Source organism: Opitutus sp. sgz309028 (genome assembly GCF_059821195.1).
Genome location: NZ_JCAMRR010000008.1, coordinates 57,672 through 100,971, shown reverse-complemented (window position 1 = coordinate 100,971; position 43,300 = coordinate 57,672). Strand labels below are relative to the sequence as shown.

Here is a 43,300-nt window from a genome sequence, read left to right as displayed (position 1 = left end):
GCCCACGATTGTCGCGCTTCTCCCCATCTTCCACCAACTCCGTCGAGATCGTTCCCATCCACCGAGACTACCGCATCCCGCCTCAACCGCCTACGAGGCACCTGTTCGGACGTTTACGCTAAACGCGCGAAGTCGCGCGGCATTACGTCCTCGCCATGGGCCATCGGCAGGAAAGTCGTGTTGATTCGCAAAGCCGCCAACATGTCCACATGTCCCATGCTCCTACTCAGGTGGAGGTCAGTGAAAAGCTGGAGCAGGCAATTACCGCAATGCCCGCCAATCGCCCCCTTTCGGCGAGCGCTAAGCTGAACGTTTTACGCCGAGGTGGCGAGTCGGTTGCGACACGCTTCTCGATCTCAGCCTGACGCCTTCGCCAGTGTCTCGCCAGCACTCAGCTCCAACTGCATCAGGATCTCGGTCGCATCGTCCAACGGCCGAATCTTGTGACGCATCTCATCCAGCAATTTCACCGTTTGCGCAGCAAGCTGCTCCTCGTCGACGGTGACCGAGACCAGGCGCCTGGCTATAGCGCCATCCCGCCAGCGTCCGCCGAAGCTTATAATCGAAACGTCATCCGGCACTCGATAACCCAGCTTGCTTAAGAGCAGAAACACCAGTTCAGCCTCGGCATCGAACGTGCAGAAAACAGCCGTCGGTCTGTCTTCGCGAGCCATGATCTGCTTTAGGTTGTTGGCGACCCAGGACTCGTGCTCGGACGTAAATCTCGGCGTATCGTCGCAGCGGACGAAATCCGCCGTCAGCCCATATCCACCGCTCTCCATCTCTTCGCGCAGACCTTTTTCATACAGCGGAGTCAGTCCTCCGCGGGTGTGACTGAACATGGCCACACGACGGTGCCCGAACTTCAAAAAGGCCCGCCCCGCCAATCGGCCCACCTCCTTGGCCGAGAACGTGATCAACGGAGCCTGAATACCCTCGACGCGACGGTGACAAAATACCACCGGAATACCCGCCGCCTGCAGGGGTCGGATGTGGTGGGGCGGAGTCACCGTCGTGGTCGTTGGCACGATCGCGATGCCGGCGATCTTCTTGTCCATCAACTGTAACAATGCCGAAGCCTGCTTGTTCGTATCGTTATCCGTGTCGCAGACGATCACTTGATTATTGAGGGCCGCGGCCGCGGCGTTGAATCCCCGCTGCAAAGAAGGATAGTAACCCGTTCTCGTTTCCGGAATGACCAGACCGAACGCATCGAGCCCTGATTTGAGCCTGATCAGCGCGGACTCATGCACAAACGACCCCCGACCTCGCGTGCGCTGAATCAATCCTTTCCGCGCCAATTCGCCGAGCGCCTGCCGCACGGTGTTTCGCGAAATATTGGCCGCCCGCGTGAGCTCTTTCTCGGTCGGCAACGCATCCCCCGGACGCAGCCGACCCGAAATCAGCTCAGTCATGAAATAGTTGTGCAGACGCTCGTGCTTCGAGCCAGCCGCGGAATCTCCCAGATCCAATGTTAAGGAATCTCCCATTTTGTAGGCACTTTAATCGAGGAGTTGCGGCGTGCTGTCAAATCGCGCGCCCTCCTCATTTCAGCATTGCTACCAACTTTGTTCCTACTTTACTTCCGTTCTGATGCGCAAAAGTCTCATCAAATCGAAGCTGCAACGCAATGAGGTGTCATTGATCACCACGCTCCACTTCGCGGACGAGTCCGCTTACGAGATGACGAGCTTGCTGGGGTTTGATGGTATCTGGATGGACCTGGAACACCATGCCCACTCGCTCGAAACCGCCTCTCAACTGATGCGCGCGGCCCGCGTGGGCGGCGCCGACATTGTCGCTCGCCCCGCCAAGAGCGAATTCATGCGCATGGGCCGACTGCTCGAGGCAGGCGCCCAAGGAATCATGTATCCTCGCTGCGAGACAGCCGACGAAGCCCGTGAGATTGTGCGCTGGGCCAAATTCGCGCCGATCGGCGAACGCGGCGCCGATGGCGGCGGACCCGACCTGCCTTATGGCTTGTATTCACTTGGTGACTACGTTCGAGCGGCAAACGAGGAAACTTTTATCATCGCGCAACTCGAATCTCCGAAGTCGCTGACGCACGCGGAGGAGATCGCCCGGGTTCCCGGGATCGATATCCTCATGTTCGGCCCCGGAGACTTCACCGTGTTGGCCGGGATTCCCGGCCAGTTCGATCATCCGATGGTAGCAGATGCGCTCAGGACCGTCGCTCACGCCGCGAGCCGCGCCGGCATTCACTGGGGTTCGGTAGCTTTCAACGCGCAGCATGCCAAGATGCTCCTGGACCTCGGAGCGAAGTTTATCTGCCACAATGCCGACATCATGATTTTGAAACGCGGACTCGAGACCATAAAACAGGAGTTCGCACCGCTCGGTTTTACCTTCCGGTCCTAAACGGATCACCCTTCCGGCATCTCCAGCGAAAGTCGCGGCCGCGCCTTCTCGCGCGCGACCAAGGTTAGTCCGCTCAAGGAAGGATGGACACGTCCCCGCCCGGCGTAATCATGACACCTGTTGTAGAACGGATTCAATCCCAAGGGCACGCTTTGGTTCGTTGGCAGTGCGGCTCCTCGACATATGTAGCGTGCCCTGAAACAGGCGCTCGACTCATGAGCTGGCACCTGGAAAGCGACTGCGGCCGGCGTCAGGAAATAATATATTGGCCGGTTCAATACTCGATGGCCGACTTCGGCGACATCCGTGGAGGCAATCCGATTCTATTTCCGTTCGCCGGAAGAAGCTTTGATGAGGGTGCGATCAACCTCTGGCGCGGACCTGACGGCGTGCAGCGCCCCATGCCGATACATGGGTTCGCCCGCCACAGCAGATTTCAGCTGCGGAACCTCGATGCGTCTGGATTTAGCGCCGTATTGACCTCCGATGCGGAGGCTAAACGATGTTATCCCTACGATTTTGAGTTCGAGGTCACCTACCGGTTTCAGGCCGCCGCCCTCCACTGCGAGCTGAGCCTGCATAACCGAGACACCCAAGCCCTCCCTTGGTGCGCCGGACATCATCCCTACTTCTCGCTGCCGTGGAGCGACGAACGCGTCCAAGAGAAGTTTCGTATCCATCTCCCTGCGACGAAGACGTGGAATCACGACTATGATGGAGCAGGAAGACTGATCTCCCGCCCGTGTTTAAGCGGGGATCAGTCGTTGGCCAACCCAGCCTTGATCGATGCGATCCACTCCGGTCTGTCGTCCAACAAGATCTATTTCGGAGACCAAAGCGGGACGCGGACGATCCACCTCCGTCTTGGGTCCTCCGAAACGCCACCCGACGGCAGTTGCCTCGTCACATGGTCGCAAAAAGGTTTACCCTACTATTGTATAGAGCCGTGGATGGGCGTGCCGAACGCGTTTGAAAACAAGATCGGCCTGGACTGGGTCCAGCCGGGACAGACGCGAAGATTCGGCATATCGATCGTCGTCGCCTAGGCGAGGTCAGGCGCAGCCGATTGGGGCGGCTCACGAAACGCATAGAGCTTCGGCCGTCCTGCCGGCGGGGGCGATCGGGCTGGCTCAAGGTCTCCTAGCCCACCACATTACTCACTGATACTTGTTACTGAAGACCAGGTCATCGATATAAAAATCGTCACCCACTCCTGAGCTCGAATAGCTGGTAAATCTCACCCGGTCGATGGACGTCTTCGTGTTCCATTCATAACCGTAACCGGCGAGGACCCCGTTCACAAACACGGCGCAATGCCCCATGTCGAGCGCGACGATCCGCACGGTGTTCCAGGCATTGAGCACGAGACTGGCGCCACCCATGCTCTTATATTCCAGAATGCCGCCGTTGTCCTCGTTGTAACAATAGCAACTGAGTGCCCCCGAACTGTTCACTCGGATATGAAACGCCATGCTCGCATTATCATCCCCGCCACTCCCCAGGCTGACGTAGAAGCCCTGGGCAAGCGTCACAGGCTTCAACTTGAATTCAACGGTTTTGAACGCTCCAGCGTTCGAAGTTTTGACAACCGAAGACAACACGGAACTCGACGTATCGTGAATACGAAGCGAATTTGACCCGCTATACGCCTGGAGATTGCTGACGCGGGCGCTCGCCGCCACCTCGGCGAAATCGGCCGGCACGTTGCCAACCGTGTCACGGTCGAAATTACTGACGTAATCCGTGCGTTGCAGGTTATCGACGTGGATGTCGTCGCCAACACCGGGGGTGGAGTAACTCGTGAAGCGGATACGGTCGATCGTGCTGTAAGTGTTCCACTTCCCCGCCGTGCCGGCCACCGTCCCATTCACGGTGACAAGCGCGCTGTCGGTGTTCGGCGCATCGATACGAACGGTATTCCAACTGTTCACGATGACGTTACTCCCGCTCAACGGCGTGTAGGTGCTCCCGTCATACCAATGCAGACCGCCGGAGGAATTGATCCGAAGATGGAAGATCACGTTGCTGTTCGCGTTACCCCCGCTGGCCAGGCTGATATAACAACCGTTCGGCAAACTCGGATGCAGCTTGAACTCATACGATACCGCGGTGTCGGACTTGGCTACCTTCACCACCGACGTCAGCGCCGAGGACGAGTTGTCGTGGATGCGGAGCGACTTTGACCCTGCATATGCGTTGGCCGAACTTACCCGGGCGCTGCCCGACACCTCCACATATCCCGGAGGGACGGTCCCGGCGACGTCGTTTTCGAACGTGTCCAGATAGTTGAACGGCCGCGGCCAATCCGAAACGCTCGTATAGGTGCCGGCGCAGATGCCTCGCTCGACATCATAATATACCGTAAACAACTCATCGGTATCCGGGAGGTAGACTGAGCTGGGATAGCCCATATCAAACACGTTGGATCCCGTGGAATTGTAGATCAACCTGCTGCCATTGCCCCACCATCCGTATTCGGGATAGAACATTCGTCCCTCCACCACGCGGTTCCCATTGTTGGCATCGGGCCGACACCAAGTGACGAAGAACCTGTCGTTGGCCAGCTTCAACGCGTGTGGCGCATGCACTTGCGGGCGCGCCATGTCCACACTGGTCCAGGTGGCTCCGTTGTCGGTGGACTTGGAAATCCAGCCCCGATAACGGACCAGCGAGTAAAGGGTGCTCCCACCCGCATACATTGCGGCCGACTCGTCAGCGCCACCATTGATGATCGTTCCCTGACTGCTCCAGGAACTGCCCGAATTCGTGCTCTTGAAGACGCTCACGACCGGCCCTCCGACTTGATAAACGGGCGCCAGCCACGCGCCGTTGGCTTCCACCACGCTCGCGGTGGTTGCGGCGTTGCTCACGATCTGCACGGGCGAAGTCCAGGTGACGCCATGATTCGAGCTTTTGATGGAAAAAACCCCCTTGTTCTCCGGCACGCTCCCGGGAACTTTTTTGAAATAAGTCATCGTTACGGTGCCGTCACTCATCACCGAAATGCTTGGGTCGCGGGCGTCGTAACCATCGGCGCTGTGATCAACCAGCAGGGTTGGCGTCCCCCACGTCGCACCATCGTTGGTGCTTCTCGTTATCCAAATCGTGCCATAGCTCCCCACCCCAACGTGGACGTGATTCCAATAGTAAACGACCAGCAGGTCGCCATTGCTACACCGAGCTACCTCCGGAAAACGCGGCTCATAAACCTGTCCTCCGATCGTCTGGGCCCCCTTGATCAAAACGTCATAACTGGTGGGAACGTCCAGACTCGCCCGCAGGTTAGGAGTAAAACGTGCTACCGAAACAAGCGTTAACAGAACCGCCAGGACCAAAATAGAGGTTCGTCTGTATCCATTGCAAACGTGGCTCCCGCCGTCGCGGAGCAGTTTAATGTGAGGGCGGCAAGCTCTGCGGGTCGGGGCGGTATGCATAGAAACGGGGGTTGCAATCCGAAAGCAAAGCTCCAGCGGGATAGAGCTGGAGTGGTGAAGCTTGCGCGGCGCCGGGAAGATAAGCCCGGCGCCGCGGTAACAATCTATATGGCGCCGAGGCGATTCGACGCCAGCAAGACGCTGGAAATGGGCTCGAAACCGCCGGGGCGTTGCCACCCCCGCGGTTTGCCCAGGCTCAGAAGCGGCGGCTCACGCGGAATTTCACGATCCGCATAGGTCCTTGGAAGACCTGATAGTGATTGACCGCACGGGCGAGATCCCATTCGTCCGTGACGTTCTGAACGTTGAGCTGGAATTTATATTCCTTCCAAGTGTAGCTAGTCCACGCTGATGCATTCCAGCTTGGCGGCAGCCAGTAATTGGACGTGGTCCATGCCGCCACGGCGTCTTTCCAAGTAAGTCCGAGACCGGCCGCCCACCCTTTCAAGGCGCCTTGGCGCGGTGCAAACCGTGTGGTGAAGCTTGCGGTATACCGGGGAACGTTCCTGGCAACGTTATATAAAGCCGGAGGAGTGGGAGCGGGCAACCGCGCATCCTGCAGCGCGCCTCCAAACCCAACCTGAAGCGACTCCAGCATCTGCCAGTGCATGTCGAGCTCCAGTCCCTGGGTGCGCTGTCTCGCCGTCTGGATGTAGAAGCCAGGATGCTCCGGATCGGGATCGCGCTCTTTGATATTGGTCATCCGCAGATCATAGGCGGACAACGTGCCCGACAAACGACCGTCAAAGAAGTTGGCCTTCAAACCGACCTCATCCAAAATTCCTTCCAACGGCTTGAACGGGCGTCCATCCGGCTGAGCGCCATAGTTCGGGGTATAATTCGTCGCGTGGCTGAAAAACACCGAGTAGCTCCGGGTCGGCTTTATAACCGCTCCATACCGGTGCGTGTAGGCATGACCGCGGTTGAGCTCACCCTCCTTCTTTAACAGCAGGTCGTTCGTCTTCGTATCGTAGTCATCATATCGGATTCCGGCCACGAACTGCAGCTTGTCGCCAAAAAACTGGATATGATCGCGAATGGCCCACGCCGCCGAGTGATCATATCTCTGCGTCCGAGCGTGGGTATAAGTAGGCAGCTGGGGCGAGAAATAGTAGTTGGGATCGTCCGTGAGATAGAGATAGTTGGTCTCGCCGGTGTTTAGATTCTCGTAGTTCTGAAACAGCGACTTCTGGTTATACTGTGCGATCGCAAGAATCTTGTGCGAATGACTCGACAATTGCAGGTCGTAAACCGCGTCCACGGCCGACGTGAAGAAAAATTGGTCGTCGCTATAGTCGCGCCAACCACGGCGAATTCGATAAGCCTTTTTTGCCGCATCGTAGGATATGCCTGCGCTGTGGGGAAAAATATCTTCTGCCTCGTGGTCCCACCACGTGGCGGTGCTGGTCAAGCGGACAGCCAGGTTTTCCGTCGGCTGGGTCTCGAGATACAAATAAGGCGCCTGTTTGCGGTTCCGAGAATAGCCTTGCGGGCTCGAGACCGTAAAATCGCGGGGCAAGACACCCCAGGTAGTGATGCCACCCTCTTCTTTGGTGAGGCCGAACGGCAACTCAACTTCGCCAAACACGGTGCTTGTAGGATACCACATGGCGAGCTCTCCCCAGTGCTTGAAGCCTTTTTCTTCGAGCAGCTCACCCACCAGCTTTAGCTGGACCCGGTCACCAATCTTCCACGTGACTTGCGGGGTTGCGGTCCAGCGATGGAGATAAGCGAATTTGACCGCGACGTTATTCACCAAGTTTTCATCCCTGCCCGTCGCGATCAGGCGAACCGACACCTTGTCGTTGATTGGCTTGGTGTAGTCGAACTCCGCCTTCACCTGCCCGTGATTGCCCACGGTGACGGCGAACTCACCCTGCTCCTTCCAAAGCGGCTCCTTGCGCACGCGATTCAGCACACCGCCGATGGCCGTTGAGCCGTAGACAAGCGCCGATGGCCCCTTCAGCACCTCGAGTCGCTGAAAATTAAAGGGCTCGGCGCCCGCCTGGCTTTGATATTGGTTGTCGATGATACCATTGGTGTAATGATCGCGCACGGTGTATCCGCGGATCATGACACTGTCGCCGACGTTCGACTCGATCGACACCCCGGGAACATACTGCAAGACGTCAAACACCTCGCTTGGCTGGAAGTCCTGCATGAACGCCTGATTAATGACATTGATCGCTTGCGGCGTGTCGATCAACGCGGTGTTCGTTCGGGTGACACCGATGGCGTTGGTCGTGGAGTAACCGACATCCTGGCTGTCCGTTACCTGAAACACATTCAGCATTACGGTCTCGCTCCCGTCGTCGATCGGCGTATCCGCAATTGTCGACGTCCGTTGCTGCGCAAGCGCAGGAGACGCACAAGTGCAAGATATCAAAAGCCCGACCAGCAGTGCCGGGAACGTTTTGGAGCGCAGGGGTGGTTTCATTGTTTGCAATGTAGTTTTTATGGATCCTTCGGTTTCAGGGCTCTATTGAACGCTCAATGAACCCGCAGTTTTGCCAGGTAGATGGCAGCCTTGTCTTCATGACTTGAGTAATATGAGACCCAGACTTGGTCTTTCACTTGCACCATCCCGGGATAACTGCAGTCGCCTCCGCTCGGGAGCCTGACCAACGGCACCAAGTGCCCGTCGTCTCGCAACTGCGCCAATATAGAAGCGGCACCGGCCCACGAGCCTTTCACCTTCATCTGGGAATAGTCACGGGTGCCAACGACCCACTCCCCCGACGTCAGTTGAAGAGCATTCTGCCCACCGAATCGATAGTTGGAGGTCGACCACTGCCATTTCTTATAGGGAGGAGCGCTGGTTCCAACAAACCCGATGGAGTCGTCGGCGCTGTCGCGGCGGACAAGCGCGAGCATCCTCCCGTCACTCATGAATCTCAGGGTCGTCTCGTTTGGCCGCCCGTCGACTTGCAAGCGGGTAATCAGCTTCCACTGGATCCCATCGGTCGAACGATATAGTTTCAGAACCCCGTCGGACTTCTTCGACCAACTTGCCACCTGGCGCTGCGGGAAATTGTTATAAGCCGCTCCATACGCCACCCCGTCGTGCCAGGTCACCCGCCACAGCCATTCATTTGGCCCCACGACCGGCACCGGCTTGGTCCATGCCAAACCGTCATCCGAGAACAGGACGAGGGAGACCCGGCCCTTGAGCGTCTTGCCCTCATAGAACGAACTGCCGCAGTTGATCATGAGACGGTCCTGCGGAGTGACGGAGAACTTTGGATCACGCAGATCCGCACCCGGAGCAACGAGGTAAGCCGCCGACACCCACTCGATGCCGTCATTTGAGTTCAGGACCCGGATCGCTCCATTGCCCCCGACGTGGGCCGCCGATTCACGGAACGTGCACCACCAACTCCCCCGCCAGTGAATCAGGTCCGTGAAGGCGTTGTGAGCCGCCGCGTCCCATATCCGCCGGGTCTCCAACACCTCCAGTCGGACCGCGGGTGCAGGTTCCGCCGCCGAGGGAGCGGCTTTCAGCCCCCCTCCGACAACAACGAAGAAGGCAGCCAAAAACAGGGCATAAGGTCCAGTCTTGTTCCTCATTTGTTCCGACAAATCACGAGATTGTTGTTGCACTTCAAGCTTATTTTTGGAGCTTTTTTCTATTGCAGACAATTGCCTTGTCGCGCCCTTCCGAGCCCCGCCGCCCCACGATTCATATGTTCCTACCTTTACTACGTCGGCCGAGTGCCCGCCTTTTCTCTCATCTCCTCCCTGTCCGAATACTACCCCTGCGGCTCGCCATCGGCCTCTGTGTCCACGCGGCCCCCGCGCTGATCGTGAGCCGGGGCGCGGGTAATGAACAAGCCCCTCTCGATCCGGGCCAACTCCGTGACCGATGCGTCCACATCCTCCAGCGAGAACTACGCGGAGGCGCCTCATGGATCAAAGTGCACGCCGCAGAGGGTCTGCTGGAGCACAACACTCCCGACGGAGTCGTTTCATTATTCAGGGCCGAGCTGACGAAGGCGACGCCTCCTTATCAGATCGGCGTGCTCCGGGTGCTCGCCGTCGCCGAGCCCGCGGAGAAGCCATCCCACGTGTCGCGAATCCGCGCAACGTTCGCCGACCTAGACTCGCCGGCCCGAGTCCACGCCACCGAGACATTGGCGAAGCTTGGGGCCGGAACGCTCCTCGATATACCTATTATAGAAGAGTGGCTTCGCGACGCCAGCGCCCGCGACGCTGCCTATCTCTACTGGCTCCTCTCCACTGCTCCGATTGGCGAGCGCCGCGAGTCCGTGCTCGACCAAATCGCAGGCCTCCTGCGTTCACCCGACGAAACCGCTCGACTGCGGGCCGCCTATGCTCTCGCGCGTGTTAAATCCCTTACGCCCAACTCCCTGGCCGCTCTGGACGACCAACTCGCCCAGGAACCACCCGAATCCGCGGCGTTGCCCTATATTATAGCCGCACGTGCGCAACACACCTCGCCAAGCGCACCGCCCTACCAAAATCTGATCAGCCGCCTGCTTCAATTCGCCAGCAGCGGCACCACGGCGCAGAAATACGAAATCCTTCCGCTTCTTGGCCGACTCCAGGTCAGCGAGGCACTGCCGATCCTGATTCAACAACTCGGAGCCACGGAGTCCGACGCAAGAATCGGAGCCGCGAACGGAATTCTTCACCTCCTCCCATGAATACGCAGTCCGGAAATCCGCTTCCACGAGGCTGGCTCGTCGTGGCTTTATTATGGCAGCTCGCATGTCTAAACTATCTCGACCGCATTCTGATCACGACGATGGGCTCCTCGTTGAAGAGCAGCATCGCGATGTCGGAATCGCAGTTCGGGCTGCTCACCTCCGTATTCCTTTTCAGCTACGGGGCGTTTAGCCCTATCGGCGGATTTCTCGCGGACCGTTTCAGCCGCAGTCATGTGATTATCCTGAGCGCGTTTGTCTGGTCAGCCGTCACGTGGTTAACCGGGCATGTCACGAACTACGAGCAACTGCTTGCTGCCCGGTTCCTCATGGGAATCAGCGAAGCTTGCTATATGCCCGCCGCGCTCGCGCTGATCGCCGACTATCACCGGGGACCGACCCGATCGCTCGCGACCGGCATCCACATGACCGGAACGTTTGTCGGCGGAGGACTCGGGGGCCTCGGAGGCTTTATTGCCGAATCCCATGGTTGGCAGCACGCCTTCATCATCTTTGGCGCCGTGGGCGTCGCCTATTCCGTAGTGCTTATAGCTCTGCTTCGAGATCCTAAAACTCCCGCCGTTTCGAACGAGACATCCGGTCACGAATCGGATGAGAAACCGTCCATCCGCGCTGCCCTTTCATTTCTGGCGCACAGCCGCAGCTTCTGGTGGATGATGCTTTTCTGGGGGCTGTTCGGCGTCGCAGGCTGGGTGATCCTCGGTTGGATGCCGACGTATCTTAAGGAAGCTTTTTCCCTCGGCCAAGGTGCTGCGGGTCTGTCTGCGACAGGTTATTTCCAGATCGCGGCCATGGTGGGAGTAATTTTTGGCGGCAAGCTGGCAGATCGATGGAGCAGAACGAATCCTTTGGGCCGAGTGTATGTTCCGAGCATCGGACTGGTGATCGCCGCCATCGGGCTCCTGGGCACCAGCCTGTCTCCTGTTTTGTCCGGCGCGATCGTCGGGCTGGCGTTGTGCGGATTCACCCGAGCATTCACGGATGCGAACATGATGCCCATTTTGTGCATAGCAGCCCCGGCACGCTATCGCGCCACCGGTTATGGCATTCTAAACCTGGTAGGCTGTCTCGCGGGAGGTGGGATGGTATATGTAGGCGGAATATTGAGAGATCAACAGACGCCGCTCAATTTGGTGTTTACAGCTTCCGCCGCAGCCTTGGCGGGTTGCGCGGCGATTCTAGTACTCGTGGCAAAGTCGATGATCAAAAGCGGCGTCAGCAACGACCAATCAACCCGATAGATCAGCGCACCTGGTGTGGGTGCCTGCGCAGAAGGAGACCACGGATTATGATACATCGGACGAAAGCTTCGCGTGTCCGGCCCGATCGCGCCTTTCAAATGACTCTTATGAAGAAACATGGGTTAGCCCTCATCGCAGGAATCGCCATTATCGCGGGTGCGGCGTTTGCCGCTCCGCCGGCCTCGCCGCTGCAGCCTATACCAACATTCGCGCAGGCGCGGCTCGGGCCCGTGCAGGTCGTCGTTGCCCCCGATCGTCCCGACTGGACTTATCAAACCGGCCAGTCTGCGAAATTCACCATCCGCGTTCTAGCCGACAACAACCCGCTCGCCGGTGCCACCGTCTCCTACAAGATCGGGCCCGAACAGATGCCAGCGGTCATCGAGGAGGCTGGCATCGCCGTCCCTGTGGATGGACTTGTCATAGATGCGGGCACGTTGCAGGAGCCCGGTTTCATCCGTTGCATCGCCACCACCACGATCAACGGCAAAACTTATCGCGGCATCGCCACCGCCGGCTTTTCCCCCGAAAAAATCCACCCCACACAGGTCCGGCCCGACGACTTCGACGCGTTCTGGAACGCAGGCAAAGCTGAACTCGCAGCCGTGCCAATCGATCCCACCCGCACGCTGCTCCCTGAATACTGCACGAGCGCGGTGGACGTTTACCACGTCAGCTTCCGCGTCACCTCAGACGACAGCCGTATCTACGGCATCCTCTGCGAGCCCAAGGCTCCTGGCAAATACCCCGCCGTGCTGCGTGTGCCGGGTGCCGGCGTACGCCCCTATGTGCCCGTCAACACCGACCTCGCTGCGCAGGGCGTCATCACTCTCAACATCGGCATCCACGGCATCCCCGTAAACCTGCCGGCTCAAGCCTACGCCGCGTTGCGCACCGGCGCGCTCAAGAACTACCCGCACTACAATCTCGACAACAAAGACACGTATTATTTCCGCCGCGTTTTTCTCGGCTGCATCCGCGCGAATGACTACCTTGTTTCGCTCCCCAACTGGGACGGCAAGAACCTGCTCGTCACCGGCGGAAGCCAGGGCGGTCAACTCTCGTTCGCCACCGCTGGCCTTGACCCCCGCGTAACTGCACTCGCCCTCGTTCATCCAGCCGGCTGCGACGTAACCGGCTACCTCCACGGCCGCGCTGGCGGCTGGCCACACCTGTTCCGCCCCGACCCGAAAACCGCCGTGAATTTCCATGCGCAGAACCCGGCGAAAGTCGCAACCACGGCCTACTACGACTCCGTCAACTTCGCCCGCCTCATCAAAGTTCCCGGCCTTTATTCATGGGGCTACAACGACGAAGTCACCCCGCCCACCTCGATGTTCGCCGCCTACAATGTTATCACCGCCCCTAAGGCGCTGAATCTCGTTCTTGTCGGAGGGCACACCAACATTCCGGAGGAGTGGGCCGCCATCGACGAATGGCTTTTGCAGCAGGCCGGAGTGAAAAAGTAATATCCTTCGGAAAAGCTCCGGGATGAGGGGCGAACTGCGAATCGTCTCCATCCGGCCGCGCCTTGGCTGCAATCAACCGATTGCGAACCCGGAGGCATAAGTTGCCCGCCCGTTGATCAGAAGCATGAGGTGTCCAAAGTGGCCAGCTCATGCTTCCATCGTAACAGCAAAAACTCCACGCTTCGCGGTGGTGGGCCCACTGGGATTCGAACCCAGAACCAAAGGATTATGAGTCCTCTGCTCTGACCGTTGAGCTATAGGCCCGTGTTTGTCATCGCAGTTTTGTCACGGGCCCGGAGCCGTCGAGTCATTTGCACGCCGGCTTTCGCCCTAGGGCACGCGGTAAAATTCCGCCTCCACGACGCTCAGCGCCTGCGCCGCCACGCGGTCCGATCCCGTCCCGGCATTGCCCGGCTCGTTGAGCTCGCTCAGCGCAAACGCATCGCGCGCTTCGCTCACGCCCAACAACTCCACGCGCACCGTTCGCCCGCGTGCCACCCCCAACGGCAGCGTGACATAGCCAAGACTCCGCGGCGCCACGCCGCGAAAGGCCTCGCGCCCGTCCACCAGGATCCGGATCGGATACGCCCGCTCCCGCCAGCCGGCGAACTTGAAACTCGCCTCCGTCAATGCCGCCGGCTCCGCGAGGCGATACTCGATCCACGCGCGCGCAACGTCGTCGCCGCTCGTCCACGCACTCATTTCGTTGTCGTCGAAACTCCGGGCGGCTTCTTCCGCATTCGAACCCGCCCTCGCACTCGCGATCGGCATCGTCACCCGCGTCACCGTAAACGACGGCGTCGCCGGCGTTGGCCCGCGCAACAGCGAGCCCTGCAGCGCCGCGTCCGCAAACTCGCGCGAGAGTCCGTCCGTCACCGCGACGGCGTGCGACGCGAACGCGATCTTCGCCGTCGCGAGTCCCGGCGAACGCGCCTCCAGCTGGATCGCGCCCGCGGTCGTCGTCGAGCGCACGAGCACGCGGTTCATGCCGCCTTCCACCGGCAGCGTTCGCGCAAGAATGAAGTTGTCCGGCCCCTGCGCGATCCCGCCACGCCACTCCGCCGGGCCAGCAAGCGAAAACTCGATCGTATTCAGCGCGGTAGGACAACGTCGTCCGTCAGCGTCGACCACCTCCACCTCGACCAGCGCCAGATCCGCCCCGTCGGCGCGCAGGCCGGCGGGTCCCGTCCGCACGCTCAACCTGATCGCCGCCGGCGCGCCGGCGGTCACGCGTTCGTCCGTGCCGATTCTTCCGCCGCGGGCGTCGTAGCCGACGGCCGTCAATGTGCCGGGCTCCCATGCGACCTGGTCGAACGTGAACAAGAACCGGGCGCGCTGCTTCCCGCGTCCGAGCGAGCGGCCGTTGAGGAACAACTCCACCGCCCCCGCACTGGACACGACGTGCACGTCCTTCGTGACGCCCGGCGCGTAATTCCAATGCCCGATCAGGTGCGCGCGCGGACGCTCCACGTCGACCCAGCCGTCCCACATCACCTGGTGCGCGAAGAAGCCGTCCTTCGGGATGCGCATCGCGTCGACCTCGCCGCTGCGCCGGTAGTTCTCGGCGCCGCGGTAGTGGGTGTTCGTGTCGGAAAACACGATGTTGAGCCCGCCGGCGCTCACGCGCCGGCCGGTGCCCGGACGCTCGCGCCAGTAATCGAACCAGCGCACGACGTTCTCGATCGCATGCGAATCCTGGTTGCGGTTATAGACGCGCGCCGGCTGGCCGCGGTAGGGCGGTCCGTCTCCATCCTTATGATACGGCGGGGAAAACTCGTCCCAATATTTCCGCAACCCCTCGTCGCGCGAATACTCCGTCGCCCAGAACGGCTGGCGCGCGCTCTTGTTGATATACAGCATCTCGCCACCGTATTCGGCGACGCGGCTGTCGAGCATTTCGCGGGCGCCGGCGGCGCGGCCGCCGTGCGGATCGAACCGATCGCGCAGCGCCTTCATCTCCGCCATATGTTCCTCGCTGATGCCCTTGTTGCCCGATTCGTAGACGAGCACGCTCGGGCTGTTGCGGTTGTAGATGATCGCGTCGCGCATGACCTCGACGCGCTGCGCCCAGGTGCGCCCCTGCGCGTCGCGCTCGGCGTCGCCGGCCGGCAGCATCTGCATCAGCCCCACGCGATCGCACGATTCGACGTCCTGCCGCCACGGCGCGATGTGCATCCAGCGCACCGTGTTGCCGCCGCTTTCGACCATGAGTCCGTTCGAGAAATCGCTGAGCCAGGGCGGCACGGAGAGGCCGACCGCGGGCCACTCGTTCGACGTCCGCTGCGCGTAACCTTTGATCTGGATGACGCGGTCGTTGAGCGTCACCACGCCGTCACCGAATTCCGTTTTACGGAAACCCGTGCGCGTGGCCACCGCATCGAACGTCTGCCCGTCCGCCTCCAGCGTCGTCGTCACCGTGTAGAGATAGCCGTAACCCCAGCTCCAGAAATTCAGGCCCTCAACGCGTGCCGCCGCGCGGGCAGTGACGACGCTGCGGCCCTCGACCGTGTAATGTCCGCCGTCGAAGGAGGCGACGACCCGGCCGTCGCGATCCTCGACCGCGACCCGGTAAAGGAACGTGCGCGGCTCGGTCGTCTCGTTGCGGATCTCCGATTCCGCGTGAATCGTGGCGCGGCGTTGGGGAATGTCGTAGTCCTTGGCGTAAACATACACGCCGGTGGATCCAAGATGTGAATACAGCGGCAGCGTTTGATAAACGTGGTCGGTAAGGTGCAGCCGCACGTTCTTCGTCAGCCCGCCGTAGTTCGCGTTGAAGTTGCGATCGGCCCACTGGAAGCCGCGACCGGAGAGCTTTTCGCGATAGTCCCAGGCGTTGTCGGTGCGCACCGCGATCACGTTGGCCTCGCCCGCGGGTCGCAACGCGTCGGTGACGTCGGAGCCGAACGCGGTGACGCCGTTTTCGTGCGCGCCGAGATAGCGGCCGTTGATCCAGATTTCGGCGGCCTGACGGGCGCCTTCGAATTCGAGGAACACCTTCCGCCCCGCGGCCTCGGGCGGAAGCTGAAACGTCTTTCGATACCACGCGATGCCGGTCGAGTGCTCGCGGATGTCTTTCGCAAACGCGTCATCCTCGTTCCACGCGCGCGGAAGCGTGATCGGTTGCCACGCGGAATCGTCGAATTCCGGGGCGGCTGCGCCAGCGGGATCGCCGACGAAAAGTTTCCAGCCGGGATTGAAATCGTAGAGGCCGCGATCGAACCCCGCCGGACCGCCGGCGCCGCGCGCGGCCCCGAACGCGAGCGCGAAAAGCCAGAACACCAACGGGGAAAAGGGGAGGAATGAGCGACGCATAAGGAAAAGAGGTTTCGGCTGCTTCGAACGAAACGGGTTGCGAAGCACGCCACCACCGAGCGCTCCCGCAAGCGCTCCGATCGTCAATCAACGCGGGATTCGGATCGAACGATTGTGGCCGCGGCGCGGGGAGCCGTCGCCCTGCCCAAGCCGATGCCTTTTCCCACCTCTGCGGGTCCCGTGACGATATCATTCCCGCTTCATCGAAAACGCCGGTTTTGGCGCGGAAACAAATCCGGAAATGAATTGAGCAACGAAGCTCAATTAAGGGACACGTAGGATTCCTCATGTTACTTACAAATGATGAGTAATGACTGGAGCATTTACGCCTTGGCTCGGAAACGAAATGGATTTCAATCATGTCATGATCGTCCGCTACGAGCTCCCGCGAGACTGGATTGGTTATGACCGGCAGGCGGTGTTCGATGAGTTGATGGGAGCGAAAGCGGCAATGCTCGCCCTGACGCAGATGCCATATCAGCGCAGCTGGGCAGATGAATTGCAGAAAGTGCAGTTGAAGCGGGAAGTGGCAGGCACCTCGCGGATCGAAGGCGCGGAGTTCACCGAGAAGGAACTCGAAGCCGCAATGAGAGAAACGCCGGCGCAACTGGAGACGCGCTCGCAAAAACAGGCGGCGGCGGCGGTGCTGACCTACCGGTGGATTGCGCAGCTTCCGACCGACCGGCCGGTGGACGTCGCGCTGATTTGCGAAGTTCATCGCCGTTTGGTGCAGGGATGCGATGACGATCACTGTGCCCCGGGGCTGTTGCGAGCGCGGGATCAGAACGTTACCTTCGGTGCGCCGCGCCATCGGGGCTGCGAAGGCGGCGACGAATGTCGCAACGCGATAAACGGCCTGGTGGAAGCGGCACGCACGGTGTATCGCGGCCATGACGCACTCATCCAGGCGCTCGCCCTTCACTATCATTTTGCCGCGATGCATCCCTTCCTCGACGGCAATGGCCGTACGGCGCGGGCGCTTGAGGCCATCATGCTCCAGCGCATCGGGCTGCGCGACACGCTGTTCATCGCGATGTCGAACTACTACTACGAGCACAAGACCGCCTACCTCACCGCGCTCAATGAAACACGCGCCGCGAACCACGACCTCGCTCCGTTTCTCAAGTTCGGGCTGAAAGGGATCGAGAGCCAGTGCCGCCGCCTCTTCGAAGAGATCCGGCTGCAGGTCACGAAAGCTCTTTTCCGAAACACGATGACCGATCTGTTCGGGCGCTTGCAGTCTCCACGCAAGCGAGCGTTGTCCGGCAGGCACGTGCAATTGCTCACCCTTTTACTCGAAGAGGAAGAGACGACGCTCGCTGCGGTCACAGAGAAAACCCGGCACTTCTACGATGTTGCCAACCCCTACAAGGCATTGATCCGGGACCTCAATTATCTGATTGGACTGCAAGCTGTGACGGCACAACGCCTGCCCGACAATCAGGGCTTCCTCGTTCGCATCAATCTCGACTGGCCGACGAAGATCACGGAAACGGAATTTTTTCGCCGGATGAAGGATCTGCCAAAAGGCAAGGTTTACGGTTTCCTGTCGACATGACTCGCGCGAAAAGAGCCACGCTTCTACAAATATGAAGCGATCTGAAGCTGCAGCACCAGGGCCACCCGCCGCGACCACACCGCTCGAAGAGTCGACCGTTTCCTTTTACTGGTCGGACCAGGGCTCGGGATCCCAGCCGGACCTTTTGCCCCTGCGACTTTTCGAGAAGGAAGGATTTTTCCCGAAGCAGATCCACTACGTGGGTTCCAAGTCGGGAAACCGGCTCGAGGCAAAATGCGACGTGCGGGTGAAAGGATGCATTGCCGAACTGGATTATCAGCCGTATCCGGATTTCAACGTCGCTAACGGCATGCTGCTCGGCGTGACCCGTCTGACTTTTACCAACGACTCCCGGACGACGATCCTGACGGCAGAATGGAAGTCCCGCGGGAAATCGACTTTCGCACCGCCCGAACCGAGCTCGCCGCCCAAGCTCCCGCTGGAGCGCAGGAACGGATCCGCGAGAAATTACTACCGCGTGATGCTCGGAAAAAAGAGCGCCCATGCCGCCGAATGCTTCGCGGGCGGATTCATTGGCGCAGATTTCGAAATCGACGAGGATCTCTCGGGTAAACTAGGCGACGACTGGCGCCACTTCAACCAGCGCTACATCCCCATTTATCTCGCTTGTCATCCAGAGAAAACCAGGATTGGAGCCGGACTTGCCTGCGGGTTTCTTTGGGTGATCTCAAAAGGTATTCAGCAGGGAGATTTAGTGCTCTGTCCCGACGGAAGCGGCCGCTATCGTGTCGGAGAAGTCACCGACGACTACTATTATACGCCAGGCGATATCCTGCCCCATCGGCGCCCGGTGCGATGGACAAACTCATATGTAGATCGAGATGAGATGAGCGAGAGCTTGCGGAACTCGGCCGGCTCGATCGGCACGGTCAGCAATCTCGGTCGTGCCGGTCACTGGGAGGAACTGGAAAAACTCGTCGGAATGACGCAGGGGCCAACCGCTGCGTTGATCGGCAGTACCATCGAAGATCCGACCGTCTTCGCTTTGGAAAAGCATCTGGAGGACTTTTTGGTACAAAACTGGAAACAGACGGAGCTCGGCAAACGGTACGACCTTTTCCAGGACGAGAATGGAAATGGGCAGCAGTATCCGACCGACACCGGACCGATCGACATTCTGGCCATCAGTAAGGACAAGCAGGAGTTGCTCGTCGTCGAATTGAAGAAAGGCAGAGCCAGCGACTCCGTTGTCGGCCAGATCCAGCGCTACATGGGCTATATCGTCGAGGAACTCGCCGAGAACCACCAGTCCGTCCGCGGCGCGATCATCGCTCTCGAAGATGACCAGCGCATCCGGCGCGCGCTCCGCGTGGCGACGAACATCGAGTTTTATCGCTACGAGGTGAGTTTCAGGCTGTTCAAAGCCTGACACGATTTGAAGCGACGCGCGCCGGCCGAGGTCGGGCGCCTGCTCTTCGCCCGGCGCCTTGCGCCGGCAGAGCGGCCCCGGATAGTGGGATGGTGGATTTAAGCGAACAACTCTGCACCGCTTGCGGGATGTGCTGCGACGGCACGCTCTTCGATCTCGTCAAACTCGAGGTCGGCGACGACGCGCCGAAGCTGAAATCCCTCGGCCTGCCAGTGAAGGTTTCGCGCGGAAAAATGCCCATCGCCCGCTTTCCCCAGCCATGCGCCGCCCTTTGCGCGGATCGCACCTGCCGCGTCTATGCCGACCGCCCGTGGCAATGCCGCGTGTTCGAATGCGGCGTGCTCAAAAAAGCGAACGCCGGCGTCATCACGCCCGAAGCTGCGCTGCGGCTGATCAAACAGGCGCGGCGTCGCGCGGACACCGCGCGCCGGCTGCTCCGCGAACTCGGCGACACCGACGAACACCGCGCGCTGGGCGAGCGTTTTCACCGCACGTCCGAACGCCTCGAAGCCGGCAGCGCCGACGCCGACGCAAACGCCAAATACGCCGACCTGAGCCTCGCCGTGCACCACCTCAAGCGGCAGGCGTTCGACCATTTTTATACACAAACGGAAACACCGCCACCGAGCGCGGTCTGACGACGCAAACCCCTCGCTCTCTTGAAGCCCAACGCAGCGCCGTCCCGCCGCAGGTTTCAAGTCTCAGGTCCCCGCTTTCCCACCTCAGCTGTCCGGTTTCAGAAGATCGACGTCACCCGAACCGGCGCCGCCCGCCGCGGCAGTTTGAATTCGCGCGCCGCACCGCCCGCTCGCCTCAACCCGGCGAGGCACCGAATCTCGCCCGCGCCCGCGCGAACTTTTTCTTCGCCGCGATTCAGGTTGCTCGCCCGGCGCGCCTCGCCGGAATCGTCGCATGGGCGCGAAATACCTGCCGAACGTCAAAGACCAGAAAGCCACTCGCCGCTTCCAACAGAAGCAGCACAGCCAGTCGAAATTCATCAAGCCCGCCCAACCGAAGAAGAAGGCGAAATGACCAGCGCGCCGCCGCCCGGCCATCCGCGCGTTCGCCACGTCGAGTCCTTCCACGCGCTCGCCACCACGCCCTTCGCCGACGGCGTCAACGCCCTCTGCTGGCCGCGCACTCTTCCCGGCGACTTCGGCTCTGTCGTCGCTCATCTCGGCCGGGACGATTCCGACGCCATCGTCACCGTCGACGACGCGCGCCTGCGCTCGCTGCCGCTCGATTCCGCCGGGCGCACCGCCGTCGAAACCCTCCTCGCCGACCTCCAACGCCTCCGCGACATCGATCGCGATCCCGTCCTCAACTGCATCCACGGCTACCCGCGCGACGAAGACCCGGGCCCGATCCCGACGGATGTCTTCTCCTTCCACGCCGACAGCGCGCCGATCCCCGCCGACACCTGGCTCTGCACCTACCACGGCGCCCCCAGCGAGGGCCTGCGCAATGAAGACGCGCTTCGCCGCATCGACGTTCCGAATACGCGCGCCCAACTCCTCGCGGTCTACGGCGGCCCTGACGACGACAGCTTCCGCGAATTCCTGCGCGAGCATTGCTACGATCTGCACTATGCCCCTGCTCCCCACGCGCAGCCGTTCTCCTTCGGACTCTTCCACCTCTGGCGTATCGCCGTCGATCATCCCGGCAGCCCGGTCCCGCCCTGCGTTCATCGCGCGCCCGCCACCGTCCCCGGCCAGCCCCGCCTCCTGCTGATCAGCTAGCCGCGCGATCAAACCCGCGCCGCGTGCCTGGTGAGAGCGCGCGGTCCATCCCCAAGCTACGGCTCCGGCTCTAGGCTCTAGGCTCCGGACCCCAAGCTTTCCGCCATCGCTGTCCATTTCCCCACCTCTCGTTCGTCGTCATTTCACGGAGACGCCGCGCAAGCGCGGCTCATACTCAAACCACACTCCATCGCCCCCCGTCCTTCCTTTCCCTCACTCCCCCATGAAAACATCCATCCCGAAAAACACGATCTGCCTCTGGTTCAACCAAGACGCCGAAGAAGCCGCGCGCTTTTATGCCGCAATGTTTCCCGACAGCGCCGTGACGGCGGTGCACAAAGCCCCAAGCGATTACCCGTCCGGCAAGGCCGGCGACGTCCTCACGGTCGAGTTCACAGTGCTCGGCCTGCCGTGTCTCGGTCTCAACGGCGGCCCGGCTTTCCCCCAGACCGAGGCGTTCTCGTTTCAGATCGCGACGGACGATCAGGAGGAAACCGATCGTTATTGGAACGCGATCGTCGGCAACGGCGGTCAGGAAAGCGCCTGCGGCTGGTGCAAGGATCGCTGGGGCGTCAACTGGCAGATCACGCCGCGCGCCCTCACCGAGGCGATGGCCGCCGGCGGCGCCGAGGCGAAGCGCGCCTTCGAGGCGATGATGGAAATGGGCAAGATCGACGTCGCCAAAATCGAAGCCGCCCGTCGCGGCTGAGGTGCTGCGGCGATTTTCACGCCGTTCGTAGTTTCATCGTGCGGTGACAGCGCGGATAACGCGGACACCCCCAAAAAGCTCCCGTGTCGGGATTTTTCAGCACCATCTTCACATCGCAGTTCACACAGGTCGGCGTCGTGTAATCACCGCGCGTGACGTGCTGGAGAACCTGCCGTTGAGCGGCCGGAGAAAGCATCTCGAACCGCCGGATGAACTCCGTCCCGTCAATCAGCGTGAGCGGTTTGCCGACCGCAAATGCGCGCGCGTCTTCGCTAAAGTCACTCGTGGTGACAAACACGCCTTCGGCGACTCGATCGGCCGTCATCACTCCAAACAGTTCGCGAATCAGGTTCACGCCGGCGTCGCGTCCAAACCAGGACTTGCATTGCACATATCCAAACGGCTGGGCTTCGCCGGAACGGAACAACTTCACATCCACGCCGCCGTCGGCGCCCGTGCACGTGCATTCCGCCTTCACCCCGCTCGCGTTATAATAACCGCAGACCAACTCCTCGAAACGTTTCCACTCCAACTCGCGCAGCAGCGCGGGCGTGAGACGATCCACCACGCGCGCGGGGCCACTCGCCGTTTCCGTCGCGCGTCGCACCGCGGCGCTAAAATCGTCGGCCGGCCGCGCGCTGGCGGTGGACCGTTCCGGCTGCGGAAAAGCCCAAGTAGTCGCCCCCCTTCTGCCCGACGTTCGTTTCACCAGCACACCGACAACCACGACGAGAATCGCCGGCACGAGCGCCAGCAATGCGAGATAGAATCCTAAACCGCGCGTCCCTGGCGGTGGCATTTGCCGGACGAGAGGGCGATCGGGTCGAGGCGGCGTGGAACTCGCCTTGGTCGATGCGGGAGGTGTCGTCGCCTGCGGCGTGGGACGCGCCTGAGCCCCCGGCCGAGAAAGCGGATTCGTCGACTTGGTTCCCGAACGCACGCCGGGCGGACGGCGTTTCTCCGGCGGGACCAACCAAGTGAACGTAGAGACCACCCCGTTCGTGAGAGTCACGCGAAGATGTGGGTAGATCAGCACGTGCGTGTCATCGTTCTCCATCCGACTCGGCGGCCGACCGAACGCCCGGAACACCTGCTCACGCGTCATGCCCAGCTCGATACCGTCCTCCGCCTTCAACAGTGGCAGGAGCGCGAGGGTGAGGAGAATCCAAGCAGGCTGCAGTCGCATTCAAATCCATCGTGATGTGCCTCCGTTGGCGCTCAAAGATTTTCCTGCCAATTAGCGGCGTTTCACTGGAATTTGCATTTTGCGGCGCGACGCACCGCAAGTGTGTAGGGGCGATCCGAAACCTGCCTCTTTCCTTGTCCTCCCGCGCGGCGGTGATTGCGTGAGGCATGCCCCAAAAACCGCCCGCCCCTGACGGGTTGACCCGTCGCCGCTTCCTCACTCTCGCCAGCGTCGTGCCCGCCCTCGGACTCGCCCATTCGCTCACGCGCGCCGCGACCGGTGCCGCCACCGCCGCACCTCTCTCCGCGCGCCGGATTCCGATCGGGCTCGAGCTCTACTCCGTGCGCACCGAGCTCGCGCGCGACTTGCCACAGACGCTGAAGGACGTCGCCGCGATCGGCTACGACGCCGTGGAATTCTACTCGCCCTATTTCCAATGGACGCCCGCGTTCGCGAAAGACGTCCGCCGCCAGCTCGACGATCTCGGGCTGCGCTGCCTCTCCACGCACAACTCCTTCGACGCGTTCGCCGTCGGTGCGGGCATCGGCAAAGCAATCGAGTTGAACACGATTCTCGGCGCGCGTCAGGTCGTGCTCGCCTCCGCGCCGAAATCCGCGCGCGGCGTCGACGGCTGGAAAGCGCTCGCCGCGCAACTCACGACCGCCAGCGAACAGCTGCACGCGCACGGCCTCGTCGCCGGTTACCACAATCACCAGACCGAATGGACGGCGCTGGAGAACGGACAGCGCATCATGGACCTGCTTGCCGACAACACGCCGCGGCAATTCGCGCTGCAGCTCGACGTCGGCACGTGCCTGGAAGCGGGCGCCGATCCGGTCGCGTGGATCCGTGCGCACCCCGGGCGCATCCGGAGCATTCATTTGAAAGACTGGGCACCGGGTACGGAGGCCGAGGAGAAAAGCTATCGCGTGCTCTTCAACGAAGGCGTCGCGCCGTGGGCGAAGATCGTCGAAGCTGCCGAGTCCGTCGGCGGCGTGGAGGTTTACCTGTTGGAACAGGAAGGCAGCCGCTTCTCGGAAATGGAAACCGCGCGCCGCTGCCTCGCGAACTGGAACCAATTCCGCGCCTGAAGTCGCCGCGAGCCGCGCGAGTTCAAGGTTCGCCGTTTGAAGTTTAGGATTGAGGCCGACGGAGACGGCGTCGCGTCCGTCGCGGATCTTCGTGTTCTTCGCGGTTTATATATCCGGCCTCTTCCGTGCGTCCCGTGGGCAGTTTTCTCAGCTACGGTTTTCGTGTGTTTCGTGTTTTCCGTGGTTCGGAATTCCGTACCTTCCGTGCATTCCGTGGGCCCATCCCTCGGGCCGCCGCGTCATCGCGCGGGCGCGACGCTCTGCGCTGCTGATCCGGCCGGCGCTTCGACGAGGCTCGCGGTCACGTCCGTGCCCTGGTCCCGCAGGAGGGCGCGGTTGGGCTTTGCCAGGATGGGGCGACCGTGCGAATCGGAGCCATCGCGAAACGCCACGTGCGTCAGGCCGCTCACCTGCACCGCGAATCCGTTGTCCTGATACAAGTCGCCACCCGTGATCCGCACGTCCGTCGCGCCTCCGACCCAGATCATCGGCTTCGCAGTGTCGAAGGCGGTCACGTTGCCGAGAAACAACGGGCCGGTAATGACGACGCCCGGCGCGTAGACGCCCGTGACGCCGCGCGACGCGAAGAAGTTGGCATTGGCCGCGCGCAAACCGCCGAACTTTCCGTCGCGGCTCGAGATCGCGATGAACGCGAGGTCGGCGATACCGTCGTAGGCAACGTCGGGTTTGAACAATTCCTGCCGCGCCGCATTGGTCCGGCCGACGCTGAACACCGAAAGATGCGTATCCTGCGTAGCGTCCGTGACCACAATGCTCGCGTGACCTTTCATATAGCGCACGTCCTGCGCGTAATACAACGGCAGCGCCGGACCGGAGGATTCGTCGAGTGTCAGCGTGAGCGTCCCGGGGCCGCTGAACTCCACCTGCACGATATCGTTGTCCAGATCGATGTACGACATCCGTGTGATCTGACCGGCATCGGCCGTGATGCTCGCGGCCGTGCCCTCCAGCAGAATCTGGTCGTAGGTGTAGCCCGTGCTGGCGACGAACACATTCTTCAACACCTCGTCGCCGCGGCCGACGATCTTCTCCGTCGAAGACAAACCGACGATGGCGAGGCCCGACTCGATCGTCTCCGATCCACGAGCCAGCGTGAGCGCATACACGCCGGCGTACACCGGCTGCAAGTCGAACAATGTCAGCGAAAGATCGGGCGTATTCGCCAGCGGGACACCGTTGCGCTGCCATGCGATCGGCTGTGCGCCGTCGGCGGCGACCGAAAGCTGGATCGACGTGCCCGCGCGCGACCCTTGCGGATTCGCCACGGCGACCGCCACGGCGTTCGCCCGGAAATCCACGATGCGATTCGGCGTCGTTTCGGTTTCCACCGCCGAATCTCCGGTCGTCACCGTCGCTTGATTCGTCGGAAAGAGATAACCGTCGCCGCGCGCGGTCACGATGTAGGTGGTTTTCGCAGCGAGCCCCTTGATCGCATAAATTCCACGATCGTTGCTGACGGCGGAGCGCACCGGATCGGTGTTCACGGTGACGGTCGCTCCGCCGACGGGGCGGCCTTCGCCATCCGTGATGCGGCCAGTGATCATCTCGCCCGCGATCAGCGGATCGATATTGTACTTCAGCTCCGTGATGATCGTGAAAAACTCCGGACTGCCGTCGCCCATCACGACATCGACTGGCGGGAAGTTATACCAGGCGTCGCTGTGTCCGCTCCAGCCGAGGTTCATATGATGATAGCGGGTGCCGGCGTTGTAGCCGTAGCCATCGATCACGATCGAATGACCGATGCCGCCAGCCGTAAAGATATCGACGTTCGCGGGCAGGCCGGCATCGAGGCTGGTCCGCAGCGCTTGCATGAGTTCCGAAAGCCCCGGGCGCGGATAACAGGTTTTCGCCTCCGCATATTGAAAGACCTGCTTGATCTCGTCGGTCGTCGTCGAGCTATAGGTGCCCATGTAGGTATAGTGCGCACCGGTGCCGACGCCCGCGTCGTACATCAACGCGCCGAGCGCGACGATTTGCTCCGGCGTCGTAGTCGCATCCGGCTCGAGCGGCATGTTGTCCCAGTCGTAGGGCCCGCCGGCGCCGTCGCTTCCCATCATCGTCGCGCGATACCACCAGCCATCGATGCCGATTTGATATTCGCCGCCGCGGATCTTATCCGGCCAGCGGTGGAACCGCATGATCTGCGCCCAGGCGACCGGTGCGCAACCGGCCGGATAATTGTACGGAGTGCCCGGAGAATAGGGCGGCGTGAAAAAGTTATAGATATAAAGTTCCTTCGGCCGAGTATTTGGTGTCGCCGGGGACAGGAGCGCGCTCACCTGATCCCAGCGGCTCTTCACCATCGGAGCGACGCACACATCGCTCACATCCGCGACGCCGCGCGCCTGCACGTCCTTCGCTCTGTCACCACCCGCTCCGAGCAATTCATTCCAGCGCGCGCGCACGGCGGAGGGCTTCGGTCCAGCCGATCGCGTCGCCAGCTGGCCCCCGCGTCGGACCGCCGCGAGGCGCACGCGCGTATCCTGTTTCAGGATATCGAAGAGCGGCGTTCCCGGTTCGGCGGCAAAACTCGAGCGGCCGGAAAACGCGAGCACCGGCTCCAGTTCGTCGTCCGCCGCCACGACCACGAAACCGGCGGGGGCGAGCTCGAGCACATGAAACAGCGTCGCCCCGGATTCATCCGCACAGGTCATCAGGTCGCCCGCGTGGCCGGTCGACGCCTCCATCGGCGCGGGATTGCGCAGCAGCCAGCCGACCGCGGCACGGCGCGCGGTGTCACGCGAAACCGGCGCGGCCGACAAACCGGAGACGAGCGTCGCCGCGACCAGCAGGCGCCGGAGCCAAACGGCGGCGCGGCACGGACGACCGGTCGCGTTCGGTCGTGCTGCGGCGAGGGGGTTCAGGAGCGCACCGGAGACCATGACGCAAGAGCTTGGCGCGGCCTGCGGCGGGGACAAGGCTGCAGGAGGCCTGCTGCCGATGCGACGAGCGCTGCGAGGTTTACCCGCACCGCAGTCGCAGTATCACGGCTGAACGACCCACTCGAACAGTGCCGGCCGCGCCGCATCGTCTGTGCGGTGGGCGAACGCGAGCCGGAGATAGCGCGCGCGCACGGCTCGTTCGAGCACGACGGGCGAGCCGCTCGCCGGCGACTCGGTGTAATCGGCGAGCGGCGTCCACCCGCGACCGTCGAGCGAGCTTTCGACAACGAAGGCGTAAGGCTTCCACGCGTATTCGAAACGCAACTCCTGCCGCGCCACCGCGCGGGGTTCGCCGAGATCGAGCTGCAGCCAGGGACGCGCGTCCGCCTCGGCCGCAGCCCAGAGCGTCGCGTAGTTGTCATCCAGGCACGCGGCGGGCGACGTCACCGCCGAACGCACGCTCGACGCTGTCGCCACGGCGGACGCGGCGAGGTTCTCGCGCCCAGCAAGCCGCCCGCGCACGAAGGCCGGACCCTTGTGCGTGGGCGTCACGTTGTCGATGCGTCCATCGGCGGTGAATCGCAGTTCGTCGACGCAGACCTGACGGCCCACGAACGCCGGATCGAACGGAATGCTGTGGCGGTGATAGAGAATATAGCTGCGCTCCTCGTGACGGAATACGGCGTGATGTCCGGGGCTGATCACGCGGGCCGTGGCGTCGGTCGCGAGAATCGGATTGTTGGATACATCGTGAAACGGCCCGAACGGCGTGTCGCCGACGGCCGCTGCGACGGCGTAGGTGTCCTCGATGGTTTTGCCGATCGAGCTCGTCAGGTAATACCGCCCGCCGGACTTCACCATGAACGGCGCCTCGAAATAACTCTCCGGGGTGACGTCGCGCACCTCACCGTCGAAGGTTACCATGTCGGGCTGCAGTTTCACCGCCCAGCAGCGGCCGTTGGTCCAGTTCCAGCCCGAGCCCCAATAGAGATACGCGGCGCCGTCGTCGTCGATGAACGCCTCGGCATCGATCATGTGATAACCCGGCCGGAAATCGCCCGGGATCAGCGGGCGGTCGCCGAGAGCGTTGCGCCAGGGGCCGAGCGGATGCTCGGCGACTCCGGCCCATACTTCGCTGCCGACGGACACATACATGTAGAATTTTCCGTTGCGCGCGTGGATGACGGACGGCGCCCAGACTTTCGCGTCCTTCGAGGTCGGGCTGGTGCACGCCGCCTTCGTCGGCCAGTTCAGCACGCGGTAGGTCCAGTTCTTGAAATCGTCGGACTCCCAACACCCCAGCGTCTCGCCGCCCCAGGGGTCGAGCGTGGCGTAGAGATAGAAGCGGCCTTCGTGGGTGACGATCGAAGGATCCGCGAAATAGCCGGGCAGGATCGGATTGCCGACGTGCGGGGCCGACCAGGCTTCGTCGGCGAGAGCGGTTGCGGACGACGCCGTCATGAAGGCGAGACCCAGCACGCCGCAGCAACCGAGCGCCCGGCGCAGCGCGCGCCGTGACGACGTAAATCGGGGGAAACCGTTGAACATGCCGACGTGATAGCGAAGACACGCCCGGGCAGACAACCGCAACCCACAAACCCGCTCACCGCGCCGGCCGCACGGTATCGCCTTCGCGCCAGTGGCAGTGGACGAGCAGGCTGCGACGCACGCGAGGGATGCCGCGCTCGCCGGCGCGGATTTTCGAAATCACCAGATCGACGGCCGCCTTGCCGATCTCATCGGAGTTTTGATCGATGCCGGCCCACGACGCCGTCGCATTCGTCACGTCCAGGGAAACGAGACCGATGTCGCGCGGACAACGCAGCCCCGCCGCAGACAGCCACTCGGGCATCGCATTGGGCTCGTTGCGAAAGGTCGAGAGGGTCAGCACGCAGTCGACGCGATGCCGCCGCACCCAGTCGAGGAAAGGCGCCGCGCCGATCTTCGGCGGAAGAAACGGCGGGATGGCGGCGAGGCCTCCGCTCTCCGCGGGCAGCGCCGCATAGCCGTTCACCCAACCGTGGTTCGTGATCGCGTTTTGATAGCTTTCGATCGCGAGTCCGATCCGCCGGTAACCGCGCGCCGCGAGCGTCCGGCCGGCCAGCAACACCGCCTGGGTGTGATCGCTCACCACGCAATCCAGCTCCGGATTCTGCACCATGTGTCCCACCGGCACCGTCGCGAAATGCTCCCACGGCAGCACGAGCTCGAACGGCTCCTTGGGAAAGGCCGCCAACAAAACTCCCTGGATGCCGCGCGCGCGCAGGATATCGCCCAATCGTCGCGCCGTCATCCCTTGCGAACTCAACACAAACTCGCTGACCGCAAATCCGAACAACGCCGCCTGCTCGCGCGCCGCCGACCAGTGCCGGCAGAGGGTCGGCGTGGCACGCCACTCCTTCACGTCGTCGCAGGGCGTGATATACGCGAGCGTGCCGAGGTAAGGATTGAGCGCGCCGCGGCGAGTCGAGCGCATCACCTCGCCCAGAAGCGGATTGTGGCGATAACCGAGCGCCTGTGCCACGGACAATACCCGCTCCTGCGTCGCCCGCGAAATCCGATCCGCTCCCGTGAGACTCCGCGACACCGTCGAGACCGACACGCCCGCTTTCGCCGCGACGTCGTGCAGGGTAACTTTCCCGGAGAGGGTAACGGAAAGCATAACCGGTTTGTGCGGTCGCGGGTTTGCGCGGTCAAGCCCCGGACCGCCGCTCCGCCCCCTACTCCGCACGGCTCAGGATGCGAAATTCCGCCGAGTCATTCTGCACCGGCGCGACGTCGGAACGGACGAGTGTCAGTTCGCCGTCGGCGTCCTGTCGGATCCACAAACCGCGCCCCGAACCGGTGCCGAGCCCGACGTTCGTCACGACTACCTCCTCCAGCGTGCTGTCCGACAGCGTCCCTTCTCCTTTCGCACTACCAGGCGCGACCACGCTGATCGCATCCGACAGGCTGTCGCGGATCTCCACACTGCCGATCCGCAGGCCCGCGATGCTGCGGCGGTCGAGACAAAGTTGCAGCGCGCTGCGCCACGCCCACGCGTGATCGTAACCGCCGCAACGAAGAAGCTGCACCTTGTTCACGACGGTGTGCCCGCTGAAGTTGTTGTCCACTTTCCGCTCCGGATCCGAGGTCGGAAATGTCGTGCTGATGAGGATACCGCAACCGGTGCCGATGTCGGTGAACAGGCAATCCTCGATGCGGTTGTTCGCGCCGCCGTAGAGCGAACCGCCGTTGGCGAGAAACGTGAGCTGGCCGGTCGAGCGGCGGATGACGTTGTGCCCCGGCTTGTCCGCGCGCTCGTCGAAGCCCTGATCCGCCGGCGCGGGCCAGATCGCGTAACAATCGTCGCCCGTGCCGCGCGCGGTGCAGTTTTCCACCACCGAGTGGCTCGTGCCGACGCAGAAGTTGACGCCGTCGGCGATCAGGTTGCGGAACCGGCAGCCTTCGATGACGAGGTTCGTGCCATTGTAAATCCACGCGCCCGCCTTCGTGTGTTCGACCCAGAGGCGGCGGATGGAAGCGTTCTCGCAGCCGGCGCCGACGACGCCGTCGTTCGGCTCCTGGTCGTTGCGGTAGTTGAGCTGGCCGAAGATCGCGAGGTCCGCCACGTGCACGTCGGTCCCGGCCAACTTGATCCGCACGCGCCGCTCTGCCTGCGCATACAGCGCCGCATCGCCGACGAGCGTCGTGTGCCACATGCCCGCGCCCTGGATCGTCACGCCCGAGGGCACCACGATGTCGCCGGTGATCTTGTAATCGCCGGCCGGCAGCCAGACGACGCCGCCGCGCTCCGCGGCCTTCGCGACGCCCGCGCGCAGCGCCGCCGTGTCGTCCGCCGCGCCATCGCCCTTCGCTCCGAAATCGCGCACGGACAACGAACCGTCGGGTGGAGCGACCGGCGCCGGGACGAGTTCAAGATCGACCAGGTCGACGATGCAGTCGACGCCGTCGTCCGCGGTTTTCTGCAGGCGCACGACGTCGCCCGGCGTGATCCGCAGACCTTTCAGCCGCAGTTCGTCGTAAAAGTTCCGCGGCTTCCCTTCCTGTGGATCATTGGAAAATGGATACGCACCATAGAGCCAGGCGTTGCGCGAGGTGAGCGCGAGCTCGCGGACGGGTTGACCGTTGATCAAAAGCGTGAGCGCGGAATTTCTGCCGCCGCCCCCCGGCGCGTCGGGCAGGCTGTAGCGCAACACGAGTGAATCGAACTTCGCCGGCGACGTGAGCTCCACGAACTCGCCGGCGCGCACGAGCTTCACGTAACTCTGGCCCGATGATTCCAACTCGACCGTGTGCGGCCCGTAAGCAGGTCCGATCACGGTGCCCGATCCGCGCATCGCCTCGGCTTCAAACGTCGTCCACGGGATGTCCGCACCGATCTTCGCGTGCGCCGCGAGCGCACTGACAAGCCCGAAGGCCATGCCCGTCCACCTGCTCAGCCATTCGCCAGTTCTTGGGGCCATAAATGATCCTTGGTTTTCCGATACCTCAGCAGCGTCTTCCTACCGCACGTGCATAGTCGACCGTCACCCGTTTTCCCGGTGCGCAGGTCACGGATTCGCCGCCGATGGAGAACCGGTGCTCGCGGCCGTTGGTGGGCGCCGGCTCAACGGTCACGGTTTCACGCGTGAGGGAGATCCGGAAACGATCGCCGCGGTAATCCAGTCCGAACGACAGGCTTCGCCAGCCGCGCGGCAGCCGCGGAGCGATCGTGACGCGCTCCGCGTCCGCGAGCAATCCGCCGAAACCGAACACGGCCGTCATCCACGCGCCGCCGTTCGCGGCCGGGTGGGAACCGCCGATGAAGATGGTGCCGACGTAGAGCTTGTAGTTCGCCTGCAGGTCGATCGTCGCCGTCTTCAGGAAGTATTTGTAGGCGAAATCGACGTCGCCGAATTCGGTCGCGACCATGGCATACGCGCAGGCGCTGAGGCTTGAGCCGTGCTCGGTGCGCGGCTCGTAGTAGCGCCAGTTCGCCTCTTTCACTTCGACCGGATAACGCGCGCGAAACAGGTTCAGCATCATCACGACGTCCGCCTGCTTGATGAGCTTCGTCGGCACCGCGAGTCCCTGGCCAGCGCCGAGGTATTCGTTGGGATGCACCATCTTCGCGCGCAGTTCCTCGACGGAGGCGTCGCGGAGCTTCAAATAACCTTCGAACTGCTCGATGACGCGCGTCTGCGGATCCGGCTCGGGCACGAACAGCCGCGCGGCGGCGTCGGCGAAGCAGGGAAGTTCGTCCGCGATGGCGAGCCGGTCGAGCAGCGCCTGCAGCTCGGGGGGGTGCGTGCGCCGGAGGTGATCGACCACGGCGCCGGCGATGAGGAAGGTCTCGCGCACGACGGCGTTGGTGAAGGCGTTGTTGTTGACGCGCTCGTGATATTCGTCGGGCCCGATCACATCGAGGATCTCGTAGCGACCGCGGTCCTTCTTGAAATGCGCGTAGGAATAATAAAACCGCGCGCATTCGAGAATCGCCTCCGCCCCGCCCTGCCGCAGGAGCGAGTCGTCGCCGGTGATCAGAAAATACTGCCAGAGCGCGATCGCGACGTCGCCGCTGATATGAACCTGCTTGTCGCGGAAATGCGTGCGCAACTCGCGGCCGGTGATCGGGTCGCCAATATTGAAATACGTGCACGCGTCGTCGCCGGTGTCCTGGCTCTCCCAAGCGTAGAATGCGCCGCGATAACCAGGCCCCTCGGTGCGGGCCTTACGTCGCGCGCCGTCGAGTGTGCGAATCCGGTAGCGCAAGAGTTCGACTGCCTTTTCCGGATACGTGTGCAGGAAGAACGGAAACATGAACATCTCCGTGTCCCAGAAAACTGCGCCCTTGTAGACCTGTCCCGAAAGCGCGCGCGCGGGGATGGAATTTGCGCTGCCCTGCACCGGCGCGACCATCAGCAACTGCAGGATGCTGTAACGGAGGGCTTGCTGCGCGACGTCGTCGCCTTCGATCACGACATCGCACCGCTCCCATTTTGCCGCCCATTCCGCATCATGTTGGGCGCGACAGGTCTCGTAGCCGAGGGCACGCGCGTGCTGCACGGCCTCGATCGCCGCCTTCAGCAACGGCACGCCGCCAAGCGGATCGTTATCGGTGAAGACAGCGAAGTATTTGTGGAAAACATACGTCCGCCCCGGCTCGGCGCGGAAACGCAGCACCCGGAGATTGCGCCGGCCGTCGAGCTCATGCGCCTCGCCGCCGACCGGCGCGTCGAGCACTTCGGCGACGAGGACGCGTTTCGACGATTCGTGAGTGAATCCCTCGATCAGCAGGACGGCATCTTTCCGATCGGCGTTCAGCCGCGGCAGATGCGGACCGTTAAGGTCCCAGATGTTGCCGTCGATGCCGGTGCGGATCTCGACGTCCGCGGCGCCATCCACGCGCACGCCGAAACGAATCACGCCAAGGTGCGGCGTGGCGGCACTGAGAAATCGCTCCGACGTGAACGTGAGTCTTTTTCCACCGGAAGAGAAAACGGTTTCGCGGGCGAAGAGCGCGTTGCGGAAATGCAAGGTCTGCCGGTGCGCGACGACAGAGCGATCGAGGGCTGACAGCGTCACGCCGTCGAGCAACACCTGGGTGTAGCCACCGTTGGGAGCGTTAACCGGTTCGCGCCACGCGTCGCCGACCTGGTCGAAGAGGCCGGCGAGCGTGATGCCGACGGCCTCCGCCGGACCGAACTCGTCCAGCGTGCCGCGATATCCCATGTAGCCGTTGGCAATTTGATATACATTGCCCCGGAGCATGATGCTTTCCCTGCTGCCGGCGCATTCGTTGGTGCTGATTTCCCAAAGCTCTTTCATTAAAAGTTACGCCGCCGCTGCGCCCCGGGCGTCCTTCACCCGCAGCATGAGTCCGGCGGCGACAATCATCGAAACGCCTCCGAGCAGGAGCGCGTCGATCGCCTGTCCGCCGAACGCCGTGCGGACCAGCAGGCCCAGCAGCGCCGCGGCTATGATCTGCGGGATGACGATGAAGAAATTGAACATGCCCATGTAGACGCCGATCTTCCGATACGGCACCACGCTGCTCAGAATCGCGTAGGGCATCGTGAGCAGGCTCGCCCACGCGATCCCAAGGCCGATCATCGAAACGATGAGCCATTGCGGATCGCGGAAGAAATACATCGAACCGAGTCCGCAGCCCCCGATGACCAGACAAACGACGTGGGTCTTCACCCGGCTCAAGCGCCGCGCCATCGGCGGCAAGGCGAACGCGACCAGCGCGGCCACGCCGTTGTAAACCGACATCAGCACGCCGACCCAGTTGGCGCCTTCGTTATAGAGAGCGGTGCGCGGATCGGCGCTGCCGAAATGATGACTCGCCACGGCGGCGGTCGCGTAGATGAAGAACGCGAACAGCGCGAACCAGGTGAACATCTGCGCGAGCGCCAGCTGCCGCATCGGACCCGGCATGTTGTTGAAATCATACATCAACTCCACGAGCCCGTGGCGTCGGCCGTGTTTATAGCGATAGGCGGCGACGAGCTGCAGCAGTCCGTAGCACACCGCGCCGAACGAAAGTATATACAGGCCGCGGTCCCATTTCAGCGCGTAGAGCAATACGGTGAAGCCCAGCCCGCCGACCAGCAACGCCCAGCCGCCCGCGGTGTAGCGCCGGGCGTCGAGCGTGACGTGGTTGTTTTCACCGCCCGGCGAAACCTCGGTCTCACCGTGAAACGCCCGCTGCTGCTCCGGCGAGTATTCCTTCACCGTCAGGATCGTCCACATGACGGTCGCGAAATAGACGATGCCGCCGAGGGCGAACGACCATTTTACCGACGCGGGCACCTGGCCTTCCGGTGCGGTATTGGCGACGTCGAAGACGTTGGTGAGCAGATACGGCAGCAGCGAACCGATCACGGAGCTGGCGCCGATGAAGAACGTCTGCACCGCGAAACCCGTCGTGCGCTGCTCGTCGGGCAGCATGTCGCCAACGAATGCGCGCATCGGCTCCATGGTGAGGTTGATCGACGCGTCCATGATCCAGAGCATGCCGGCGGCGAACCAGAGCGCGGGCGAGTTGGGCATCACGAGCAGCGCGAGCGAGGCGAGGATCGCGCCGGCGAGGAAATACGGTTTGCGGCGTCCGAGCCGGTTCCAGGTCTTGTCGCTCATGTAGCCGACGATCGGCTGGACGACGAGGCCGGTGACCGGGCCGGCGATCCACAGGAGCGGGATCTCGTCCACGTGGGCGCCGAGCGTTTCGAAGATGCGGCTGACGTTCGCGTTTTGGAGCGCGAAACCGAATTGGATTCCGACATAGCCGAAGCTCATGTTCCAGAGCTGCCAGAATCCGAGGCGGGGTTTTTGGGAGGTAAGCATGGGGATGCGCCGCGAGCCTCACCGCCCCGCCGCCTTGAGGCGAACCTGCAGGTTGATCTCCGCGAGATCGATTTCGGCCAGGTCGGAAACGATCACATCGGCGCCGTTTTCCCGCAGCTCGCGGGCGTTGTCGGCGCGGGCCACGCCGACGACGAGCGCGAATCCGCCGCGCGCGCCGGCCTGCACACCGGACACGGCGTCCTCAAACACGACCGCCCGCGCGCAGGAAACGCCCAGGTCCATGCAGGCGGCGGCGAAGATGTCCGGGTGCGGCTTCCCTTGAAGTCCCCGCTTTTCGGATACGAGACCGTCGACCACGGTCGCGAACAACGACGTCGTGGCCGAACGGCCGAGAATGACGGCGGCGTTGCGGCTCGAGGTGGCGAGGCCGATCCGGATGCCGGCGGCGCGGAGCGCGTGGATCAACGCGATCGTCGATTCGTAAACGCGCACGCCCTCTGCGGCCACGATGGCGTTGAAGAGTTCGTTTTTCCGATTGCCGAGCCCGCAGACGGTTTCGGCGCCGGCGGGATCGGTCGCCGATCCGAACGGCAGGACGATGCCGCGCGAGGCGAGGAAGGCGGCGACGCCTTGGTAGCGCGGCTTGCCGTCGACGTGACGCAGATAGTCCTGCGTCGGCGAGAACGGCGTGAACGGCTCGCTGCGGGTTTCCGCGCGGCGGCGGAGAAACTCGTCGAACATCCGCTGCCACGCCGCCGCGTGCACGGCCGCCGTATCGGTGACGACACCGTCCATGTCGAAAAGGGCGGCGTCGAACGCGAGCGGTTCGCGGCGAGGCGTGGTCGCAGGTTGAGGCATGAGCAGGTTCACGGAGGGGGATCCGGCGTGAGGTTGTAGGGCGGGGTCTCCCGACCCCGCCGTGGTGCGATGCAGTGACGCGGTGAACACAGCGCCGCGGAGCGGTCGGTGAGTTGCACCGACCGGGAAGAGTGACCTGACTTTACATTGAGCGCTGGCCGGACCCTGCAGCGGTGCTGCAGCGGCGGGGGTCGGGAGACCCCGCCCTACAAGCATGCCGTTCGCGATCGGTCCGGCTCAGAACTCGAACGTGTTGGTGAGATAGAACGCCTGCCCGGTGACGATGCGGTAGGCGGCGGGCGTGCCGTTGGGTTGATAGGTGATCGGGATCAGGCCTTTGTCCTGGAAGGCGTCGCGGACATTCAGCTGGATGCGCCAGCGCAGCTTTTCCGACAGCTTGCGCGTGTAGCCCGCCCACAGGTCGACGTTGGTCTCGGAGGGACCGCGATAGGGATTGTTCAGATCATACTCGACCGTGGTCGGGTCGTCCGGATTGCCGGTGGGCGGATAGCCGAGGATGACGCTGCTTTGATAACGCAGGCCGGCGCCGACGTTCACGCCCTTCAGCCAACCCGAGGTGAAGTCGTAGTTCGTGATCAGGTTGAAGCGCCACTCGCGCAGCTCGGGCACGGTCGTGTTTTCGACGAGTTGCGCGAGACGCCACTCGCTGCCGGGCGCGGCGACGAGGCCTTCGCCGTCGAACCAGTTCTTGCCGGCGGTCACGACGTCCTCCGTGCCCCAGTAGTGGTGCAGCTTGGACACGCCGTCGGTGACCTTCAGCGCCTCGGCGACGAGGTTCATGAACTGGCGCATGTTGGCATTGCCGATGTTGGTGCGGCGGGCGTCGGTCTTGCTGGCGTTGGCGATGATGCGCCAGTTTTCCGTCGGCTGGGCGCTGATCTCGATTTCCCAGCCCTTGGAAACGTTGTCCTCGGTGATCGCGAAGCCGGTCGGCACGGTGTAGCTCGTCTCGCGCGTGGACGGCCCGAAATCGCCGAACGTATCGATGCGCCAGGCATCCCAGAAACGCGGATCGACGGCGCGCTGGAACGCGCGGGTGTTGTCGAGGATCTTCTTCTCGGTCGCCGGCGAAACGACCCAGCTGCCGTCGTTCGAGACCACGTCACCGGGGAGCAGCGCGCGGTTGGCGGCGAAGTAGTGGAAGTTGTAGCGCATCGGATCGCCGCCCGTGTTGGTGTTGAAGATATCCGTGTCCTCACCGCGAGCGCCCGCGGCGGTGGCATCGTAGCCCCAGGGCTTGATGTTATATTGAAACACGTTCGCGAAGTTCTGCGTGAGCTGCATCCAGTTGCCGATCGAAGCGGCGTTGATCTGCGTGCTCGTCGCGTTGGTGTTGGTCGTGACGTAGCGGTTCACGCGCAGCGAGAAACGACCGTCCTTGGTTTCGATGCGGATGCCTTTGTCGACGGTCTTGCCGGCCGGCGCGGGTAGTTGCTCGCCGTAGATGTCGACGCGGCTCGAGTCCGGTTTGAAGTTGGTCGAGCGGTTGTAATACAGGCTGACCTCGAACGGCAGCCGCTCGGTCGCGCGGCGAAGGAAAGGCAGCTCGCCGAGATGCGCCACGAAGCTGTAGGACTTCGACTCGACCTCGACGCGCTGGCCGTCGCCGGGGAGTTTGTAGTAGTTTGGACTGAGGTTCACCGCGCCGCGGTCCTGCGTGACGGGAAAGTCGCTCGGCGACATGTCGAACGCCCACGACTTGGCGATGTCCTTGCGCCAGCCGATCGTGCTCACGAACGCGCGATCCAGCCAGCGGCCCTGCCACACGACGGCTTGCGATTCGGTGGTGGCTTTCGTGAGCGTGGCGCGCGTGGTGAGGCGGTCGCGGTTCGCGTCCGACGCATCGGCGTCGACGAGATTGAGCGTGGTGGAACTCCAGCCGACGTAGTTCGCCGGATTTTCCGACTGGGTCGTGGCGCCGGTGGCCGAGCCCGGAAGGTAAAAACCGTTCTGCCACGGGTCGCCCGGATTGACGGAGCTGTTCCACGTCGAGTTGAAGTAGCGGATCGGGCCGCTGGTCATCGTGGTGTTGCCGCTGACGGCGGGCAGGTGGGCGTTGGCGAGCGGTTTTCCGAGGAGCGATTCGCCGAGGTAAACGACCTGCGTGGGAATCAACGCGCCGTTGAAGCGCTGGTCGGTGCGGCCCGAAAGCGTGTAGTAGGCGTCGTCGAAGATGCCGTAGCGCTGCCACGTGCGCGCATCGCTTTCGACGGTGTCCTTGGCAACGAGGCCCGTGACCGTGTGGACGCCGAGCGCGCGCCGGATCCAGGTGTTGCCGTTCTCCTGAAAATCGTATTTCGCGAACACCGTGGCGCGCAGGGATTCGCGCTCGTTGGCCAGCGAGCGGTTGCTCCAGGCGTTGTTGGAGGAGACGAACGCGCGGCCGACATTGGGATTCGGGGTGCCGTTCGAGTAAGGCTCGCCGCCCGGGGTCAGGCCGAGATCGGGCGATCCGTCGCCGTAGACGGCCATGGGATCGATCTGGAGGCGCACATCGCCCGGCAGCAGCGCGCGCTGGCCGTTGTCGTAACGCTCCTGCGAGTAATCGAGCGAGATGCCGAGGCGGTTGCGGAGATAGGTCTGCGAGATGTTCAGGGTGCCAACGTCGAAGTTCTGCCACTCGCGCTTCGTGTCGCCGTCGATGAGACGATTGTAGAAATCGAAGATCGAGGCGTCGGTCAGCAGGTTGTTTTTCCAGAGACCGGCCTTCGAGAACGGCGCGCCGGAGTTGATCGCCCATTGGGCGGTGCCTTGCAACGAAACCCAGCCGTTGTCGGGCATCGCGGCGATGCCGCCGTCGACGGCGCCGTTGGCGCCGAGTCCGCCGGCGACGAACGCGCCGATGATGTCCGTCACCATCGCGGACTGGTTGCCGCCGGACATGAAGACGGTTGGGCCGGCGCGCCCGGACGGAAATCCAAAGGTGCCGAGATACGGCTGGTAGGCGGGATTCTTCGGACCGGAGGCGAGGTTCACGCGGAACTGGCCGTGATTGGGCCGGCCGGAGAGATGATCAAAGGCTTGGAACTGGTTGTAAGTCGCCTGATTCATCTGCGTGAACCACGGCGTGATCGCGTCCGACGGCGGCAGCATGCGCGGGTTGTTGCTGTCGATGCTGCCGGTTTCGAAGTTGGCCTTGATCGAGGTAAACGTGTCGCCGCGATTCAGCGCTTTGGGCTCGTAACGCAGCGCCGCATACAGGCGGCGGTCGTCGGAGAACGCGGAATCCTGCCGGTATTTTTCATCGTCGCCGAGGAGCGCGAGGCGGAACGCGAGCTCGCCGCGCAGGAGCTCGCGGTTGACGTCGAGCGTGGCGCGCGCGCTGCCGTAGTTGTCGAAGCGAAACTCGGCGGAGCCGAAGTTGCGGAACTGCGCGCTCTTCAGGCCGGTGTTGATGATGCCGGCGGGGCTGCCCTGGCCGAAGAGGATGGAGTTGGCGCCGCGCTGCAGGTCGACGCGATCGACGTTGTAGGCATCCCACGGCACATCGGACCGGAAGAAATCGCGCGTGTTGTCGGCGGCGGCGAGGCCACGCAGGCGGGTGTTTTCGTTGGGCCGCAGCGTGTCTTCGTTCAGCTGGGCGGCGTCGCCCGCACCCGCGAAGTTGCCGCGCAGGCCGCCGACTTCGGTGCCGGTCGTGTATTGGAGCAGCGACGTGTTGTCGGTCGCGCCGGTGTCGCGGAGAAACTGCGTGGTGACCACCTGGACGGCGGCGCCAACGTCGCGCAGCTGGGTGTTGAGGCGGTTGCCCGCGAGCGTGGTAGCGGTGTTGTAGCTGTTGGGCGCGGAGGCCGAAACTTCGAACGGAGAAAGCACGACCACCTCCTCGCTCGTCGTGGCGTCGGACGGAGCCGGCGCGGTCTGCGCCTGGACCGGCAAGGCGGCACAGAGGGACAGCAGGAAGGAAATCGAACGGCGTGAAACGAGGGGAAAATCGGTGCCGGAACGCAAGGAGGCACGATGTAGGGGACGCATGGGGTTGCTCGGTTTCATAGGGTAGATGAAGCGACAGAACTCGGCCAAAAAATGGCTTGGGTGGGGTGAACGCCCTCACCGATACCGCATCGCCCCCGCGGAGCTATCTTCGCGGAGCGCAAACGTTGCGCTACGTAGGTCCGGCAGCCCTACGCCTGACCGTGACCCGCGGCTACATGAGCGCCGCGGAGGCGTTTCGTCCGGGCCTCGCAGCGCGCGGCCCTACTCCTCGTTATTCGCCGTCCACTCGCGGCGCGCCGCTTTGCTGGCGGCGCGTTTTTCGCGGCGCTTGCGCGCCCAGGGCGGTTCCGGGGCGTCGCCGGCCATGATGCAGCCAAGCGGCTGGATTTCGCCGACGACGCTCGCGAGGCGGAAGCGCTCGATCTGCGCTTTCACTTTCGTGGCGTCCTTGTAGCCGAGCGGCGTTTCCGACAGATCGGGCGCGCCGTTGAACCAGCGGATGTCGAGCCCGCCCGTCGTCTCCGCCAGCACCTGCTTCACGCGCGCCGGTTCGATCTCGCCGTCGGCATCGCGAAACGGCGCGAGCATGGCGCGACGCGAGAGATTGCGGCCGGCGCCGTGCGGCGCGAAGGACAGAAACTCGTCGTTGTCGCCACCGAGCACGATGAGGATTTCGCGCGCCATGTTCAGCGGAATCAGCCCGAGCAGCGGCCGGCCGTCCGCATCGCGCCAGGCCGGCGTCGCGCCTTTGCCATGGTAAAACGAATCCCCGCGCCGCCACACGAAATTGTGCTCGTTGCCAAACTGCAGGAGCGGGCGCTGCCCGACGCGATGGAGAAACTCCTCGTGGATGAGCGCGTGATTCTCCCGCGTCCAGCGGCCGATGTAGCCCAGCGCTTCCCAATACGCCCGACCCTCCGCCGCGTCGGCCGGCAGCCACGCCGCCGCGTCGGGAATGCTCGTCGCGTGCCGCCGCATCCACGCCTGCGCCGCGAGTTGCCCGCGCTTGTAAACATCCGCCCCGAGCCCGCGCGAACCGTGGTGCGTCACGAGGACATGAAAAGCGCCGTCGCGTCGCGCAATTGCCTCGGCGATGCCGGCGTGCCCGGCAGCCGCGATCGCCTGCTGCTGCGCCGGCGTGAACGTCACCCGGCCGATGTAGGCAAAATGATTTCCGTCACCCTGCGTGCCGAGAAACTCGCGCGCGCGGGTTTCCAAACCCGAGAGGAAGGGGTTGTCCCATACGGGTTCCTCGAGCACCGGCGAGGTCAGCTGGCGTCCGCGCGCCCGCCCACCCGCGCCGAAATGCGTGGCCGCCCACAACCGGTCCATCAATTCGCGCACCGGCTGGTTGTCCGCAAAGAAGCTCGCGAACATCGAGCAGCAGATGTCCGCGGAATGCGCGCCGGGGATGATCGCATTCTCCACTTCGATCGCGCCGCCGACCGGAATGGTCGCCACGCCTGCGCCGGCCGGGCAGGTGTCCGGCATCAGCGCGCCGCGTTTCACGACCGGCACGTGCAACAGCTCCGTCATGCGCGCGCGGGCCGCCGCGACGCTGGCGGTCTCGGCGGGCGTTTCGGCCTCAACGGCTTCAGTGAAGCCCGCCGGCTTGGCGCGCAGTTCCGCGCGCGGCGCCTCCTTCGGATAATCCGCCTCGAGCGCGGCCAGCACGCCGGGACGATCGAGACCGGTCGCCTGTAGTTCGCGCGCCCGCCGCAGAATCGCGCCGAGCCGCGGATCCTCGCGCCACCCGGCGGCGAGCAGGTCGCGGGCCTTGATATCCATGCTCATGGGCTCAACCTGAGCCCGACCGCGCCCGTGTCGAGCGGGCGCGGAGAAATCCGGAGTCGCGCCCTACCCCTTCGCCGCCGAATCCTGACCCGGCCGGATCAACAACACGAGGAAGACGGACAGCAGCGCGACGCCGGCAAACGCGCCGAAGATCAAATCGAGCGGCACATGCCGGTCGCGCAAGGCGCCGAAGCCCCAATCGCCAAAACCGCCGCAGCTGATGCTGACGAGATTCATGATGCCGTAGCCCGTCGCCCGCCACTCGGGTCGCGCGATCTGACTCAGGATCGGCATGTTGTTGCAGTCGAAAAATCCCCAGCCGAGACCGAAGATCATCAAGCCCACGATCGCGACGCCGAGCGTCGGCGCGTGTCCCACGCTGAACAGCGCGGGGAGAAACATCACCATGCCGATCGCGCTGGTGAAGATGCGGCCTCGCGGCGTCCACCTCATCCACCGATCCGCGAGAAATCCGCCGATGATCACCCCGACGATGGACGCGACCTGCACATACAGGATCGCACTGACGCCCGCCTTGCCCTGGCCGAGGTTGAACTTCTCGCGCAGGATCTCGGGCATCCAGTCGCGGACCACCCAGCCGGCGATGGCCGGCAGCGTGAAATACAGGACGAGCAGGATGAAATTGCGATTGCCCAGGAGTCCGCGCACCACGCCCTTCATCGGCGCGGCGACAGCGGGTTCCGCAGACGATTCGACAACCCGCTTTTTCGGGTCACGCAGGGCCGCGAGCAATGGCAACGCGTAGATGACGCCGATCATGCCGCAGGTCGAAAAGGCCCAGCGCCAGCCGTGATCCGGAGAATCCGCCACATAGCCCGCGAATCCACCGAGGATCTGTCCGAGATAAATGCCCATCTGGTGCACGCCGATGGCGCGCGATTTCGTGCTGCCGAAGTGATACTCGGAAATCAGCGCCAGTGCCGCCGGAATATAGAACGCCTCGCTGATGCCCATCAGCGCGCGCGCGGCCACGAGTTCCTCGAACGACGTCACGTGGCCCGTCCACCACGTCACCACCGACCACATGAACAGACTGCCGCAAATCACCCAGCGCTTGCTGAAGCGATCCGCGATGTAACCCCCGAGCGGGCTGAGCACCGCATACGTCCACTTGAAGCAACCGAGGATGAGCCCCCAGTCGGCCTTGTTGGCGATGCTGGGAATGTCGCCCACCATCGACGCCTTCATCGTGGCCAGCATCTGACGGTCGAGGTAGTTGAGCAGCGCGACGGGCGCGAGCATCGCCACGACCAGCCAGGCGTAGCGTCGGAAGGTGACT

The 43,300-nt window shown here is 63.0% G+C and carries 27 protein-coding genes and 1 tRNA gene (1 of these 28 running past the window's edge); 11 read left to right on the top strand and 17 right to left on the bottom strand.

Going from position 1 to position 43,300, the window contains the following annotated elements:
* Positions 1-356: 356 nt before the first annotated feature.
* Positions 357-1,415 (bottom strand): substrate-binding domain-containing protein, encoded by a 1,059-nt coding sequence (locus tag AC6RV7_RS20940; RefSeq protein WP_500096158.1) that lies wholly within the window; start codon positions 1,413-1,415, stop codon positions 357-359.
* A 178-nt stretch (positions 1,416-1,593) separates the two neighbouring features.
* On the opposite strand from AC6RV7_RS20940, the gene AC6RV7_RS20935 reads away from it, so the two are divergent.
* Together AC6RV7_RS20935 and AC6RV7_RS20930 are read left to right on the top strand one after the other, a co-directional pair.
* Positions 1,594-2,379: an HpcH/HpaI aldolase family protein gene (locus tag AC6RV7_RS20935; protein WP_500096157.1), complete on the top strand. Its 786-nt coding sequence runs from the start codon at positions 1,594-1,596 to the stop codon at positions 2,377-2,379.
* A gap of 83 nt (positions 2,380-2,462) precedes the next feature.
* Positions 2,463-3,425 (top strand): aldose epimerase family protein, encoded by a 963-nt coding sequence (locus AC6RV7_RS20930; RefSeq protein WP_500096156.1) that lies wholly within the window; start codon positions 2,463-2,465, stop codon positions 3,423-3,425.
* Positions 3,426-3,536: 111 nt separating this feature from the next.
* On the opposite strand, the gene AC6RV7_RS20925 is transcribed toward AC6RV7_RS20930, so the two are convergent.
* From AC6RV7_RS20925 to AC6RV7_RS20915, 3 genes are all read right to left on the bottom strand, one after another.
* Positions 3,537-5,714 (bottom strand): exo-alpha-sialidase, encoded by a 2,178-nt coding sequence (locus AC6RV7_RS20925; RefSeq protein WP_500096155.1) that lies wholly within the window; start codon positions 5,712-5,714, stop codon positions 3,537-3,539.
* A 295-nt stretch (positions 5,715-6,009) separates the two neighbouring features.
* The gene (locus AC6RV7_RS20920; RefSeq protein WP_500096154.1) at positions 6,010-8,250 is read right to left on the bottom strand and encodes a TonB-dependent siderophore receptor; all 2,241 of its coding nucleotides are present in this window, start codon (positions 8,248-8,250) and stop codon (positions 6,010-6,012) included.
* Positions 8,251-8,303: 53 nt separating this feature from the next.
* A complete protein-coding gene (locus AC6RV7_RS20915) occupies positions 8,304-9,413 on the bottom strand; it encodes a sialidase family protein (RefSeq protein WP_500096153.1) in 1,110 nt (369 codons plus the stop codon).
* 314 nt (positions 9,414-9,727) lie between these two features.
* On the opposite strand from AC6RV7_RS20915, the gene AC6RV7_RS20910 reads away from it, so the two are divergent.
* From AC6RV7_RS20910 to AC6RV7_RS20900, 3 genes are all read left to right on the top strand, one after another.
* Positions 9,728-10,477, top strand: a complete 750-nt coding sequence (locus tag AC6RV7_RS20910) for a hypothetical protein (protein WP_500096152.1) — start codon at positions 9,728-9,730, stop codon at positions 10,475-10,477.
* Positions 10,474-11,739, top strand: a complete 1,266-nt coding sequence (locus AC6RV7_RS20905) for an MFS transporter (RefSeq protein WP_500096151.1) — start codon at positions 10,474-10,476, stop codon at positions 11,737-11,739. Before AC6RV7_RS20910 ends, AC6RV7_RS20905 begins: the two co-directional genes overlap by 4 nt.
* A gap of 98 nt (positions 11,740-11,837) precedes the next feature.
* Positions 11,838-13,208, top strand: a complete 1,371-nt coding sequence (locus AC6RV7_RS20900) for an acetylxylan esterase (RefSeq protein ID WP_500096150.1) — start codon at positions 11,838-11,840, stop codon at positions 13,206-13,208.
* 188 nt (positions 13,209-13,396) lie between these two features.
* Here AC6RV7_RS20900 and AC6RV7_RS20895 read toward each other — a convergent pair.
* Positions 13,397-13,472: transfer RNA gene (locus AC6RV7_RS20895), tRNA-Ile, on the bottom strand.
* Between the two features lie 66 nt (positions 13,473-13,538).
* Positions 13,539-16,520 carry a glycoside hydrolase family 2 protein gene (locus AC6RV7_RS20890; RefSeq protein WP_500096149.1) on the bottom strand — a complete coding sequence of 994 codons (2,982 nt, stop codon included), beginning with the start codon at positions 16,518-16,520 and terminating at the stop codon, positions 13,539-13,541.
* Positions 16,521-16,884: 364 nt separating this feature from the next.
* Here AC6RV7_RS20890 and AC6RV7_RS20885 point away from each other — a divergent pair, with 364 nt between their 5' ends.
* The 5 genes from AC6RV7_RS20885 (at position 16,885) to AC6RV7_RS20865 (ending at position 21,916) form a co-directional block, all read left to right on the top strand.
* The gene (locus tag AC6RV7_RS20885) at positions 16,885-18,078 is read left to right on the top strand and encodes a Fic family protein (RefSeq protein ID WP_500096148.1); all 1,194 of its coding nucleotides are present in this window, start codon (positions 16,885-16,887) and stop codon (positions 18,076-18,078) included.
* Positions 18,079-18,109: 31 nt separating this feature from the next.
* Entirely contained in the window at positions 18,110-19,468 is a 1,359-nt protein-coding gene (locus AC6RV7_RS20880; protein ID WP_500096147.1) for an endonuclease NucS domain-containing protein, read from the top strand.
* Between the two features lie 89 nt (positions 19,469-19,557).
* Positions 19,558-20,106 (top strand): YkgJ family cysteine cluster protein, encoded by a 549-nt coding sequence (locus AC6RV7_RS20875; protein ID WP_500096146.1) that lies wholly within the window; start codon positions 19,558-19,560, stop codon positions 20,104-20,106.
* 390 nt (positions 20,107-20,496) lie between these two features.
* Positions 20,497-21,207: a hypothetical protein gene (locus tag AC6RV7_RS20870; RefSeq protein ID WP_500096145.1), complete on the top strand. Its 711-nt coding sequence runs from the start codon at positions 20,497-20,499 to the stop codon at positions 21,205-21,207.
* A 223-nt stretch (positions 21,208-21,430) separates the two neighbouring features.
* The gene (locus AC6RV7_RS20865; protein WP_500096144.1) at positions 21,431-21,916 is read left to right on the top strand and encodes a VOC family protein; all 486 of its coding nucleotides are present in this window, start codon (positions 21,431-21,433) and stop codon (positions 21,914-21,916) included.
* A gap of 16 nt (positions 21,917-21,932) precedes the next feature.
* Here the strand turns inward: AC6RV7_RS20865 and AC6RV7_RS20860 are convergent, their stop codons facing one another.
* On the bottom strand, positions 21,933-23,102 hold the full coding sequence (locus tag AC6RV7_RS20860; protein ID WP_500096143.1) for a restriction endonuclease: 1,170 nt from the start codon (positions 23,100-23,102) through the stop codon (positions 21,933-21,935).
* Between the two features lie 167 nt (positions 23,103-23,269).
* Between AC6RV7_RS20860 and AC6RV7_RS20855 the strand changes: the two genes are divergently transcribed.
* A complete protein-coding gene (locus AC6RV7_RS20855) occupies positions 23,270-24,193 on the top strand; it encodes a sugar phosphate isomerase/epimerase family protein (protein ID WP_500096142.1) in 924 nt (307 codons plus the stop codon).
* A gap of 239 nt (positions 24,194-24,432) precedes the next feature.
* On the opposite strand, the gene AC6RV7_RS20850 is transcribed toward AC6RV7_RS20855, so the two are convergent.
* The 10 genes from AC6RV7_RS20850 to AC6RV7_RS20805 form a co-directional block, all read right to left on the bottom strand.
* The gene (locus tag AC6RV7_RS20850) at positions 24,433-27,099 is read right to left on the bottom strand and encodes a C10 family peptidase (RefSeq protein ID WP_500096141.1); all 2,667 of its coding nucleotides are present in this window, start codon (positions 27,097-27,099) and stop codon (positions 24,433-24,435) included.
* Between the two features lie 102 nt (positions 27,100-27,201).
* A complete protein-coding gene (locus tag AC6RV7_RS20845; protein ID WP_500096140.1) occupies positions 27,202-28,647 on the bottom strand; it encodes a family 43 glycosylhydrolase in 1,446 nt (481 codons plus the stop codon).
* A 55-nt stretch (positions 28,648-28,702) separates the two neighbouring features.
* A complete protein-coding gene (locus AC6RV7_RS20840) occupies positions 28,703-29,761 on the bottom strand; it encodes a LacI family DNA-binding transcriptional regulator (protein WP_500096139.1) in 1,059 nt (352 codons plus the stop codon).
* A 58-nt stretch (positions 29,762-29,819) separates the two neighbouring features.
* Positions 29,820-31,565 (bottom strand): glycosyl hydrolase family 28-related protein, encoded by a 1,746-nt coding sequence (locus tag AC6RV7_RS20835; RefSeq protein WP_500096138.1) that lies wholly within the window; start codon positions 31,563-31,565, stop codon positions 29,820-29,822.
* Between the two features lie 25 nt (positions 31,566-31,590).
* Positions 31,591-33,909 carry a glycosyl hydrolase family 65 domain-containing protein gene (locus AC6RV7_RS20830; RefSeq protein ID WP_500096137.1) on the bottom strand — a complete coding sequence of 773 codons (2,319 nt, stop codon included), beginning with the start codon at positions 33,907-33,909 and terminating at the stop codon, positions 31,591-31,593.
* A 6-nt stretch (positions 33,910-33,915) separates the two neighbouring features.
* Positions 33,916-35,430, bottom strand: a complete 1,515-nt coding sequence (locus AC6RV7_RS20825) for an MFS transporter (RefSeq protein ID WP_500096136.1) — start codon at positions 35,428-35,430, stop codon at positions 33,916-33,918.
* Positions 35,431-35,448: 18 nt separating this feature from the next.
* Positions 35,449-36,249, bottom strand: a complete 801-nt coding sequence (locus AC6RV7_RS20820) for an HAD family hydrolase (RefSeq protein ID WP_500096135.1) — start codon at positions 36,247-36,249, stop codon at positions 35,449-35,451.
* Between the two features lie 237 nt (positions 36,250-36,486).
* Positions 36,487-40,245: a TonB-dependent receptor plug domain-containing protein gene (locus tag AC6RV7_RS20815; RefSeq protein ID WP_500096134.1), complete on the bottom strand. Its 3,759-nt coding sequence runs from the start codon at positions 40,243-40,245 to the stop codon at positions 36,487-36,489.
* Between the two features lie 222 nt (positions 40,246-40,467).
* Positions 40,468-42,000 (bottom strand): RtcB family protein, encoded by a 1,533-nt coding sequence (locus AC6RV7_RS20810; protein WP_500096133.1) that lies wholly within the window; start codon positions 41,998-42,000, stop codon positions 40,468-40,470.
* A gap of 63 nt (positions 42,001-42,063) precedes the next feature.
* Positions 42,064-43,300, bottom strand: the 3' portion of a protein-coding gene (locus AC6RV7_RS20805; protein WP_500096132.1) for an MFS transporter. The gene runs 14 nt beyond the window's last position; 1,237 of the gene's 1,251 nt are visible here — the last part of the coding sequence; its start codon lies beyond the right edge, outside the window; its stop codon occupies positions 42,064-42,066.

What these genes read in the sequence shown, in the direction of transcription:
- AC6RV7_RS20940 (WP_500096158.1), bottom strand. Translation starts at nt 1,415, where the DNA reads ATGACTGAGCTGATTTCGGGTCGGCTGCGTCCGGGGGATGCGTTGCCG.
- AC6RV7_RS20935 (WP_500096157.1), top strand. Translation starts at nt 1,594, where the DNA reads ATGCGCAAAAGTCTCATCAAATCGAAGCTGCAACGCAATGAGGTGTCA.
- AC6RV7_RS20930 (WP_500096156.1), top strand. Translation starts at nt 2,463, where the DNA reads ATGGACACGTCCCCGCCCGGCGTAATCATGACACCTGTTGTAGAACGG.
- AC6RV7_RS20920 (WP_500096154.1), bottom strand. Translation starts at nt 8,250, where the DNA reads ATGAAACCACCCCTGCGCTCCAAAACGTTCCCGGCACTGCTGGTCGGG.
- AC6RV7_RS20905 (WP_500096151.1), top strand. Translation starts at nt 10,474, where the DNA reads ATGAATACGCAGTCCGGAAATCCGCTTCCACGAGGCTGGCTCGTCGTG.
- AC6RV7_RS20900 (WP_500096150.1), top strand. Translation starts at nt 11,838, where the DNA reads ATGACTCTTATGAAGAAACATGGGTTAGCCCTCATCGCAGGAATCGCC.
- AC6RV7_RS20890 (WP_500096149.1), bottom strand. Translation starts at nt 16,520, where the DNA reads ATGCGTCGCTCATTCCTCCCCTTTTCCCCGTTGGTGTTCTGGCTTTTC.
- AC6RV7_RS20885 (WP_500096148.1), top strand. Translation starts at nt 16,885, where the DNA reads ATGATCGTCCGCTACGAGCTCCCGCGAGACTGGATTGGTTATGACCGG.
- AC6RV7_RS20880 (WP_500096147.1), top strand. Translation starts at nt 18,110, where the DNA reads ATGAAGCGATCTGAAGCTGCAGCACCAGGGCCACCCGCCGCGACCACA.
- AC6RV7_RS20875 (WP_500096146.1), top strand. Translation starts at nt 19,558, where the DNA reads ATGGTGGATTTAAGCGAACAACTCTGCACCGCTTGCGGGATGTGCTGC.
- AC6RV7_RS20870 (WP_500096145.1), top strand. Translation starts at nt 20,497, where the DNA reads ATGACCAGCGCGCCGCCGCCCGGCCATCCGCGCGTTCGCCACGTCGAG.
- AC6RV7_RS20865 (WP_500096144.1), top strand. Translation starts at nt 21,431, where the DNA reads ATGAAAACATCCATCCCGAAAAACACGATCTGCCTCTGGTTCAACCAA.
- AC6RV7_RS20860 (WP_500096143.1), bottom strand. Translation starts at nt 23,102, where the DNA reads ATGCGACTGCAGCCTGCTTGGATTCTCCTCACCCTCGCGCTCCTGCCA.
- AC6RV7_RS20855 (WP_500096142.1), top strand. Translation starts at nt 23,270, where the DNA reads ATGCCCCAAAAACCGCCCGCCCCTGACGGGTTGACCCGTCGCCGCTTC.
- AC6RV7_RS20850 (WP_500096141.1), bottom strand. Translation starts at nt 27,099, where the DNA reads ATGGTCTCCGGTGCGCTCCTGAACCCCCTCGCCGCAGCACGACCGAAC.
- AC6RV7_RS20845 (WP_500096140.1), bottom strand. Translation starts at nt 28,647, where the DNA reads ATGTTCAACGGTTTCCCCCGATTTACGTCGTCACGGCGCGCGCTGCGC.
- AC6RV7_RS20840 (WP_500096139.1), bottom strand. Translation starts at nt 29,761, where the DNA reads ATGCTTTCCGTTACCCTCTCCGGGAAAGTTACCCTGCACGACGTCGCG.
- AC6RV7_RS20835 (WP_500096138.1), bottom strand. Translation starts at nt 31,565, where the DNA reads ATGGCCCCAAGAACTGGCGAATGGCTGAGCAGGTGGACGGGCATGGCC.
- AC6RV7_RS20830 (WP_500096137.1), bottom strand. Translation starts at nt 33,909, where the DNA reads ATGAAAGAGCTTTGGGAAATCAGCACCAACGAATGCGCCGGCAGCAGG.
- AC6RV7_RS20825 (WP_500096136.1), bottom strand. Translation starts at nt 35,430, where the DNA reads ATGCTTACCTCCCAAAAACCCCGCCTCGGATTCTGGCAGCTCTGGAAC.
- AC6RV7_RS20820 (WP_500096135.1), bottom strand. Translation starts at nt 36,249, where the DNA reads ATGCCTCAACCTGCGACCACGCCTCGCCGCGAACCGCTCGCGTTCGAC.
- AC6RV7_RS20815 (WP_500096134.1), bottom strand. Translation starts at nt 40,245, where the DNA reads ATGCGTCCCCTACATCGTGCCTCCTTGCGTTCCGGCACCGATTTTCCC.
- AC6RV7_RS20810 (WP_500096133.1), bottom strand. Translation starts at nt 42,000, where the DNA reads ATGAGCATGGATATCAAGGCCCGCGACCTGCTCGCCGCCGGGTGGCGC.